The 56,379-nt window shown below is 65.3% G+C and carries 51 protein-coding genes and 1 pseudogene; 27 read left to right on the top strand and 25 right to left on the bottom strand.

The features are described 5' to 3' along the window. The first annotated feature begins 125 nt into the window (after positions 1-125). The 5 genes from kdgD (at position 126) to F1735_RS03050 (ending at position 5,723) form a co-directional block, all read left to right on the top strand. The gene (gene kdgD / locus F1735_RS03070; RefSeq protein WP_167235553.1) at positions 126-1,037 is read left to right on the top strand and encodes a 5-dehydro-4-deoxyglucarate dehydratase; all 912 of its coding nucleotides are present in this window, start codon (positions 126-128) and stop codon (positions 1,035-1,037) included. Positions 1,038-1,072: 35 nt separating this feature from the next. Continuing rightward, on the top strand, positions 1,073-2,653 hold the full coding sequence (locus tag F1735_RS03065) for an aldehyde dehydrogenase (NADP(+)) (protein ID WP_167235552.1): 1,581 nt from the start codon (positions 1,073-1,075) through the stop codon (positions 2,651-2,653). Between the two features lie 83 nt (positions 2,654-2,736). After that, positions 2,737-4,104, top strand: coding sequence for an MFS transporter (locus tag F1735_RS03060; protein ID WP_167235551.1), 1,368 nt, complete (start codon positions 2,737-2,739; stop codon positions 4,102-4,104). Positions 4,105-4,266: 162 nt separating this feature from the next. After that, positions 4,267-5,160: an SMP-30/gluconolactonase/LRE family protein gene (locus tag F1735_RS03055; RefSeq protein WP_229505604.1), complete on the top strand. Its 894-nt coding sequence runs from the start codon at positions 4,267-4,269 to the stop codon at positions 5,158-5,160. A gap of 41 nt (positions 5,161-5,201) precedes the next feature. Then, positions 5,202-5,723 carry a GNAT family N-acetyltransferase gene (locus F1735_RS03050; RefSeq protein WP_167235550.1) on the top strand — a complete coding sequence of 174 codons (522 nt, stop codon included), beginning with the start codon at positions 5,202-5,204 and terminating at the stop codon, positions 5,721-5,723. Between the two features lies 1 nt (position 5,724). On the opposite strand, the gene F1735_RS03045 is transcribed toward F1735_RS03050, so the two are convergent. Genes F1735_RS03045 through F1735_RS03020 form a run of 6 tightly spaced genes read right to left on the bottom strand, consistent with a single transcriptional unit; the run spans position 5,725 to position 9,910 of the window. Beyond that, complete coding sequence (locus F1735_RS03045; RefSeq protein ID WP_229505603.1) at positions 5,725-6,078, bottom strand: DUF4440 domain-containing protein; 354 nt, start codon at positions 6,076-6,078, stop codon at positions 5,725-5,727. Positions 6,079-6,106: 28 nt separating this feature from the next. Next, on the bottom strand, positions 6,107-7,501 hold the full coding sequence (locus tag F1735_RS03040) for a multicopper oxidase family protein (protein WP_167235549.1): 1,395 nt from the start codon (positions 7,499-7,501) through the stop codon (positions 6,107-6,109). A 13-nt stretch (positions 7,502-7,514) separates the two neighbouring features. After that, positions 7,515-8,921: a TolC family protein gene (locus F1735_RS03035; protein ID WP_167235548.1), complete on the bottom strand. Its 1,407-nt coding sequence runs from the start codon at positions 8,919-8,921 to the stop codon at positions 7,515-7,517. 2 nt (positions 8,922-8,923) lie between these two features. Continuing rightward, entirely contained in the window at positions 8,924-9,259 is a 336-nt protein-coding gene (locus F1735_RS03030; RefSeq protein ID WP_187364142.1) for a hypothetical protein, read from the bottom strand. Positions 9,260-9,315: 56 nt separating this feature from the next. Next, entirely contained in the window at positions 9,316-9,669 is a 354-nt protein-coding gene (locus F1735_RS03025) for a hypothetical protein (RefSeq protein ID WP_167235547.1), read from the bottom strand. 43 nt (positions 9,670-9,712) lie between these two features. After that, on the bottom strand, positions 9,713-9,910 hold the full coding sequence (locus F1735_RS03020; protein WP_167235546.1) for a heavy-metal-associated domain-containing protein: 198 nt from the start codon (positions 9,908-9,910) through the stop codon (positions 9,713-9,715). 138 nt (positions 9,911-10,048) lie between these two features. Here F1735_RS03020 and F1735_RS03015 point away from each other — a divergent pair, with 138 nt between their 5' ends. Then, positions 10,049-12,253: a heavy metal translocating P-type ATPase gene (locus F1735_RS03015; protein WP_167235545.1), complete on the top strand. Its 2,205-nt coding sequence runs from the start codon at positions 10,049-10,051 to the stop codon at positions 12,251-12,253. A 5-nt stretch (positions 12,254-12,258) separates the two neighbouring features. Further along, on the top strand, positions 12,259-12,648 hold the full coding sequence (gene cueR, locus F1735_RS03010) for a Cu(I)-responsive transcriptional regulator (RefSeq protein WP_167235617.1): 390 nt from the start codon (positions 12,259-12,261) through the stop codon (positions 12,646-12,648). A gap of 40 nt (positions 12,649-12,688) precedes the next feature. Here cueR and F1735_RS03005 read toward each other — a convergent pair whose 3' ends face one another. The 3 genes from F1735_RS03005 to F1735_RS02995 all read right to left on the bottom strand — a co-directional run bounded on the left by F1735_RS03005 (position 12,689) and on the right by F1735_RS02995 (position 15,841). Next, complete coding sequence (locus F1735_RS03005; protein ID WP_167235544.1) at positions 12,689-14,533, bottom strand: tetratricopeptide repeat protein; 1,845 nt, start codon at positions 14,531-14,533, stop codon at positions 12,689-12,691. A 292-nt stretch (positions 14,534-14,825) separates the two neighbouring features. Continuing rightward, the gene (locus F1735_RS03000; RefSeq protein ID WP_167235543.1) at positions 14,826-15,176 is read right to left on the bottom strand and encodes a hypothetical protein; all 351 of its coding nucleotides are present in this window, start codon (positions 15,174-15,176) and stop codon (positions 14,826-14,828) included. Between the two features lie 224 nt (positions 15,177-15,400). Next, a complete protein-coding gene (locus F1735_RS02995; protein WP_167235542.1) occupies positions 15,401-15,841 on the bottom strand; it encodes a GNAT family N-acetyltransferase in 441 nt (146 codons plus the stop codon). A 163-nt stretch (positions 15,842-16,004) separates the two neighbouring features. Here F1735_RS02995 and F1735_RS02990 point away from each other — a divergent pair, with 163 nt between their 5' ends. The 12 genes from F1735_RS02990 to F1735_RS02935 all read left to right on the top strand — a co-directional run bounded on the left by F1735_RS02990 (position 16,005) and on the right by F1735_RS02935 (position 29,725). Further along, positions 16,005-16,727: a TorF family putative porin gene (locus F1735_RS02990; RefSeq protein ID WP_167235541.1), complete on the top strand. Its 723-nt coding sequence runs from the start codon at positions 16,005-16,007 to the stop codon at positions 16,725-16,727. A gap of 199 nt (positions 16,728-16,926) precedes the next feature. Beyond that, entirely contained in the window at positions 16,927-17,013 is an 87-nt protein-coding gene (locus F1735_RS38190; protein WP_167235616.1) for a potassium-transporting ATPase subunit F, read from the top strand. Beyond that, on the top strand, positions 17,013-18,794 hold the full coding sequence (kdpA, locus tag F1735_RS02980; RefSeq protein ID WP_167235540.1) for a potassium-transporting ATPase subunit KdpA: 1,782 nt from the start codon (positions 17,013-17,015) through the stop codon (positions 18,792-18,794). The genes F1735_RS38190 and kdpA overlap by 1 nt, the downstream gene beginning before the upstream one ends. An 18-nt stretch (positions 18,795-18,812) precedes the next feature. Beyond that, positions 18,813-20,912 (top strand): potassium-transporting ATPase subunit KdpB, encoded by a 2,100-nt coding sequence (kdpB, locus tag F1735_RS02975; protein WP_167235539.1) that lies wholly within the window; start codon positions 18,813-18,815, stop codon positions 20,910-20,912. Between the two features lie 12 nt (positions 20,913-20,924). Next, positions 20,925-21,503, top strand: coding sequence for a potassium-transporting ATPase subunit KdpC (gene kdpC / locus F1735_RS02970; RefSeq protein WP_167235538.1), 579 nt, complete (start codon positions 20,925-20,927; stop codon positions 21,501-21,503). 20 nt (positions 21,504-21,523) lie between these two features. Then, positions 21,524-24,226, top strand: coding sequence for a DUF4118 domain-containing protein (locus tag F1735_RS02965; protein WP_167235537.1), 2,703 nt, complete (start codon positions 21,524-21,526; stop codon positions 24,224-24,226). After that, positions 24,219-24,917, top strand: a complete 699-nt coding sequence (gene kdpE / locus F1735_RS02960) for a two-component system response regulator KdpE (RefSeq protein WP_167235536.1) — start codon at positions 24,219-24,221, stop codon at positions 24,915-24,917. The genes F1735_RS02965 and kdpE overlap by 8 nt, the downstream gene beginning before the upstream one ends. Before the next feature lies 1 nt (position 24,918). Beyond that, on the top strand, positions 24,919-26,388 hold the full coding sequence (locus F1735_RS02955; RefSeq protein WP_167235535.1) for a sigma 54-interacting transcriptional regulator: 1,470 nt from the start codon (positions 24,919-24,921) through the stop codon (positions 26,386-26,388). A 175-nt stretch (positions 26,389-26,563) separates the two neighbouring features. Next, positions 26,564-26,917, top strand: a complete 354-nt coding sequence (locus F1735_RS02950; RefSeq protein WP_167235534.1) for a hypothetical protein — start codon at positions 26,564-26,566, stop codon at positions 26,915-26,917. Further along, positions 26,890-27,246, top strand: coding sequence for a hypothetical protein (locus F1735_RS02945; protein WP_167235533.1), 357 nt, complete (start codon positions 26,890-26,892; stop codon positions 27,244-27,246). Before F1735_RS02950 ends, F1735_RS02945 begins: the two co-directional genes overlap by 28 nt. A gap of 424 nt (positions 27,247-27,670) precedes the next feature. Next, on the top strand, positions 27,671-29,308 hold the full coding sequence (locus F1735_RS02940; RefSeq protein WP_167235532.1) for a methyl-accepting chemotaxis protein: 1,638 nt from the start codon (positions 27,671-27,673) through the stop codon (positions 29,306-29,308). A gap of 63 nt (positions 29,309-29,371) precedes the next feature. Then, positions 29,372-29,725, top strand: a complete 354-nt coding sequence (locus tag F1735_RS02935) for a hypothetical protein (protein ID WP_167235531.1) — start codon at positions 29,372-29,374, stop codon at positions 29,723-29,725. Here F1735_RS02935 and F1735_RS36305 read toward each other — a convergent pair. After that, positions 29,722-30,147, bottom strand: a complete 426-nt coding sequence (locus F1735_RS36305; protein WP_229505602.1) for a sensor histidine kinase — start codon at positions 30,145-30,147, stop codon at positions 29,722-29,724. The two genes, F1735_RS02935 and F1735_RS36305, sit on opposite strands and share 4 nt — an antisense overlap. A 4-nt stretch (positions 30,148-30,151) precedes the next feature. On the opposite strand from F1735_RS36305, the gene F1735_RS36300 reads away from it, so the two are divergent. Next, positions 30,152-30,367 carry a LytR/AlgR family response regulator transcription factor gene (locus F1735_RS36300; protein ID WP_229505601.1) on the top strand — a complete coding sequence of 72 codons (216 nt, stop codon included), beginning with the start codon at positions 30,152-30,154 and terminating at the stop codon, positions 30,365-30,367. 14 nt (positions 30,368-30,381) lie between these two features. Then, positions 30,382-30,572: pseudogene (locus tag F1735_RS36295) on the top strand (LytTR family transcriptional regulator DNA-binding domain-containing protein); the annotation flags it as partial. Positions 30,573-30,732: 160 nt separating this feature from the next. Here the strand turns inward: F1735_RS36295 and F1735_RS02925 are convergent. From F1735_RS02925 to F1735_RS37385, 7 genes are read right to left on the bottom strand one after another with little or no spacing between them, the layout of a single operon-like run. Further along, entirely contained in the window at positions 30,733-30,993 is a 261-nt protein-coding gene (locus tag F1735_RS02925; protein WP_167235530.1) for a hypothetical protein, read from the bottom strand. A gap of 23 nt (positions 30,994-31,016) precedes the next feature. Next, on the bottom strand, positions 31,017-31,277 hold the full coding sequence (locus F1735_RS02920; protein WP_167225113.1) for a PAAR domain-containing protein: 261 nt from the start codon (positions 31,275-31,277) through the stop codon (positions 31,017-31,019). Continuing rightward, positions 31,277-32,776: a type VI lipase adapter Tla3 domain-containing protein gene (locus F1735_RS02915; RefSeq protein ID WP_167235529.1), complete on the bottom strand. Its 1,500-nt coding sequence runs from the start codon at positions 32,774-32,776 to the stop codon at positions 31,277-31,279. Before F1735_RS02915 ends, F1735_RS02920 begins: the two co-directional genes overlap by 1 nt. After that, positions 32,776-32,964: a hypothetical protein gene (locus tag F1735_RS02910; protein WP_167235528.1), complete on the bottom strand. Its 189-nt coding sequence runs from the start codon at positions 32,962-32,964 to the stop codon at positions 32,776-32,778. Before F1735_RS02910 ends, F1735_RS02915 begins: the two co-directional genes overlap by 1 nt. Then, complete coding sequence (locus tag F1735_RS02905) at positions 32,961-34,346, bottom strand: T6SS effector phospholipase Tle3 domain-containing protein (protein ID WP_167235527.1); 1,386 nt, start codon at positions 34,344-34,346, stop codon at positions 32,961-32,963. The genes F1735_RS02910 and F1735_RS02905 overlap by 4 nt, the downstream gene beginning before the upstream one ends. Next, a complete protein-coding gene (locus F1735_RS02900; protein WP_229505610.1) occupies positions 34,343-36,382 on the bottom strand; it encodes a type VI secretion system Vgr family protein in 2,040 nt (679 codons plus the stop codon). Before F1735_RS02900 ends, F1735_RS02905 begins: the two co-directional genes overlap by 4 nt. A 23-nt stretch (positions 36,383-36,405) precedes the next feature. Continuing rightward, entirely contained in the window at positions 36,406-36,528 is a 123-nt protein-coding gene (locus tag F1735_RS37385) for a hypothetical protein (RefSeq protein WP_267876641.1), read from the bottom strand. Between the two features lie 523 nt (positions 36,529-37,051). On the opposite strand from F1735_RS37385, the gene F1735_RS02895 reads away from it, so the two are divergent. From F1735_RS02895 to F1735_RS02885, 3 genes are read left to right on the top strand one after another with little or no spacing between them, the layout of a single operon-like run. Continuing rightward, entirely contained in the window at positions 37,052-39,826 is a 2,775-nt protein-coding gene (locus tag F1735_RS02895) for a hypothetical protein (RefSeq protein ID WP_167235525.1), read from the top strand. Further along, positions 39,826-40,878, top strand: a complete 1,053-nt coding sequence (locus F1735_RS02890) for an NAD(P)/FAD-dependent oxidoreductase (protein WP_229505609.1) — start codon at positions 39,826-39,828, stop codon at positions 40,876-40,878. The genes F1735_RS02895 and F1735_RS02890 overlap by 1 nt, the downstream gene beginning before the upstream one ends. Continuing rightward, entirely contained in the window at positions 40,875-42,614 is a 1,740-nt protein-coding gene (locus tag F1735_RS02885; RefSeq protein ID WP_167235523.1) for an amidohydrolase family protein, read from the top strand. Before F1735_RS02890 ends, F1735_RS02885 begins: the two co-directional genes overlap by 4 nt. A gap of 58 nt (positions 42,615-42,672) precedes the next feature. Here F1735_RS02885 and F1735_RS02880 read toward each other — a convergent pair whose 3' ends face one another. Beyond that, positions 42,673-44,307: an ATP-binding domain-containing protein gene (locus F1735_RS02880; RefSeq protein ID WP_167235522.1), complete on the bottom strand. Its 1,635-nt coding sequence runs from the start codon at positions 44,305-44,307 to the stop codon at positions 42,673-42,675. 185 nt (positions 44,308-44,492) lie between these two features. Here F1735_RS02880 and F1735_RS02875 point away from each other — a divergent pair, with 185 nt between their 5' ends. Further along, on the top strand, positions 44,493-45,041 hold the full coding sequence (locus F1735_RS02875; protein WP_167235521.1) for a PEP-CTERM sorting domain-containing protein: 549 nt from the start codon (positions 44,493-44,495) through the stop codon (positions 45,039-45,041). 31 nt (positions 45,042-45,072) lie between these two features. Here the strand turns inward: F1735_RS02875 and F1735_RS02870 are convergent, their stop codons facing one another. From F1735_RS02870 to F1735_RS38185, 4 genes are read right to left on the bottom strand one after another with little or no spacing between them, the layout of a single operon-like run. Next, positions 45,073-47,088, bottom strand: a complete 2,016-nt coding sequence (locus F1735_RS02870) for a nitric oxide reductase activation protein NorD (protein WP_167235520.1) — start codon at positions 47,086-47,088, stop codon at positions 45,073-45,075. A gap of 11 nt (positions 47,089-47,099) precedes the next feature. After that, entirely contained in the window at positions 47,100-47,906 is an 807-nt protein-coding gene (locus F1735_RS02865; protein WP_167235519.1) for a CbbQ/NirQ/NorQ/GpvN family protein, read from the bottom strand. Continuing rightward, complete coding sequence (locus F1735_RS02860; protein WP_167235518.1) at positions 47,893-49,263, bottom strand: cbb3-type cytochrome c oxidase subunit I; 1,371 nt, start codon at positions 49,261-49,263, stop codon at positions 47,893-47,895. Before F1735_RS02860 ends, F1735_RS02865 begins: the two co-directional genes overlap by 14 nt. Before the next feature lie 53 nt (positions 49,264-49,316). After that, positions 49,317-50,135: a c-type cytochrome gene (locus F1735_RS38185; RefSeq protein WP_167235517.1), complete on the bottom strand. Its 819-nt coding sequence runs from the start codon at positions 50,133-50,135 to the stop codon at positions 49,317-49,319. 314 nt (positions 50,136-50,449) lie between these two features. On the opposite strand from F1735_RS38185, the gene F1735_RS02850 reads away from it, so the two are divergent. Both F1735_RS02850 and F1735_RS02845 read left to right on the top strand, forming a co-directional pair. Next, on the top strand, positions 50,450-50,629 hold the full coding sequence (locus F1735_RS02850) for a hypothetical protein (protein ID WP_167235516.1): 180 nt from the start codon (positions 50,450-50,452) through the stop codon (positions 50,627-50,629). Positions 50,630-50,784: 155 nt separating this feature from the next. Continuing rightward, entirely contained in the window at positions 50,785-51,423 is a 639-nt protein-coding gene (locus F1735_RS02845; RefSeq protein ID WP_167235515.1) for a PEP-CTERM sorting domain-containing protein, read from the top strand. A 54-nt stretch (positions 51,424-51,477) separates the two neighbouring features. Here the strand turns inward: F1735_RS02845 and F1735_RS02840 are convergent, their stop codons facing one another. The 3 genes from F1735_RS02840 to iteA form a co-directional block, all read right to left on the bottom strand. Continuing rightward, on the bottom strand, positions 51,478-51,975 hold the full coding sequence (locus F1735_RS02840) for an IS66 family transposase (RefSeq protein ID WP_167235514.1): 498 nt from the start codon (positions 51,973-51,975) through the stop codon (positions 51,478-51,480). A 200-nt stretch (positions 51,976-52,175) separates the two neighbouring features. After that, a complete protein-coding gene (gene iteS / locus F1735_RS02835) occupies positions 52,176-54,500 on the bottom strand; it encodes a S8 family anti-phage peptidase IteS (RefSeq protein ID WP_167235513.1) in 2,325 nt (774 codons plus the stop codon). Continuing rightward, complete coding sequence (gene iteA, locus F1735_RS02830; RefSeq protein WP_229505599.1) at positions 54,466-55,797, bottom strand: anti-phage ATPase IteA; 1,332 nt, start codon at positions 55,795-55,797, stop codon at positions 54,466-54,468. The genes iteS and iteA overlap by 35 nt, the downstream gene beginning before the upstream one ends. Between the last annotated feature and the right edge of the window lie 582 nt (positions 55,798-56,379).

Genomic DNA, 56,379 nt, shown 5'->3' with positions numbered 1-56,379 from the left:
TACGCCCGCGGCCGCGCGCCGGCGGCGCCCTCATCCGTCTCAACGTTGTGCTTGCTTATGTCGAAGACTGGTTGTACGATGACGTATCACTAGCGCCAAAAACCCGCCTACCATCTGGAGACCCCATGAATCCGCAAGAACTCAAACAAATCCTCTCGTCCGGCCTGCTGTCGTTCCCGCTGACCGACTTTGACGAGCAGGGCAATTTCAACGCGCGCACCTACGCCGACCGTCTCGACTGGCTCGCTCCGTACGGCGCCAGCGCCTTGTTCGCGGCCGGCGGGACCGGTGAGTTCTTCTCCCTGACCCCAAGCGAATACTCGGACGTGATCCGCACCGCGGTCGACACCTGCCGTGGCAAGGTGCCGATCCTGGCCGGCGCCGGCGGCCCGACCCGCACCGCGATCGCCCTGGCCCAGGAAGCCGAGCGCCTTGGCGCGCACGGCATCCTGCTGCTGCCGCACTACCTGACCGAAGCGAGCCAGGACGGCCTGATCGCCCACGTCGAAGCAGTCTGCGCGTCGGTCAAGTTCGGCGTCGTCGTCTACAACCGCGGCCAGTGCCGCCTCACCGCCGACTCGCTCGAAAAACTGGCCGCGCGCTGCCCTAACCTGATCGGCTTCAAGGACGGCATCGGCGACATCGAACTGATGGTGCAGATCTGGCGCCGCATGGGCGAGCGCTTCAGCTACCTGGGCGGCCTCCCGACCGCCGAAGTCTACGCCGCCGCCTACAAGGCGCTGGGCACCCCGGTGTACTCGTCGGCCGTGTTCAACTTCATGCCGAAAATGGCGATGGACTTCTACCACGCGGTCGCCGCCGACGACCATGCGACCACCAACCGCCTGCTCGACCAGTTCTTCCTGCCTTACCTCGACATCCGCAACCGCAAGGCCGGCTACGCAGTGAGCATCGTCAAGGCCGGCGCGCGCCTGGTAGGCCACCCGGCCGGCCCGGTACGCGCGCCATTGACCGACATGACGGCGGAAGAAGACGCGATGCTGCTCAAACTGATCAGCGCCCAGGGCGCCCAATAATCCCGACCGAGGAACCGATTTTGGAGATCAACGATATGCAAATCAATGGAGAAATGGTCATCGGCCAACGCACCGTGCGCGGCACGGCCGGCGTGGTGCGCGCGATCGACCCGTCCCGCAACGACTCGATCGGGCCGGACTTCGGCCTGGCCACCGACGCCGATGTCGATGCCGCCTGCGCCCTGGCGCAAAGCGCCTTCGACGCCTACCGCAACACCACGCTCGAACAGCGCGCGGTCTTCCTGGAGACCATCGCCGAAGGCATCCTCCATCTCGGCCCCGCCTTGATCGAACGCGCCGCGCTGGAAACCGGCCTGCCGAGCGCGCGCCTGGAAGGGGAGCGTGGCCGCACCGTGAACCAACTGCGCCTGTTCGCCAAGGTCGCGCGCGACGGCTACTTCATCGACGCCACCATCGATTCGGCCCTGCCGGAGCGGGTGCCGCCGCGTCCCGATCTGCGCCTGCGCAAGATCCCCCTGGGACCGGTCGCCGTGTTCGGCGCCAGTAACTTCCCGCTGGCCTTCTCGGTCGGCGGCGGCGACACCGCCTCGGCGCTGGCCGCCGGTTGCCCGGTCGTGGTCAAGGCGCACGGCGCCCATCTCGGCACCTCGGAACTGGTTGGCAAGGTCATTCAACGAGCCGTGGCCGACTGCCAACTGCCCGAAGGCGTGTTCTCGATGCTGTTCGGCGAAGGCCGCCAGATCGGCCAGCGCCTGGTCGAGCATCCGGCCATCAAGGCGGTTGGGTTTACCGGCTCGCGCCAGGGCGGCCTGGCGCTGATGCGCACCGCGGCCTTGCGCGCCGAACCGATTCCCGTGTACGCGGAAATGAGCAGCATCAATCCGGTGTTCCTGCTGCCGGCGGCCTTGTCAAGCGAGCGCGCGGCCGTGGCGCAGGGCTTCGTCGATTCGCTGACCCTGGGCGTGGGCCAGTTCTGCACCAACCCGGGCCTGGTCATTGGCCTCAAGGGCGAGCGCTTCGACCAGTTCGTCGACGCGGCGGCGGCCGCGCTGCAAGCCAAGGGCGCCGGCACCATGCTCACCCCCGGCATCCACAAGGCCTACGTGGGCGGCGTGGAACAGCTCTCCGGCATCGACGGCGTGACCCTGGTCGCCCTGGGCAAGGCGGACGGCGCCGGCTGCGCGGCGCGCGCTTCGCTGTACCTGTGCGAAGCGGCCACCTACCTGGCCACGCCCGCGCTGGAGTCCGAAATCTTCGGGCCGTGCGCCCTGCTGGTGCGCTGCCGCGACGCCGACCAAATGCAGCGGGTCGCCGAACACCTCGAAGGCCAGTTGACCGCCACCGTACACGCCCTGGCGGCCGACCGCCTGCATGCCGCGGCGCTGTTGCCGGTCCTGGAACGCAAAGCGGGCCGCATCCTGTTCAACGGCTATCCAACCGGTGTCGAAGTGGCCCATGCGATGGTTCACGGCGGCCCGTTCCCGGCCACCTCCGACAGCCGCAGCACCTCGGTCGGCGCGTCCGCCATCGACCGCTTCCTGCGCCCGGTGTGCTACCAGAATGTGCCGGCGGACTTGCTTCCGGAGGCACTGGCCGACAATAATCCACTGGGCCTGACCCGCCTGGTCGACGGAGGCATGCAAGTCCCGCAGTAAAAGCTGGTTGCGCCGCCGGAGCAGGGGTGTGGAGACACCTTCCGGCGGTGCTGTTTCTAAAAACAACCATAAAGAAGCGACCGATGAACCAGCAAGTCATAGGCAAATACCGGTGGACCATCTGCGCCCTCCTGTTTTTCGCCACTACCATCAATTACCTCGACCGCCAGGTCCTGAGCCTGTTAGCCACCGACCTGTCCAAGCAATTCGGCTGGTCCAATACCGATTACGCCAACATCACGGCGGCCTTCCAGTTTGTGTACGCGTTCTCGATGCTGTTTGCCGGCCGCGTGATCGACAAACTCGGCACCAAGCGCGCCTTTGTGCTGGCCATTACCATCTGGTCGCTCGGCGCGATCATGCACGCCTTTGCCATCGGCATCGGCGAGGGCGTCAACGGCATCCTGAGCAGCCTTGGCATGACCGTCGTGCCGGTGTCGATCGCCGGTTTCATGATGTCGCGCGCGGTGCTGGCGCTGGGCGAAGCGGGTAACTTCCCCGCCGCCATCAAGGCCACCGCTGAATACTTCCCCAAGAAGGAACGCTCGTTCGCCACCGGCATCTTCAACTCCGGCGCCAACGTCGGCGCGATCCTGGCGCCGCTGACGGTGCCGGTGATCGCCGCCGCGTGGGGCTGGCAGATGGCTTTCATCATCATCGGCGCCATCGGCTTTTTCTGGATGGCCCTGTGGATGGTGTTTTACGAAACCCCGGCCGCGCAACAGCGCATGGGCAAGGCCGAACTCGATTACATCAACAGCGACTGCGCGCTGGCGCCGAAACCGGTTCCGGGCGTGGCCAAGCCAAAAACCTCGTGGTTCAAGCTGCTCGGCTATCGCCAGACCTGGGCCTTCGCGCTCGGCAAATTCATGACCGATGGCGTCTGGTGGTTCTTCCTTTTCTGGCTGCCCAAGTACCTGGCCGCGACCTATGGCCTCAAAGGCACCGACATCATCGTGCCGCTGGCCGTTTTGTACAGCATGACCATGGTCGGCAGTATCGGCGGCGGCTGGTTCCCGACCTGGTTCATCAACCGTGGCGACACCCCCTACGATGGCCGCATGAAGGCCATGCTGTGCATCGCCTTCATACCGCTGGTGGTGCTGCTGGCGCAGCCGTTCGGCTACATCAGCTTCTGGGTTCCGGTGATCCTGATCGGCATTGGCGCCTCCGCGCACCAGGCCTGGTCGGCCAACATCTTTACCACCGTTTCCGACATGTTCCCGAAACACAGCGTCGGTTCGGTGGTCGGCATCGGCGGCATGGCCGGCGGCATGGGCGGGGTCCTGCTCACCAAGCTCGGTGGCTGGCTGTTCGATTATTATGGCGGCATGGGCCAGATCAGCACCGGCTACATGATCATGTTCTCGATCTGCGCGCTGGCCTACCTGGGGGCATGGACGATGATGAAAACCCTGGTGCCGCGCTACCGCGAAATCACCGATCTGTAAGAAGGCCACTGTTTTATGATCCGTCTTTCCCGCGCAGGCGGGAATCCAAGGCACCTTTGCGACGCGTAGATGCCTTTGATTCCCGCCTGCGCGGGAAAGACGGTCTTGAACGCAATGGCAATAAGGGCTTTAGTGGACGGCATCACAATCTGTAAGGGCAATATGAGCAAGCAAGCGATGATCGAAACCGTCCCGGACATCACCTGCGCGGTGGGCGAAAGCCCGCTGTGGAACGCGCGCGAGGGCGCCTGGTACTGGGTCGATATTCTGGGCCGGCGCATCTGGCGCTTCGATCCGGCCAGCGGCGCGCGGCGCTCCTGGCTCACCGCCGAAATGCCGGCTTGCATTGCGCTTACCGACAGCGGCGCCCTGATCGCCGGGATGGAGAGCGGCGTGTTCCGGCTCACGCTGGGCGAGGGCGAACCCGTACACGCCGCGCTGCTGGCCGCGCCGCCCGAACTCGTGCCGGGCATGCGCTTTAACGACGGCCGCTGCGACCGCCAGGGGCGCTTCTGGAGCGGCACCATGCGCCTCGACAGCCCCGAGCTGCACGCCGACGGCCGCTTGTACCGCTACACGCGCGAGCAGGGCATCTCGGCGCCGCTGGTGTCGAACCTGGTGGTGCAGAACGGGCTCGGCTTTTCGCCGAACGGGCGCACCATGTATTTGTCGGACTCGCACGTCTCGCGCCAGCAGATCTGGGCCTTCGACTACGACACCGACAGCGGCACGCCCAGCAACCGGCGCGTGTTCGTCGACATGACGGCGCACCGTGGCCGTCCCGACGGCGCGGCGGTCGATGTCGACGGCTGCTACTGGATTTGCGGGAACGACGGCGGCTGCCTGCTGCGCTTTACGCCCGAGGGCAAGCTCGACCGCACCATCGACCTGCCGTTGCTCAAACCGTCGATGTGCAGCTTTGGCGGCGCCGCGATGGATACCTTGCTGCTTACGTCGATCGCGGCCGGCCGCAAACCCGAGGACACCGGCTCCGGCACGGTGCTGCTGGTGTACCCGGGTGTGCAGGGCATGCCCGAAACCGCGTTTCGCGCATGAATGCCGGGCCTGCGGGCCCGGTTTTTCGCTAAGATAGGGGCATGACATTCGAACGCCTCAATCCAACGCACGCCTGCGCGTACCGCGCGATCACGCTCGAAGCGCTCGCGCTGCATCCCGACGCCTACACCTCCAGCGCCGCGGAACGCGCGACGCGCCCTGCGTCGTGGTGGGAAGCGCGCCTCAATCCCGATCCGGCATCGAACGAGATCGTGCTCGGCGCGTTCGATGACGGCGGCGCGCTCGCCGGCACCGCCGGCCTGTCGTTCGAGGCGCGCGAAAAAGGGCGCCACAAAGTCACCTTGTTCGGCATGTACATCACGCCGCGCTGCCGCCGTGCGGGCCTGGGCGCGCAACTGCTCAACGCCGCCCTGGACGTTGCCGCATCGCGGCCGCACGCAAAAATCATCCAGCTCACCGTCACCGAAGAGAACGCGGCTGCCCGCAGCCTGTACCAGCGGCTCGGCTTCGCCGTCTTCGGCGTGGAACCGTACGCCATCGCGCTCGACGGGCGCTACCTGGCCAAAGTCCACATGTGGCGCGCGCTGGCGGACCTGGACTGATTCACTTGGCCTTGCGCGAGGACCAGTGAAAATGCAGCACTACCCAGCCGTCTCCCTTCTTTTCCAGGATGGCGGTCTCGCCGTCGATCCGCTCCTTGTGCCGCAATACCCTGCGCGTGGTGGCCCTGGCGAACGCAATGTCGTCCGCCAGGTGATGGTCCGCATATTCGCTGCGTGAACGCTCCACGTGGCCGGCCTCGTAAATGACGGCCTCGGGGCTGAGCAACTTCATCGCGCGCGCCTCGTCGCCCGCGTGCAGGGCGGCGTGAAAGGCCGACAGCGTTTCGCCGGGCGTCGCCGCCCGGGCATGGAGCGATGCCAGTCCGAGGACGGCAAGCAGAACGAATTGGCGCATCAGCTTCTCTCAGTGCTTGCAAAAGGCGTCAGTGTGCATGATTTTTGCCCGGTTTGGTCACTTGCAGCACCTTTTCGCCCGGTTTTGCCGCCATCTTGCCGGCGTCCGGCGCGCGCACCGCTTCCGGCCTGGCGATGCCGCCTTCTTTCCATTCGTAGGCCAGCGTGCCGGCGGGATGCTGGTACCAGCCCGGGTCCTTGTAGTCGCCGCGCGCGAGGCCCTTGCGCACCTTCAGCGTGGTGAACATGCCGCCCATGCCGATGCCGCCGAACGGGCCGCTGCCGGTCATCATCGGCAGCGTGTTGTCCGGCAGCGGCATCTCCATCTCGCCCATGTCGGCCATGCCCTTGTCGCCCATGACCATGTAGCCCGGCACCAGCTTGTTGATCTTGCCGAGCACCTCGCGCTGGTCGACCCCGATCAGGGTCGGCACGTCGTGGCCCATGGCGTTCATGGTGTGGTGCGATTTGTGGCAGTGGAAGGCCCAGTCCCCCGGTTCGCTGGCGACGAACTCGATTGCGCGCATCTGGCCGACCGCGATATCGGTCGTCACTTCCGGCCAGCGCGCCGCCGGCGGCGTCCAGCCGCCATCGGTGCCGGTGACCGTGAATTCATGGCCGTGCATGTGGATCGGGTGATTGGTCATGGTCAGGTTGCCGACCCGGATGCGCACCTTGTCATTCTGCGCGATCACCATCGGGTCGATGCCGGGAAAGGCGCGGCTGTTGAAGGTCCACAGGTTAAAGTCGAGCATCGTGTTGACCTTGGGCGTATAGCTGCCCGGGTCGATGTCGTACGCATTGAGCAAAAAGCAGAAGTCGCGGTCGACCCGCATGAAGTTGTGGTCCTTGGGGTGGGTGATCCAGAAGCCCATCATCCCCATCGCCATCTGCGTCATTTCGTCGGCGTGCGGGTGGTACATGAAGGTGCCGGGACGCTTGGCCACGAATTCGTAGACGAAGGTCTTGCCCGGATCGATGCCGGGCTGGGTCAGCCCGGTCACGCCGTCCATCCCGTTCGGCAGGCGCTGGCCGTGCCAGTGTACGCTGGTGTGCTCGGGCAGCTTGTTGGTGACGAAAATGCGCACCCGGTCGCCTTCCACCACTTCGATGGTCGGGCCGGGCGACTGGCCGTTGTAACCCCACAGGTTGGCCTTCATGCCGGGTGCGATTTCGCGCACCACCGGCTCGGCCACGAGGTGGAATTCCTTGACGCCGTCCTTCATCCGCCAAGGCAAGGTCCAGCCGTTGAGGGTGACCACCGGGTTGTACGGGCGGCCGTTGGGCGGCGTCAGGGGCGGCTGGGTGGCCGCCTTGTCCATGATGACCGCTTCCGGCAGCGAGGCGGCGCCGGCGCGCGAGACCAGCGTCGTGCTGACGGCCAGCGCGCCCGCGCCAGTAAAGAAATTTCTACGTGAGACCATGTTGCTTGTCCTTTCAGTGTGGGGCCGGCGCGGCGCCAGGCGCTGCGCTGCCGGCGCGTGGGGTGGCGGTGGCGTCGCCGGCGCCGGTCAGGGCGGCCTGCAGCGCGGCGTCCGCGATCCAGTAGTCGCGCTGCGCTTCGATGGCGGCGTTGACGGCAACAACCTGCTCGCGCGCGTCGGCCAGCAGTTCGAAGACGCTGATCAGCATGCCGTTGTAGCGCAGCAGCTGTTCGTCGGCGATGCGTTTTTTGAGCGGTACCACTTCGTCGCGGTAGTGGCGCGCCAGGTCGTAGGCGGTGCGGTAGGCGGCATGGCTTTCGCGTACCTGCGAGCGGGCGTCGACGGCAAGTCCGGCGGCGCGATGCACGGCCTGCATGTACATCGCCTCGGCTTTGGCCACCCTGGCGCCGCCCCAGTCGAACAGGGGAATCTGCAGTTCGATTTCGTAGCCGGTGGCGCGCTCGCCGCTGTCGCTGGTGTTGCGCAGGTAGCTCAGGTCGAGCAGGTTGACGAAGCGGGTGGCGCGCGTGAGGCCAAGCGACGATGCCAGGCCGGCCAACTCCTTTTGCGCCATCAGCAGGTCGAGCCGGTTGCTCATGGCCTGGGCTTCGGCGTCAAGCACGTCGCGCGCGGCCGCCGGCAGGTCGGGCAGGCGTTCGGGCAGGGTGAAAGCGGCCGGGTCCGACACGCCCAGCAGGCGCGTGAGCTTTTCGCGTTCCAGGGTGCGGGCCTGGCGCGCGCGCGCCCGGCCCGCCCCCGAATCGGCATAAAACGCCGGTTCGCGCGCCTGCGGCAGGTTGCGCCAGTTGCCGGCCACCGCCCTGCGGCGCGCCAGTTCGGCGCTCGCTTCGGCGGCGTTTTTTACCTGTTCCATGTAGCCGGCGCTTTGCTGGGCGGCGACCGCGCCGTACCAGGCGCGCCGGGTGGCGTCGGCGGTGCGCAGCACGTCGCCGGCGGCGCGCATTTGCGCCTGTTCGTAACGGCGCCGTTCGAGGCGTGTGGCGACCGGCATGGTCAACAGGCCGATCACGGGCAGCATCAGCTTGCGCTCGATCTCGACGCCTTCGTGGCGCTTCATGCGGCCGAAACTGAGCACCGGATTGGCGATGCGGCCGGCCTGCACCAGGTCCGCTTCGGCGATGCCCAGTTCCGCGTAGTCCGCTTGCAGGCCACGGTTATTGAGCAGGGCGATGGTGACTGCGTCGTCGGCCGACAAGGGCTTGGCCAGCAAGGCGCCGACCTGCTGTTCGACATTGCCGGTGCCGGGCGCGCTGGCGGGGATGGCGTTGCCGCCGCGCTGTTGCGCGAGCTGGCGCACCTCGGCGTAGCCGCCGTCGGGCGAGAAGGATGCGCAGCCGGCGGCGAAGGCGCAGATGGTGGCGAGCGCGATGCGGTGCAGCGGGGTCGATAGTCGTCGCATCGTCATTGCTTGTGTTGGTGGTTCTGGTGCGGATCGGCCTTGGCCGGCTGCGCGCTCTTTTTCATGCCGCTCATATCGTGGCCGGCATGGGGATCGTCAAGCCTGGGCGCATCCGGTTTTTTTGCGGCGCCCATGTCGTGGCCGGCGTGGCCCATCCGGCCGGGGCGCTTGAGCAGTTGTTCGTTGGTGTCCTTCCAGGAGGCCGCTTGCGGCTCCCGGTAGGCGCGGTACCCGGCAAAAGCCGAGTCGTAGGCGGGTGACGCGGCCGGCGCTTGCGCCAGCGACGGCGGCGTGGCGGCGGCGAGCAGCAGTGCCCATATCAGGCGAAGGGAATTCATGACAACCTCAATCGTGTTGGTTAAAAGACGCTGGTCCGTGGACGGACCAAGGGCATTCAGGCGATCGGGGAGTGAGGAGGACGTTCCAGGCCGCCGGGGATATGCGCCGTCACGTGCATGGCGGCGTAGGCAATCAATTCGGAGGCGAGTGGCGGCGCGGCGCCCGGCGCGGGAAATGCCGGGGCGATGGCCATGCCCACGCAGCAGAAGGCGCAGTTGCTGCACTTGGCGGCGCAGTCCGGCGTGGCGCTATCGGCCTTGTCGCAGTGGCCTTCGTCCATGCTGGCGACGGCATGGCTGGCGAGCGGCGCAGTGGCCGCTTCGCACAGGGCTGACGATGCCGCCGCGAAACCCTGCAAGGGAATCGCAAGCAGCATCAGCCACACCAGCAATGTTCGGAAGCACTTCATGGACAAAGTCTAGCACATGGAAAATCGGGCCGCGCCGTGCGGATCAAGCGGCCTTGGCGGGATAGCCGGCCTCGGCCAGGCTGGCGAGCACCTCATCCTGCGCCGCCGTCGTGTCCAGCTCAATGGTGCGCGCAGGCATGTCGAACGTGACGACGGCATCCTGGTCGAGCTCCTTGACGGTCTTGTTGATGACGCCGGCGCAATGGCCGCAGCTCATCTCGGGAATGCTCAGTTTGATCATGGCGGAACTCCTGTTGGAAGATGGAATAAAGCCATTGTCGACGTTCCTACGGTAGTAAGGTCAAGCGGTTTTTTCGCTTGACCTTACTATAATGGGAAGCTTAATGATGGTGGCATGCGAATGTAAGAGGAGCTTGAAATGACTACCACTGCAAGGCAAAACACGCAGGACGCCGCCGAAACCACGCTTGAGGTGGGCGGCATGACGTGCGCCTCGTGCGCCGGACGGGTCGAAAAAGCCCTGCGCGCGGTCCCCGGCGTGCAGGGCGCCACCGTCAACTTGGCCACCGAGAAAGTATTGATTACCGGCGCAGCGCTCGATCCGGCCCAACTGATCGCGGCGCTCGAGCGCGCCGGCTACTCGGCCAACGCGCCTGCCGACGTGGCCGCCCCCGTGGCGCCGCTGCGCGGACTATCCGAGCCGATGGAAATCGCCATCGCCGCCGCCCTCACCATGCCCTTGCTCGCACCGATGCTGCTGGCCGCTGTCGGCATCGACGCGATGCTGCCCGCCTGGGTCCAATGGCTGCTGGCCACGCCGGTGCAATTCTGGATCGGCGCGCGTTTCTACCGTTCTGCCTGGAAAGCGCTGCTGGCCAGAAGCGGGAACATGGACTTGCTGGTCGCGCTTGGCACCTCGGCCGCCTACGGCCTGAGCCTTTACCAGTGGTTCGGCCAGCAGCAGCACGGCGCGCACCTGTATTTCGAAGCGTCCGCCGTGGTGATCACCCTGGTGCGACTGGGAAAATGGCTGGAAACGCGCGCCAAGCGCCAGACCACCGAAGCGATCCGTGCCCTGCAGTCGCTGCGCCCGGAAACGGCGCGCGTGCGCCGCAACGGCGTGGAGACCGACATGCCGATCACTACACTGAAGGTCGGCGACGAGGTCGTGATCCGCCCCGGCGAGCGCATTCCGATGGATGGCGAGGTCATCGAGGGCGCCAGCCACGCCGACGAATCGATGCTGACCGGCGAAAGCCTGCCCGTGAGCAAAACCGTGGGCGCGCGCCTGATCGGCGGCGCGGTCAATGGCGAAGGCTTGCTGCTGGCCCGCGCCAGCGCCATCGGCGCCGAAACCGTGCTGGCGCATATCATCCGCGCGGTCGAGGATGCGCAGGCGGGCAAGGCGCCGATCCAGCGCCTGGTGGACAAGGTCAGCGCCGTGTTCGTGCCGGCGATCGTGCTCATCGCGCTCCTTACGTTCGCCGGCTGGTGGCTGGCCAACGGCGACTGGAGCACGGCGCTGCTCAACGCGGTGGCGGTGCTGGTCATCGCCTGCCCGTGCGCGCTGGGGCTGGCGACGCCCACGGCGATCATGGCCGGCACCGGCGTGGCCGCCAGGTATGGCATCCTGATCAAGGATGCCGAGGCGCTCGAACTCTTGCACGGCGTCACGGTGGTGGCGTTCGACAAGACCGGCACCTTAACCGCCGGCAAGCCACGCCTGAGCGCGCATGTCGCCGTGTCCGGGGAGCCGGGCGGCGCACACGCCTTGCTGGCGCTGGCGGCCGCCGTGCAGCAGGGCAGCGAGCATCCGCTGGCGCGCGCGGTGGGGGACGCGGCGCGCGCGGCGGGCATCACGCCGGCCCCGGCTGGCGGCACCCGTGCCTTGGCCGGGCTGGGCGTGAGCGCCACGGTGGATGGCCGCGAGCTGCTGCTGGGTAACGCCGCGCTGATGCGCCAGCATGGCGTCGACCTCGCCGTGCTGGCCGCGCAAGGGCAGGCGCGCGAGCAGGCCGGCGAGACGGTCTCGTGGCTGGCCGAGGGCGGGCGCCTGCTCGGCATGCTCGCTTTTGGGGACGCGCTCAAGCCGGAGAGCCGGCCAGCGATTGATCGGCTGCACGCGGCCGGCATCCGCACCGTGATGCTGAGCGGCGACAATCCCGGCAGCGCGCGCCACATCGCGGACCAGCTCGGCATCGACGAGGTGCATGCGCAGGTGCTTCCCGAGGGCAAGGCGGCGATCATCGCGGCCTTGCGCGCCAGCGGCGAGCGGGTGGCGATGGTGGGCGACGGCATCAACGATGCGCCGGCCCTGGCGGCGGCCGATATCGGCGTGGCCATGGGCAGCGGCACCGACGTGGCGATGCACACGGCCGGCGTGACCTTGATGCGGGGCGACCCGCGCCTGCTGGTCGACGCCATCGACATCTCGCGCCGCACCTACGGCAAGATTCGCCAGAACCTGTTCTGGGCGTTTGTGTTCAATGTGATCGGGGTGCCGCTGGCGGCGTTTGGCTTGCTCAATCCCATGATTGCCGGGGCGGCCATGGCGTTTTCGAGCGTGTCGGTGGTCAGCAATGCGCTGCTGCTCAAGCGCTGGGTGGCGGGAGCGAGAGCATGACGATGATGAATATCGGCCAGAGCGCCAAGGCGTCGGGCGTGTCGGCGAAGATGATCCGGCATTACGAATCGATCGGGCTGATCGGCGAGGCGCAGCGTACCGATGCCGGCTATCGCGTGTATGGCCCGCGCGATGTGCAAGTGCTGCAGTTCATCCACCGCAGCCGCGCGCTGGGCTTTTCGCTGGAACAGATCAAGACCTTGCTGGCCCTGTGGCAGGACGAGCATCGGGCCAGCAAGGATGTGCGCGCGATGGCCAGGCAGCATATCGCCGAGCTCGACCGCAAAATCGGCGAGATGGAAGCCATGAAGCGGACCCTGGAAAAGCTGGCCGGCGCCTGCCATGGCGACGAGCGGCCGGACTGCCCGATCCTCGACGATTTGTCGCTCGGCTGAGGCGCCCGGCAGGTGCGCGCGCTCGTCCAACCGGCTGGCGCTACGCTTTCTTACTTGACGGCTTCTTTTTGGGGGCTGGTTTGAGGACCCTTGCCACCGCCTCGCTGAACTGGTCCGGTTCGCCCGAGGCGGCGCGCTTTTTCAGCGCATCCGTGGTGAGCTTGCGGTCTTTGCTCAAGTGCAGCAGCATACGCAGGCTGGCGTCGGCCTCGGCCGGCTGGTCGGCCAGCGCGGCGGCCTCGGCCTTGTTTCTCCAGCCTTCCACGTGGTCGGGCGCGGCGTCAAGCAGTTTGGCGAGCACCATGCGCGCACGCTCGTAGTCGCCCGCGCCGATGAGAGCGGCGCCGAGCGTGCTGCCGGCAGCGAAGTTGGCGCCGTCGGCATCGACCGCGATGCCGAGTGTGACGATGGCGGCCTTATAGTCCTTGTTGAGAAATTCTTTGGCGCCTTGCTGCAAGAGTGCTGCCGATGCTTCCCTGGCGTTCTCCGACGCCGCCTTCTGCGGCCTGGCTTGTTCCATCAGGGTACGCACCGTGGCCCAGTCGCGCGCATTGGCGGCGACCAGGATGGGGGACAGCGGCTGGACTGGCTTGAAAGGCATGTTGACGTACACGCTGGGGGCGGCGACGGCCGCTGCGGCTGGCGCCGCCACAGCCGCTACGGCCTTTGGCGGCGCTGCCGGGTCGTTGACTAGCTTGTAAAGCAACACGCCAACGATGACCGCCGACACCAGCGACATGGCCAGCGACACCAGGTCCGGCCCATTGCCTGAGGACGCCAGTTCCGGCACCGGCGTGGGCGCCGGCTGGGCGTAGTGCAGCGCGCGCTTGGCCAGGGCCGCCTGGCGCGACTGGCGCGAACGCTTTGCGCGCCGCTTGTCGCGCCAGATGGACAGCACCCACAGGACGCCGACCGCCGCTATGCGTTCGGCCTGCATTTCATAAAGGAAGCTGGTGGACGCCAGGCCTGCGAACATCAGCGCCCCCGTGGCAAGCAGCGGCGCGATCATGCCGCGAAGCGCGTGCTTGCCCTTGGCCAGATTCGCTGGCAGCGCGTCCGTCACCAGATTGGCGTCGAAGGTGCCGTCGACCCAGGCATTGTATTGTTTGCCGCCGTACGCGATCACGACATGGCCTACCGGAACATACACTGCCGATGCTTCCCAGCTGGTGCTGGCGTTCCAGTGCCAGTCGCGTTGCTGCTCGCCTTGTGCGTGGCCCTTGACGCAGGTCTCGACCACCTTGGCGACGCGCGCCTCGGCGTGCATCGAATAGGCGCTGTGCCGGGGCAGGGCGTAGGGCTGGGTTTCGACGCCACTAACATAGGCGGCGTCGAACGGCCTTGCCAATATCATGTTTTGCAAGCGGTCAAGCAAGGGCAAGGCGGCCGGCGCCAGGCCGCTGCCGGCGTAGGCGAACATGAGAAACTGGTTGGCGTCCTGGCCGTTGACCGGGCGCCAGTCGACGACGGTGCGTGACTTCGTGACCGGCACCCGCTGCGATTGGCCATCCACGTGGCGCAGCACATGGTCGGTATACGTTTCGGTCCGGTTGTAGCCGAACGATGCCGTCCACGAGGCACTGTACGAGACGGTGAAGGCAAAGCAGGGCATATAAAAACAATTGACGGACAGCACGGCGCGTTCGACCATGTCGTCCGGCACAAGATCGTTCGCCGCCAGGTGCCGCAGCACCCCGAAGGCGAGCGCGTTTTCTTCGACCGACAGCGGAATGATCCGCTGGGCCGCCATGCCGGCCGTTGGCGCGGCATGCGCAATCGGCGTGACCGTGTCGCAGTAATCGCATTGCAAGGCTTGCAAGCCGGCCGCGTAGCTCAGGTTTGCGCCGCATCCCTGGCAGATTAATGTGTCCAGCTGTGCCGCCATCGCATCCTCAAAATATATTGTTCCCTACAGCAACATCCTGCGGTGTCATCCTGCGGTGTCAGGTCTGACATTCGGACACTGTCATCCTGCGGTGTCAGGTCTGACATTCGGACACGGACTCTACCGCCCTGCGGTGTCAGGTCTGACATTCGGACACGGACTGTACCGTGGAGGTCCGATTGAGTTCCATAAAAGATGAGTTCGTGTCCGATTGTCAGACCTGGCACCAGTTTCTGATAAAAGATGGGCTCGTGTCCGATTGTCAGACCTGACACCGGTTTTGACACCGGTTTTACTGGCCAGCCGCTTTCAGCAGCGGATTACTCGACGTGCCGCCTTGACCGCCGGTTTTGTAATGCGTGACAACCACGCCTTTTTTGTTGAATTCGAAAGCGGTGGTCTCGCTGATATTTTTGCCGATGATGGCTTGCCCGATCTGGGTGAAATCGTAATACCAGACGGTATTGCCGCCGGCTTCCGTTTTCCGGTTTGGCTGGCCGACGGCGGCGATCACATCGGCTTGGGTGCTTTTCTTGTCAATCACGCTTGCCATTTGTGCCGCCGAAATTTGCGTGCCCGTCTTCATCGCGCCAAAGTCGGACAAGCCTTTTACCGAACCGAACCGAACCGAACCGAACCGCATGCGCTTACGCTCGCCAGGCAGATCACAGTCAGGCAAATACGGATTGTATTCTTCAACATAAACACGCCAGGGCTAACAACTCACTTGAAATCAGGTATGCCGACGCAAATTCCGGCACTTGCACATGGGATTATACGGAACAGTCACCCAGCTTATCTGATTGGCAATGTGAATGCTTAAATATGCTCCCGCCGGCCACGGTCATTCGCCTGTTTCCCCCCGCTTCATTCAACAAGTGCTTTCTCCATCCGCCATGCATCCATTCCATCTTCGTAATACGCTTCATATTCTCCGAATACCCGATACCCGCTCCTTGTAAACAGCCCGATCGACGCCACGTTATCCTTGCGCACCTCCAGATACACCACCGTACACCCGCGCGCCAGCGCCGCCTGTTCCGCCGCGCGCACCAGTCCCGCCGCCACCCCGCGGCCCTTCCAGGCCGCCGCCGTCGCAATGGTGTACACCCGCGCCCGCGCCGTCTTCGCGCGAAACAGCAAGGTCAGGTAGCCGCGCGTTTCTCCCGCCAGGGTATCGAGCAGCGTTAGCGATTTTCCTCGCGACAAAAGATGCCGAAAACTGCGCCGGCTCACCCGGTCGCCGCTGAAACTCGCTTCTTCGATCGCCGCCAGCGTCTCCACATCGTCCATTGACGCGTTGCGCATCGTCGCCGTCTCATGCATGCCCATTGCTACTCCCCGCTTCATCAAGGCCCGCATTTTTACATTTCCTTTACGGCAGCGTGCCAACTCTTTAGAAATTTTTTACGGCCACGTCGATACCATTTGCTGTGTCTCCACTCCTCACCACAGCCAAGAAAGAAGCACCATGAAAATCGCCATGTTCGCCGCTGCCCTGTTGTCGTTCTCCGCGCACGGCGCGACCGACCTCAGTGTCAACGCCGCCGCCACCAGCGACTACCGCTATCGCGGCATCTCGCAAACCCGCCTCCAGCCAGCCTTGCAGGGCGGGGCCGACCTGGTGCACAAGCCATCGGGCTGGTACGCCGGCGTATGGGCCTCGACCATCAAGTGGACCGAGGATGCCGGCGGCGACGGCAAGGTCGAGCTCGACATCTACGGCGGCAAGCGCGGCCAACTGGCGGGCGGCGTCGGCTATGACGCCGGTGTGCTCACCTACGCCTACCCATCGAACCGGCTCGGCCGCGTCCCCGGCTTCGCCAACGCCAATACCACCGAGGTCTACGGCCAGCTGTCGTACGGCGTCGCCCTGATCAAGTACTCGCATGCGCTGACCAACTTGTTCGGCTACGTCGACAGCAAGCACAGCGGCTACCTCGACCTGGCCGCCAATCCTGACTTGGGCAATGGCGTCGTGCTCAACCTGCACGCCGGGCGCCAGCGCGTAGCCCACAACGGCGCGGCCAGCTACACCGACTACAAAATCGGCGTCACCAAGGATGTCGGCGTGGCCAGCGTGGCCCTGGCCGCCATTGGCACCAATGCCAACAAGGCCGCCTACGCGTCGCCCGCCAACGGCAAGTTCCTCGGCAAGTCGGCGCTCCAGCTCACCATCAGCAAAACGTTTTAACGTGCGCGTTTACGCATTGTTTACACCAGCGCGGCAACTCTTTACACCGTTTTTAGACGCTTGCCGATACGCTCATCAATAACAAAACCAACTCGTTCGAGGGTGATATGGACCTGATTTTTATCGGAGCGCTCCTGCTCTTTTTCGGCCTCTGCTGCGCTTTCGCAGCCGGCTGCGCCACCTTGGAGGGCAAGAAATAATGGAACCCGTCTACATCGCCGGCTGCGTGGCCGCCGGCCTGCTGGCCTACCTGGTCCATGCGCTGCTGAACGCGGAGGACCTGTGATGAGCATGCAATCGATGGCGCTGCTGGGCGCTTTCCTGGCCGTGCTGCTGGCGCTGGCCTGGCCGCTGGGCCGCTTGCTGGCCAGGGTTGGCGCCGGCGGCGCCGTGCCCGGCTTCGGGGCGCTGGCGCCGCTCGAGCGGCTGTTGTACCGCGCCGGCGGCGTCGCGCCGGACACCGGCATGGGCTGGAAATCGTATGCCACTGCGCTGCTGGTGTTCAACGGCGTGGGCGCGCTGTTCGTCTACGCCATGCAGCGCTTGCAGGGGTTCTTGCCGCTCAATCCGCAGGCGCTGGGGAACGTCAGCCCCGATTCCTCGTTCAACACCGCCGTCAGCTTTGTGGCCAACACCAACTGGCAAGGCTACGGCGGCGAGCAGACCATGAGCTACCTCACCCAGATGGTGGCGCTGACAGGCCAGAACTTCTTTTCGGCCGCCACCGGCATGGCGGTCGCCTTTGCGCTGATCCGCGGTTTCAGTGCGCGCTCGGCGGCGTCGATCGGTAACTTCTGGGCCGACATCACCCGCTCCACCCTGTACGTGCTGCTGCCCTTGTCGCTGCTGTTCGCCGTGTTCCTGATGGGACAGGGCGTGGTCCAGAACTTCAACAGCTACCAGGAAGTGCAGTTGATCGAGCCGGTCGCGTATGCGGTCTCCACGCCAGGCGCCGATGGGCAGGCGCTGAGCGAGGCCAAGGTCGCCACCACCCAGACCATCGCCATGGGCCCGGTCGCGTCGCAGGAAGCGATCAAGCTGATTGGCACCAACGGCGGCGGCTTTTTCAACGCCAACTCGGCCCACCCGTACGAAAACCCGAGCGCGCTGTCGAACTTTGCGCAGATGCTGGCGATCTTCCTCATTCCCGCCGCGCTGTGCTTCGCCTTCGGGCGCATGGTCGGCGATGCGCGCCAGGGCTGGGCGATTTTGGGGGCCATGAGCCTGATGTTTGTCGTCGCCGCCAGCGTGGTGATGAATGCCGAACAAGCCGTGCATCCGCAACTGGCGGCGCTGGGCGTGGACCAGGGTGCGAGCGCCCTGCAGGCCGGCGGCAATATGGAAGGCAAGGAAGCGCGCTTCGGCATCGCCGCCTCGACCCTGTTCGCCGCCGTGACCACCGCCGCCTCGTGCGGCGCGGTCAACGCCATGCACGACTCGTTCACCCCCATCGGCGGCATGGCGCCGATGCTGCTCATGCAGCTGGGCGAAGTGGTGTTCGGCGGGGTCGGCTCGGGCCTGTACGGGATGCTGGTGTTCGCCATCATGGCGGTCTTTATCGCCGGCCTGATGATCGGCCGCACCCCGGAATACCTGGGCAAGAAGATCGGTTCGTACGAAATGAAAATGAGCTCGATCGCGATCCTGGTCACTCCGCTGCTGGTGCTGGGCGGAACCGCGCTGGCGGTGATGCTGGACGTGGGCAAGGCAGGCATCGCCAACCCCGGCGCGCATGGCTTCTCGGAGATCCTGTACGCCTTCAGCTCGGCGGCCAACAACAACGGCAGCGCCTTTGCGGGCTTGTCGGCCAATACCCCGTTCTACAACACCATGCTGGCCATTGCCATGTGGTTCGGACGCTTTGCCGTGATCGTGCCGGTGCTGGCGGTTGCCGGCGCGCTGGCCGCCAAGCCGCGCCTGAAAGAGAACGCCGGCACCATGCCCACCCACGGCCCCATCTTCATCGGCCTCCTGGTCGGCGTGGTGATGCTGGTCGGGGTGCTCAATTATGTACCGGCGCTGGCGCTCGGTCCCGTCGTCGAGCATTTGCAGCTCTATTCCAAATAACTTCATGCGGAGCATATGATGTCGCAAGCACTTCCGCTGCCACCGGCAGCGACCACCCGCAAGACTCTCACGCTGTTCGATTCGGCGCTGATTGGCCCCGCTATCGTCGACGCCGTCATGAAGCTGGGACCGCGCACGCAACTGCGCAGCCCCGTCATGTTCGTCGTCTACGTCGGCAGCATTCTTACCACCCTGATGTACTTCCAGGCCGTCGCCGGCAAGGGCGACGCCGACAGCGGCTTCATCCTGGCCATTTCCGTCTGGCTGTGGTTCACCGTGCTGTTCGCGAACTTCGCCGAAGCGCTGGCCGAAGGGCGCAGCAAGGCGCAGGCAGCGTCCCTGCGCGGGCTCAAGCAAAGCGTCAGCGCCAAGCAGTTGGCCACGCCCAAATACGGCACCACCTGGTTGCCCATTCCCGGCGCCGATCTGCGCAAGGGCAATACCATCCTGGTCGAAGCGGGCGATGTGATTCCCATCGACGGTGAAGTCATCGAGGGCGTGGCCTCGGTCGACGAGAGCGCCATCACGGGCGAATCGGCGCCGGTCATCCGCGAGTCGGGCGGCGACTTTTCGGCCGTCACCGGCGGCACCCGCGTGCTGTCGGACTGGCTGGTAGTGCGCGTCTCGGTCAATCCCGGCGAGACCTTTTTGGACCGCATGATCTCGATGGTCGAAGGCGCCAAGCGCCAGAAGACGCCCAACGAAATCGCGCTCACCATCTTGCTGGTGGCCTTGACCATCGTGTTTTTGGTGGTGACCGCGACCCTGCTGCCGTTTTCGCTGTTCGGCGTGGCGGCGGCCGGTGCGGGTAAACCAGTCAGCGTCACGGTGCTGATCGCATTGCTGGTGTGCCTGATCCCGACCACCATCGGCGCGCTGCTCTCGTCGATCGGCGTGGCCGGCATGAGCCGCATGATGGGCGCCAACGTCATCGCCACCTCGGGCCGCGCGGTGGAAGCGGCCGGCGACGTCGATGTGCTGTTGCTGGACAAAACCGGCACCATCACGCTCGGCAACCGCCAGGCCGCCGGCTTCTTCCCGGCGCCGGGCGTGAGCGAGCAGGAACTGGCCGACGTGGCGCAACTGGCCTCGCTGGCCGACGAAACCCCGGAAGGACGCTCGATCGTGGTGCTGGCCAAGCAGCGCTTCAACATCCGCGAGCGCGACATGGCCAGCCTGCGGGCCAGCTTCATCGCGTTCAGCGCCAACACGCGCATGAGCGGCGTGGATATCGGCGCGCGCCAGGTGCGCAAGGGCGCGGCCGATTCGGTGAAAAAGCATGTGGAGGCGCTCGGGCTGGCGTATCCGCTTGACGTGGCGCGCGCGGTCGACGATGTATCGCGCCGTGGCAGCACGCCGCTGGTGGTGGTCGATGACGGCCGCGTCATGGGCGTGGTGGAGTTGAAGGATATCGTCAAGGGCGGCATCCGCGAGCGCTTTGCGCAGCTGCGCCGGATGGGCATCAAGACGGTGATGATCACCGGCGACAACAGGCTCACCGCCGCCGCGATTGCCGCCGAAGCGGGAGTGGACGACTTCCTGGCCGAGGCCACGCCCGAAGACAAGCTCAAACTGATTCGCAGCTACCAGGCCGAGGGCCGGCTGGTGGCGATGACCGGCGACGGCACCAACGATGCGCCGGCGCTGGCCCAGGCCGATGTGGCGGTGGCCATGAACTCGGGCACGCAGGCGGCCAAGGAGGCGGGCAATATGGTCGACCTGGATTCGAATCCGACCAAGCTCCTGGAGATCGTCGAAATCGGCAAGCAGATGCTGATGACGCGCGGCTCGCTCACCACGTTCTCGATCGCCAACGACATCGCCAAGTATTTCGCCATCATTCCGGCCGCCTTTGTGGGCACTTACCCGCAGCTCAAAAGCCTGGATGTGATGCGCCTGACCAGCCCCGATTCGGCCATCATGTCGGCCGTGATTTTCAATGCGCTCATTATCGTGGTGCTCATTCCCCTGGCGCTCAAGGGCGTGAAGTACCGGGCGATCGGCGCGGCGGCCCTGCTGCGCCGGAACATCCTCATTTACGGTGGGGGCGGCATTGTGCTGCCGTTCATCGGCATCAAGCTGATCGACATGCTGCTGTCGGCGCTTCACCTGGTCTAGAAAGGACACGTCATGCAAACCACTTTTCGCCCCGCCATCATGCTCTTTGGCGCACTGACCCTGGCCGTGGGCGTGCTCTATCCCCTGGCGGTGACCGGGATCGGATATGTCGCTTTTCCGGACCAGGTGCGCGGCAGTTTAGTCACGCGCGACGGCAAGACGGTCGGTTCAAGCCTGATCGGGCAGTCGTTTTCGGCGCCGGGGTATTTTTGGGGCCGGCCGTCGGCGACCGGGCCGATGGCCAACAATGCGGGCGCCAGTTCGGGCTCGAACCTGGGGCCGCTCAATCCGGCGCTGGTGGAGGCGGTCAAGGGCAGGGTGGCCGCGCTGCGGGCGCTTGACCCGGGCAATACGGCCCTGGTGCCGGTGGACCTGGTGACGGCATCGGCCAGCGGGCTCGATCCGGAGATCAGCCTGGCGGCGGCGCAGTATCAGGCGGGCCGGGTGGCGCTCGCGCGCAAGGTCCCGCGCGAGCGGGTCGAGGCGATCATCAAGGAAAAGGCGATCACGCCGGTGCTGGGCGTGTTCGGCGAGGCGCGGGTGAATGTGCTGGCGTTGAACCTTGCGCTCGATGCGGCGTATACTCGGTAACATTCGTAACAAAGGCGGCCATGTCCCCAACCGACTCCCAACGCCCTGACCCCGATGCCCTGCTGGCCCAGGTCCAGACCGAGGAACGCAAGGCGGCGCGCGGCAAGCTGCGCATCTACTTCGGCGCCTCGGCCGGCGTCGGCAAAACCTATGCCATGCTGGCCGCCGCCCGCAAGCTGCACGCCGACGGCCTCGCTGTGCTGGTCGGCGTGCTCGAAACCCACGGCCGCGCCGACACCGCCGCCCTGCTCGACGGCCTTGACCGCCTCGAACCAGGCACGCTGTCCCACCGTGGCAAGACCCTGCACGAATTCGACCTCGATCGCGCCCTGGCCGCCGCCCCGTCCCTGATCCTGGTCGACGAACTGGCCCACTCCAACGCCCCCGGCTCGCGCCACCCCAAGCGCTGGCAGGATGTGGAGGAGCTGCTGGCGGCCGGCATCGACGTCTTCACCACCGTCAACGTGCAGCACCTGGACAGCCTGAACGACGTGGTCGGCGGCATCACCGGCGTGCGCGTGGCCGAAACCGTGCCCGACACCGTGTTCGACCGCGCCGACGAAGTGGTGCTGGTCGACCTGCCGGCCGACGAACTGCTGGCGCGCCTGCGCAGCGGCAAGGTGTATCAGCCGGAACAAGCCGAACGCGCCTCGAAAAACTTCTTCCGCAAAGGGAACCTGATCGCCCTGCGCGAGCTGGCCCTGCGCCGCACCGCCGACCGGGTCGAGGACGACGTGCGCGCCTACCGCATCGAAAAGTCGATCGACACGGTCTGGAAGACCGGCGGCGCGCTGCTGGCCTGCGTGGGGCCGCGCGCCGATGCCGAGCATGTGGTGCGCAGCACTGCGCGCCTGGCCGGCCAGCTGGGCGCCGACTGGCACGCTGTGTACGTCGAAACGCCGGCCCTGCAACGCAAGCCGGCGGCGCAGCGCGAACTGACCCTGAAAACGCTGCGCCTGGCGCAGGAGCTGGGCGCCACCACGGCGGTGCTGGCCGGGCGCGACATCGCCGCGGCCATTGTCGACTATGCGCGCGAGCACAATATGTCGAAGCTGGTGCTGGCGCGCGCGCATACCGCGTGGCCGTGGCGGCAGCCGCACCACGCCCGTATCGCCAGCCTGGCGCCCGACATCGACCAGGTCGAAGTCGGCGCCGGCAAGCCGCGCGAGGCCGCGCCCGCCGCCGAGACCAACACCGTCACGCTGGCCATCGACAGCGGCAAGCGCCGCGCCGAAGCCTACGCCTGGTCGGGTGCGGCCAGCCTGGCTGCCGCGCTGCTGCTCTCGCCCCTGGTCGGCTACGTCGACCTGGCCAACATCGCCATGCTGTTCCTGCTGGTGGTGTTGCTGGTGGCGGTGCGCTTCGGACGCGGGCCGTCGGTGCTGTCCACTTGCCTGTGCATCGCCTGCTTCGATTTTTTCTTCGTCCCGCCACGCTTCGACTTCGCTGTCTCGGACCTCGAATATTTGATCACCTTCGGCGTGATGCTGGCGGTGGGCCTGATCACCGGCCACCTGACGGCCGGCCTGCGCTTCCAGGCGCGCGTGGCGGCGCATCGCGAGCGCCGTTCGCGCGCGCTGTACGAATTCGCGCGCGAGCTCTCCGGCGCGCTCCAGACCGGGCAGATTGTCGACACCACCAGGGACGCCATCGCCCGCACCTTCCGCGCCAGCGCCACCTTGCTGGTGCCGGACGCCGACGGCCGCCTGCAAGCCGTGCCAGGCGCCAGCGCCGACCTGGGCGTGGCCCAATGGGCGTTCGACCATGCGCAAAGCGCGGGCCTGGGCACCGGCACCTTGCCGGCCAGTCCCCTGTTCTACCTGCCGCTGGTGGCCCCGATGCGCACGCGCGGCGTGCTGGCCATCGCACCCGAGCAGCAGCGCTGGATGCTCATACCCGAGCAGCGCCAGCAGCTCGACACCTTCGCCGCGCTGGCCGCCATCGCGCTCGAACGGGTGCATTACATCGAGGTGGCGCAGGACGCGCTGGTGAACATGGAATCCGAACGCCTGCGCAATTCGCTGCTGGCGGCGCTCTCGCACGACCTGCGCACGCCACTGACCCTGCTGGTCGGCCTGTCGGAATCGCTGGCCGCCTCCACGCCCGCGCTGACCGCGCCGCAGCGCGAAATGGCCGGCATCCTGCACGAGGAAGCGCTGCGCATGAGCGCCCTGGTGAGCAACCTGCTGGAGATGGCGCGCATCCAGAGCGGCCAGGTCACCTTCAACATGCAGTGGCAGCCGCTCGAAGAAGTGGTCGGCAGCGCATTGCGCGCCTGCGCCGCGCCGCTGCGCGCGCATATCGTGCGCACCGAACTGGCGCCCGATTTGCCGCTGGTGCGCTTCGACGCGGTGCTGATCGAACGGGTCCTGTACAACCTGCTGGAGAACGCGGCCAAGTACACGCCGCCCGGTTCGACCATCGTGGTTGCCGGCGCGCGCCTTGGCGCGTCGCTGCAAATGACGGTGCGCGATAACGGCCCTGGTTTTCCGGCCGGCCGCGCCGAGACCCTGTTCGACAAGTTCGCGCGCGGCGAGCGCGAGTCGGCCAAACCGGGCGTCGGCCTGGGGCTGGCGATCTGTCGCGCGATCATCGAGGCACATGGCGGTAAAATCGAGGCTGGCGCGTCGCCCACCGGCGGCGCCTCGCTTGTGTTTACATTGCCGCTCGGGACTCCACCTCCCGGCCCCGAACCAGAAAGCCTTGACTTGCCCGATGACTGATCCCGCCCCCACCGCCCTGCTGGTCGAAGACGAGCCGCAGATTCGCCGCTTCGTGCGCGCCGCGCTCGAAGACGAGGGCTGGGTGGTGTTCGAAGCGGCCACCATGGAGCGCGGCCTGATCGACGCCGGTACCCGCACGCCGGACCTGGTGGTGCTCGACCTGGGCCTGCCCGACGGCGACGGCATCGCCTTCATCGCCGACCTGCGCACCTGGTCGTCGGTGCCGGTGATCGTGCTGTCGGCGCGGGTGGGCGAGGCCGACAAGATCCGCGCGCTCGACGCCGGCGCCGACGATTACCTGACCAAGCCGTTCGGCGTGGGCGAGCTGCAGGCGCGCGTGCGCGCCACCTTGCGCCGCCAGCGCAAGGCGGGCGCCGCTCCGGCCGCGCTGGTGCGCTTCGGCGACGTCAGCGTGGACTTGCAGGCGCGCCGCATCAGCAAGGGCGGCCGGCACGTGCATCTGACCCCGACCGAATTTCGCCTGCTGTCGGTGATCGTGGCCAATGCCGGGCGCGTGGTCACCAATCCGCAGCTGCTGCGCGAGGTGTGGGGCCCGTCGCACGCCGAGGATGGCCACTACCTGCGCATCTACATGGGCCACCTGCGCCACAAGCTCGAAGACGATCCGGCGCAGCCGCGCTACCTGCTGACCGAAACCGGCGTCGGCTACCGCCTGCTGGCGCAGGACTGACATGCACGCACCCTTTTCCCTGCTCGACGCCGAAAACACCCTGGCCTCGCCGGTCCCGCTGCCGTCCGGGCGCGCCGCGCAAATGCTGGCGCTGACCATCCTGTGGCATCCCGAGCGCGAGCGCATCGGCGAGCAGTTCATCGCGCCCAGGGCGCCGAACAACGTTGCCGACATCGCGGTGAACCGCTTCGCGCCGCTGTTCGGCGCCCTGGCCGGCGAGCGCGCGCCGCTCGATCACCGCCGCATCGCGCGCGATTCGCTGCGCCTGCGCCGCCATCGCGACGATGGCGTGAGCCTGCTGCTGCCGCAAAGCCGCATGCGGGTGGAGCTGAACGGCGCCATGCTGGCCGCGCCCGAAACGCGCTGCACGCCCGAGCAGGTCGATGCCGGCCTGGTGATCGGCCTCGGTGGCGTGGTGCTGCTGTGCGTACACTGGATGGACCGCCTGCCGCAGCCAAGCGCCATCGCATCGGTGCGCGGGGTCAGCAGCGCCGCGATCCGCGTGCGTGAGCTGATCCGCCAGGTGGCCGGGACCGAGCTGCCGGTGCTGCTGCTCGGTGAAGCGGGCAGCGGCAAGGAACTGGCCGCGCAGGCGATCCACCAGGCCAGCGCGCGCTGCCGCAGCCCGATGGTGGCGGTGAACATGGCGACCGCCGGCCAGTTGCAGGCGGAGTCCGACCTGTTCGGCGCCGGCACGGGGGCATTTGCGCAGGCCGGCGACGGCGTCGTGTTTCTCGATAAAGTAGGCTTTGCGCCGCCGGTGGTGCAGGCAATGCTGCGGCGCGTGCTGCAAACGGGCGAGTACCGCCCGTCCGGCGCGCGCCTCAAGGAGGCGGCCAGGGCGCGCCTGATCGGGGCCAGCGACCATGACCTGCACGACGGCAGCTTCAACCAGGCCTTGCTGCGCCGCCTGGAAGCGCTGGTGGTGCATCTGCCGCCGCTGCGCGCGCGGCGCTGCGACATCGGCGTGCTGGCGCTGCACTTCATGCAGGCCTGGAGCGCGCGCACCGGCAGCGCGCCCGAGCTGCCGGCCGCGTTCATGAGCCAGCTGTGCAACTACGACTGGCCCGGCAATGTGCGCCAGCTCGGCAGCGTGGTGCAGCGCGCCATGAGCGCCGCGCAGGCCGGCCAGGCGCCCGATTTCGACGCCCTGGCGCCGGGCGCGGCCAGCCGGCCGGCGCGCACCCGGCCGGCCAAGCTGGGGCCACAGGCGGTGCTCGACGCGCTCGAGGCGAACGGCTGGCTGATCCGCAATGCGGCGCTGGCGCTGGGCGTGTCGCGCCCGTCGATGTACAAGCTGATGGAGGCGCATCCGGCGATCCGCCAGGTCGGCCAGATTGCGCCGGCCGAGATCGACGCGGCGTTGGCCACCCACGGCGGCGACGCCGGGCGCTGCGCCGCCGCGCTCAAGACCCCGAGCGAAGCGCTGCGGCGCTACCTGCGCGCTCGCGCCACCGGCAAGGCGTCGTGAAGCGGGCACGCCGGCCGGCCTCGGACGACCTGAGCTTCGGCGCCATGTGCTTGGCACGGGGCTGGAAGTGGCGCTGCCGCTGAACGACGATGTTGCCAAAGCCGGCCAGGAGCAGGATCGCGCCATGCCGCTGGCGTAAAATGGGGCTTCCTGTCATTACAATGAAACCATTGTCATGCGTAAACTCCCACTCTTTTCCGCCCTCGTCCTGGCCACCGCCTGCCTGACCTCGTCCGCGCAAGCACTCGATAAAGATAGCTTGCCCGGCAATTACTTCCTGAAAGGCGTCATGGAAGTTGGTTCCGAGATATGGCTCGGCAAAAATGGAAAATTCCAGTACATGCTCGCCTATGGCAACCTCGACCAGGGAACCGAGGGCGTGTGGGAAATCAAGAACGAGCGCGTGGTATTGACGTCGGTACCGGGGCCGATGCTGTTTCGCCTGGAGAAAGAAGCCGACTTCAAGCCAGAGAAGAGCCGCAGGCCGGCACCTGGGTCGCAGTGGTCCGCGCAGACGATTTTTATGTGAAGGATGTCGAGCTCAGATTCGAAGCCCAGTCGGGCAAGAGCGCAACGGTGAGCGGCACCGATCCCAAAAACGGGCAGGCGATCGTGACGATGCCGGCCGGCGAGGTCTGGTCCCGTACCGGCCTGCGTCGCCGTGGCAGCCAGGATGCGTGGCAATGGGTGGCGGTGCCTCCCGAGCGCGCCAGCGCCCGCATTGCCGGTTTTCGGTTGACCAATCCGATTTCGGCCATGACCGCCTTCAAATCAATGGAATTGACCGCTGGCAACGATGGCTTGATTCCCGATGAGGCATCGGGCTTGTCGCAGGGCGTCTATAAAAAAGCGCAGTAAGACCGGTGCGCCGTCGGCGTCAGTGAAGGTGTCGTTCTGAGGACGTGTGCCCGTCATGTAAAATATCGTTCCTGTAGCCAAAATGAAAAGATTGCCATGTCCGAGACCCCTGAACTGCCAAGCTCCGTTGCGGGCGCCGACAATTCCGCGCCCGCCATGAGCATGGCGCAGGCGGCGTTGCGGACGAACGATGGACGGATGTGCTTGTGAATGGCGTTATTAGACCTTTTCGGTGTTTCCGCGCGATGTAGGGGAAGTGCCCGAGATCGCGGTGAACGTGTCCAAAGCGGCACTGGAAACAATCCGGCACAAATCCATGTCGAGACAATGTTTTTTTGATCACTTTAATTTCCAAGAAGTAATTGCCATGTCATAGTCCGCGTGCATGATGTCCGTGCAAATTCGCATGTTGTGTGAGACATCCATGAAGATTCCCCATTTTTCCACCGGCACCCGCGTGGTCGGCTCGTTTTCCCTGGTGCTGCTGATCATGGCCGGCATGACCGGCGCCTCGCTGTGGCGCCAGCAGGCGGCCGAACAGGCAATGACGAGCCTGGTGGATGTGCACCTGGCCAGGCAGCAGGCGCTGTCGGAGCAACTGGCGACGGCGCGCCTGAACGGCGCGCGCACCTCGGCCATTGCGCGCAGCGACAGCCTGGAAGTGGCCGACTATTTCCAGGCCCAGCTCGACGCCGGCGAGAAGGCGCTGCTGCAAACCGAACAGCGCCTGGCCGCGCTCGCGCCCGGGCTGGAGGAGCGCCAGCTGTGGCAGAGCGTGGTGCAGCGCAAGCAAGCGTACGCGGCGGTGCGCGGCGAGGTATTCCGGCTCAAGGAAATCGGGCGCACGCAAGATGTCGCCACCCTGGCCGAGACCACGCTCGAATCGACCTTCAACGCCTATGTGGCGGCGATGGACGCGGCCTTGCGGCACCAGAGCGCGCAGTCGCAGGCGCTGGCGGCGGCCTCGGCGGTTCAGTTCCGCCACAGCCGCAAGCTGCTGGTCGGGCTCGGGCTGGCCGCGCTGGCCGTGGCGGCCCTGCTGTCGTGGATGCTCACGCGCGGCATCGTCACGCCCCTGAAGCGCGCGGTGGGGCTGGCCGAGCGCGTGGCGCAAGGCGACCTGCGCATGGCGATCGAGCACGCGCGCGCCGATGAAATCGGCCAGCTGTTTACCGCCCTGTCCGATATGTCGGCGCGGCTGGCCAGCACGGTCGGCAAGGTGCATGAGGGCGCGCTGGCGATCGACCTGGCGTCGCGCGAGATTGCGGAAGGCAATTTCGAATTGTCGGGGCGCACCGAGCAGCAGGCGGCCGCGCTGGAAGAAACCGCCTCGTCGATGGAAACGCTGACCGAGGCCGTGCGCCAGAACAGCGCCAACGCGCGCCTGGCCAATGAACTGGCCGAGTCGGCGTCGAGCGTGGCGCGCGAGGGCAGCCGGGTGGTGGCGCAAGTCATGCACACGATGACGCACATCAACGACTTCGGCAAGAAAATCGCCGACATCACCAGCGTGATCGACGCCATCGCGTTCCAGACCAATATCCTGGCGCTCAACGCGGCGGTGGAGGCGGCGCGCGCGGGCGAGCAGGGCCGGGGCTTTGCGGTGGTGGCGGCGGAAGTGCGCAGCCTGGCGCAGCGTTCGGCGGCGGCGGCGCGCGATATCCATGCCTTGCTGGGCAATTCGTCGGCCAAGATCGCCAACGGCAGCGCGCTGGCGCAAGCGGCGGGCGCCACCATGGACGAGATCATGCTGCGGGTGCAGAAGGTGACCACGATCATGGGCGCGATCAGCGTGGCCACCAGCGGGCAGGAGCACAGCATCGGCCAGGTCGGCAGCGCGATCCGGGCGCTGGACGGGGTGACCCAGCAGAACGCCAGCCTGGTGGACGAGGCGGCGGCGGCGTCCGGCGCGATGCGGGGCCAGGCACGCGAGCTGGCGCGCATGGTGGCGTATTTCCAGACCGGCCACGACCGACCGCAACGGCAAGAGCGATATCTTCGCCATTTGGAGGGGATACCTGTAACAATGTCCCCGGCCTGGCAAGCGCGGGATGCTGCGTGAAGCGGGGCACCGGTATGATTGCGCAACGGGAATGCTGTCCGTGCGCCCACCAAGAAAAGGTCCATGAAAATCTTGATAGTGCCAACGTTCCTTGCACTGTGCGCTCTCCAAACGATGTCAGGCTGTGGGGAGCGTGCGCGTCCGCTTGAACATCAACAAAGAACGGCGACGGTAGCAAAGCAATCCGCACAAGCCATTGGCACAGCGAGAATGCTGGATGATCGCTCCATTGTATTGAATTTACGAGCTGAAACGGAAGGGAGTGTCGGTCATGCCCGATTCAACTATCAGCCTGGCGATCCGATGCATGTAAAGATACTTGAGCATGTCAGGGGACTCAAGCCTGGGGAGGAGAAAAGTGTTCCTCCCTTTCCCGAACAATCGGGTGCTGCGGGGCTCGAAGCACAGGTGCGCTAAGCCGGTTGCGGCCACGCCGGCCGGAATGGCATGCTCATCGTCGCGCGCATTCCTTGCGCCAGCGGTGCGATGAGCAGCGCGGCGCGTTCGCCGAAACCGGTTTCCAGGTGCGCCCGGATATTGATCAGCGGCACGCCGTTGCCGGCGCTGCGGCGCGCGTGCCCGAGGCCAAGGCCGAGGCCGACGCCATCGTCGTCCACCACGATCTTGAGCACGCCATGGCGCACCACTGCGCTGATGCGCACGCGCCCGCCTTCCAGCCTGGGGCCGACGCCGTGCTGCACGGCGTTTTCGACCAGCGGCTGCAACAGCAGGGGCGGCATCAGCGCCTGGCGCGCGGCCTCGCTGGCGTCAATGGAAGACGCCAGCCGGCTGCCCATCCGGATCTGCATTAACAGCAGGTAGTTGCGGGCCGTTTCCATCCAGATGCCGGGGCCGACCGGACTGGAGGTGGCGCAGGGCATCGAAGGACCGACCAGGGTGGTCTTCGTGACCGCCTACGACAGCCATGCGGTCGAGGCCGTCGAGCACGCCGCGCTCGATTATGTGCTCAAGCCGGTCAAGATGGCGCTTGCTGGCGCTTGCTGGCGCTTGCCGCGCAGCCGCGCCTGCGCTATATCCGGGCCGGGCAAGGCGAGCTGACGTTCCAGGTCGCGGTGGAGAACGTGCTGTTCTTCCACACCGACGACAAATATACGGTGGTGACCACGGCGGCCGGCGAACACCTGATCCGCACCCCGCTCACCGAGCTGGCGGCGCAGCTGTACCGGAGCAGTTCTGGCAGATGCACCGTTCCACCCTGATCAACCTGGCGTTTTTGGACGGCACCCGGCGTGACGAGGGCGCCCGCCTGTTCGTGCGCATGCGCGGTTGCCAGCGCGAACTGCCGGTCAGCCGCGCCTTCGTACACCTGTCCGGGCGATGTAGTTCAGACGCTGTCTTTCACGCCTTTGGCAAAGGGGATAGACGGGCGTGTGACGCCGCCAGGCCCAGGCGCGGTGACCGGCTCAACGAAGCCAGGCAAACAGGCCGGCGGCGGCGCAGCCCACCACGCTGGCGCCGACCACGACCTGCAGCACCCGCCCCGCCGGTTCGGCCGCCGCTGGCGGCACGCCGGCGCCGGTGGCGGGCGCAGGCGCCTCGGCGGCGACCACCACCACCGCCAGTGGTTCGGGGCGCAGCGGGGCCAGGTGCTCGGCGCCGGACGGGCTGGCAAGCACGCCGCCCAGGTCGTGCTGCAAGTAGGTTTCAGTGCTGTTGGTGGACATGGGACGGTTCCGGGGTGAGTGGCTTAGGCATCGACGATGGCGTTCACGGTGCAGATGACCATGCTGGTGCAGGCGCTCTTGTGGCCGTGCAAGGTGAGCGGGATCGCTTCGTCCAGGGTCGCGCCATCGCCCTCGATGATCGGGTTGACGCCGTGCAGCGGGCAGCTGACCAGGTCGCCCACGCGGGCCACGCGCCGACCGTCGATGGTAAAGCTGCCGCTGGCCTTGATGACCTTGCCGCCGTGGGTGGTCATGTCGCCTTCGCAGCAAACAGGACGCTCCATCAGAAGGTATCCTTCACGCCGGCGGTGGACGGGAAATACGGGCGCTTGACGGCCGCGTCGTTTGTTATCTGTTCGGCCGATGGCGGTGTGACCAGCAGCAAGGTGGCGCCATCGTTGCGGCGCAGGTTGGCCACCAGGGTGGCGCCGCCGCTCTGGCGTCCCGCCATCGAGGCCAGCGCCACGCCGACAAAACTGCTGGCGGCGCCGGTGTCGCCCAGGATGCGCGCCAGGTCGAAGCCGCGCTTGGGGTCGAGCAGGTCGATGTCGTCATCGATGGCGTGCAGGCCCTGCACCAGCGGCACGAAGCGCTCGCCGCCGCGGCGGTCGTCCCAGACGCTGCCGTAGTCGTAGAAAATGCGCGCCGGCGGCTTGCCGCCCAGCGGGGCCAGCGCGGCGCGCAGGGCGCTTTGCATGCGCGCTGCTTTTTCAAGCGCCTTGACCGGCTTGCCGGCGTCGTCGAGGTAGGACACCACCAGCGGGCGGTGCACCGTGCCGAAGTGTTCCAGGTGGTCGAACTGCGCGACCTGGAAGGCGGTCCAGGGCTTGGCCAGGAATGGGGTCGGGACAAACGGCGTGGGCGGATTTTTCTTCCAGCCGGCAAACTCCGACCAGTTGCGCGAAAAGCGGCCGCCGCGATTCTTGACCACCATGGTATCGCTCACGAACGGGGCGAACGGACGCAGGCGCTCGACGCGCGAACGCTGCGCCAGCACCAGCATGGCGAAACTGTCGCTGACCACGCGCGCCTGCTTGGGGCGGTAGACCTGCTCGGCCGCCAGTTTCTCGTAGCGCGGCGGATCGCTGCGCTTGAAGCTCAGGGCGCGGTGCATGGCGCTGTCCTTGGCGGCCACGCCGATGGCCGGCACGTCCGCATTCTGCTCGAAGGTGGCGAACAGGGTTTGCCACAGCGCGTCGGGTTCGTCGTTCAGATAGGAATTGAGCACCTGGCCGCTCTGGGTCAGCAACTCGCGGAACGACCCCGGCGCGGTGTACGGGCCGCCGACCGTGGTGACGACCACGCTGTGCGCGTTCGACTTGCGGCTCAGTTCGCGTGCCGGGCCTTCGTCCGGCTCGCCGAAGGAGGGCGCGACCACCGAGATCGGCAGCCGATAGCGGTCCATGAATTCGCGCACCGCGGCGTCGATCGTGTCCAGGTTGCGCTTGGACGCCATCATCTGCCATTCCGGCAAGGTCTTCGGATAGTGTTTCGGGTCTTGCGAGACGATGTAGCTGCCGTTGCTGTCCTGCACCGCCTGCCACAGCTTGGCCTTGGGATAGTCGGGGTGGTTGCGCCAGGTTTCGACAGCAACGCCGACGCCGACCAGTTCGAGCGACGCGATCGGCGGAAATGTGCTGCCTGTTTGCGTCTGCGACATAAGAGGGTCCATCTTGTTGATGAGGGTCGGCGCAGCGCCCCAGGCGGGCGCGGCGAGCAAGGCGGCGAGCGCCCAGGCGCGCGGAGCCCTCCTTGCCAGGGGAGGCGGCGCCGTCCGGGACATTACTGGGGCGCCTTCGGCTTACATAGCGGCAGCGAGGTATCCTTGGGGTCGCCGGTGCAAAATTCGCGTTTCGGGGTAAAGGCCGTGAAGCAGCCGCTGGCCGACAGCAACACCCCCATGATGGCGAGGGCCGGCAAGACCCCGCGCGGCGACCGCAGGAGGGAGCTGCGATGTTGAACGAGCTTCAATGTTGTCCTCCACGGGGAAAGGCATGTTGATGGTTGCGGCGCTGGTTTTCTTCGAAGCGCTGCTCGGTTGTTTCCGAAATCACGAACGGGGCCAGGGTCGTCACGGTGCAGGCATCGGTGAACGCCGGCAGCTTGCCCGGATGCAAACCGTCAGCCGAATGGTAATGGAAATTGCCATTGATGACGTCGCGTTCGGCGGCGCCGATCTCGCCGTTGAGCATGGCGACGATGTCCGGCGCCGGCGGGGCGTCGGCATTCTTGCCCAGCGGCGAAGCGAACATGCGCTGGTAAAAGCGGCTGCCCAGCTTCTGGCGCATGGCTTCGTACACGCCCCACCAGCCGATGCCCTGGATGTTGGGCAGGCCGACGGTGGCGTCGTCCGGGCTGAAGTAGAGGAACACCTTGCCGCGCTTGTCGCGCTCCAGTCTGGCGGCCGCTTCCCACAGGCGCCCGACCACGCCCTCGCCCTCGGTCTTGAGGCTGGCAAAAGCGGGCACGGTGGCCGGCGCGGTGGTCATGAAGTCGGCCACGATCTTGCGCAGCGTTTCTTCGCGCGCATGCGCGCTCTGCTGCTCGCCGCCGGTCTGGAAGGTTTCGATGAACGGTTCTTCGAGACTGTACGGCCGATTGTTGAGCACCACCGTATCGGCCTTGACGCCGGCGCCTTCCTTGCCCAGCATGGCGTGCGCCAGCAGGGTGACGAAACAGCCCTGGCTGTGCGCGATGATATTGACCGGCTCGTTGGGCGACTTCTTGCGGATGCTGCGCAGCAGCGCGGCCAGGCGCTTGGCCGCCAGCACCATATAGGTCCTTGGCGGCGCGCTCAGCAGTGGATGGGTGCCGTCGTCCGGATCGGCGCGCCGGATCGCCCGGTTGCGCCGAAAACCTTGGCCGAACATGTCGGGAATATTCGTGGTGGCGTTGGCGAACGGCCCGCCGTTCTTGCCGAAGCGCTTGTCGAGGCGGTTGCCGTAGCGGTCCAGGTATTCCTTGTGCGGCTGTTCGGTGTCGGCCTGCGCGCTCTCTTCGCGAAACCCCCAGTAAAACGGGATCGCCGACGAGGTGCCCTGGTCGGGCTTGCGCTGGAAATACACCTTGTCGGGATCGGGATGGACGTCCTGCGCGCCATAGTCGCCGGTCTTTTTCTGCGGCGGCAAGGCCCACTCGCCGGCCAGGATGTCCTGGCGCTGCAGGCGCGCGTTCAGGCCCGCGCACAGGCCGGCTTCCTGCCTGGCGAAGGCTTCGCCCACATCGTTGACGCCGTGTACCAGGATGGTGATGCAGGGCATGCTGCGCTTGATCGGAATGCCCGCTGTCGACTTGCTGGTCAGCAGGATCTGCTCTTCATTGCCGGGGACGACCAGATTGTCCTGCTTGCTCATGCCTTGTCCTTCCAGACCTTGGTGTCGGCGATCCGCATCGCGTCTTTTTCGGCCAGTGCGGTCAAGCCATCCTTGCCGGTCTTGGCTTCGATAAGCTGGCCGTCGTCGAGCTTGATTTGATAGTTGTGCTTGTCGAGTTTGTCGAGCTGGTCGCCATCGCGGTGCAGCATGAACTTGCGCCCGGTGTCGCCCACCTCGAAGGCCGGCATGTCCTGCTTCATGTTGCCCGGCCCGGTAAACAAGCGCGAGGCCGACTTGAAGGTCAGCGTGCCCGGACAAACGATGTCGATATTCCCGCCCGACAGTGTGATGTAGGCGCCGCCGCTGGTGAGCGTGATGTGCTTCTCGGCCGCCATCAGGATCTGCTCCTTGGTCGAGAGCATGGTGACGCTCTTGTCGGCCGTGATCTCGATGGCGTTGTGCTGGGCTTGCTGGACGATCTTGCCCTTGTTGGCGATGCTGCGGATGTCGCCGTCGAGCGCGAACTGTTCGATATCCTTGCCGGCCGTGTGCAGGATCGACTTGCCGGCGTAGTGCTGCTGGTTGTGGCGCGCCACCGTGTCCATGTTCTTGCCGGCGAAGTGGGTCTGGTCCATCGGCGTGGCGCTGGCGATGCCGGCCGCGGCCGTGATCGCGATGACCGGCGCCCCGCCCGGCATGCGGCCTGTGGCGGCGCTTTCGTCGCCGCTGCCGTGGCCGAGCGCGCCGACCGCCTGCTCCAGGCAGCGCACCAGCTCGTCGCGGCTCAAGGTGCCGCCGACGGCGCGCGTGCGCCCGTCGGTCGAGAGCAGCAGGCCGCGCGAGGCGCGCAGGGCGCCGGCGCCGTTGGTTTCCAGCGCGAAGCCTTCGCCGCGACTGTCCTTACGGCCCAGGTTGTCTTCGATGCGGGTGATATGGCCGAGCGACAGCTGGCTGTGCTGATGGTCGCTTTTGAGCTGGGCCTGGATCTGCCCGCCCGAGTCGTCCAGCACCAGATGGTTGCTGCGCCCGCCGGCCGTATTGCCGCCGCCTGGCGTCAGTTCGCGGCTGCGGATGCCCATCAGGGCTTTCTGGTCCGCCACCTGCCACGGCGGCATATTGTTTTCGTTATAGACCGCGCCCGAAACGATGGGCCGGTCGGGGTTGCCGCCCACGCGGTCCCAGTGGCACTGCACCCGCACCCGGCCGCAGGCATCGGTAAACACATCGTCGCCGCCCGGAGTGACCACGGTGGGCGTCTGCGGCGCCAGGATGCGCGTGGCGCGGCTGTCGTAGCCGCGTCCCGGACGCCAGGGAATGCGCTTGCGGATGCAGGTGAAGCGCTTGCTGTACTCGGCCGGCGTATCGACCTGCTGCAGATAATTGTTGCTGATCGAATGATGCAGGCCGACGATCAGGAATTCGTTCCGGCCGGCGCCGTCGGCGTCGTCATGGACATGTCCGTCCAGGCGGAAGCTGCGGCCGGGCATGCTGAAGCGGTTGTTCCCGCGCGCGGAAAAATGCTTGCCGCTCGCTTCGGTTTCTTCCATGCGCAGGCGGGCCTGGTCGGCCCCGGCGGCGCTGTCGGGAAAACCGTAGGCGCCGGTGTATTCGTAGGATTCGATCTTGAGCACGCTGCCCTGCAGGTTCACGGTCGGCACGTCGACATGGGCCGGATGGGGATGCTTGAAGTCGAAGCGCGACAGCGCGATGCTGGCCGCGACCAGGTCGCGCACGGGCGAGCATTCGCCGATTGCCTCTTCTTCCAGCGCGCCGCCGTGGCGCTGGAAGCGCACTTCCGGCTTGCCGTCGATCGGCGCGGCCTGGGGCGAGTCGTCCGACAGCACCAGCTTGTGCCCGCTGGCGCTGTGTTCGTACCAGTAATGCCAGCCGGCCGCTTCCCAGCGCCGGTGCAGGTAATTGTGGTCGTCTTCGGCGAACTGGCACGCCATGGTCATGCGCGGCTCGGGCGCGCGCAGGCGGCAATCCCAGTCGGGATGGGTGCCGTAATCGTCGAAGATGCTGGTGGTCTGCTCGCGCACGGTGGTGTCGTGGAAAACGTAGTTGTCGCGGCGCAGCTTGAGGTAGGCCAGCCACGGTTTCAGGACTCGGAAAGCACTTCGACGGTGTACTCGACGTCGCGCGAAAGTTCCTCACGCGCCTCGAGCCGGTTGGCCAGCAGCACATCGTCCGGCCCGTCCGCGTGCGGAAAAGTCAGGCGCATGAGGCGATTGTGTTGTCGGCTGAGCGCCATTGCCGCTACCGCCGCAGAAATACTACCCATAAGGATTGCTTCCTCAATCAGGCGTTATATAACCACAAACCATAGTAACTGAACAACGCCTTGACTGTCAGTTTTATTGCTGCAAAATAATTGGTGTGTATTTACGTGCAAGTAGGCGCTGCCGGATGCACGCCCCTGCCGGCGCTCCGTATGGGCCGATGCTGCAAAACAACAGATGAGTCTGTTTGTGTGGGATTGTGTCGCAACCATCGGGAATCCGGCGCGTTTGCGTGTTCGGCACATGAATGTGCAGGCGACGACGCCAAACTTCCACGACGCCGCCATCGACGACGTATCCAGATTGAGCGGTCCGCCTGGGACAGTGCCGGACATGGGGCGAGATTGCGCGTCTGATGTTGCGCCGCCACGTCGTCATCTGGAAAGTCCTGATTAATGTTTACTATTCGACAATTCCATCATATTCTCTATTTGCTTTCCTGAGATTAACTCTTGGAGGGAACCTATGCTGCGAAGAGAATTCATCGCCACTGTCGCCGCCTTGGGCGCAGTGAGCGCATGTGCGGTGACGCCGCCCCGGCCCGATCTGGAACGGCTGGCACTGCCCGATGTCGGCCCGGCGTTGGCAGCGCAGATGGATGCGCTGCTTGTCTGGCTCGACAGCGCCACGCCCTGGCGCTCCTTCTTGTCGACGTCGCTCAATGTCCTCATTCCCGCCAGGCTGGACGACGCTGCCGCGAGCTTGCTGCGCACCTGTTCGGGAAAAGAACTGGCAAAGATCCGCTCGGTCGCCGGTTTCGAAGATTTTGGCGGCAAGCGCCTGATCGAACCCGGCAAACCAGCCCTGAGCTTGCTGTACTTTGCGCTGGCCAGTCCGCGCGTCAGGCTGCCCTCGGGTACGCCCAAGGAGCATTATGCCTCCCTGGCGCAGCTGGAAGACCTTGAAAACTACATCTTCGTCGCCGCGCCGCTGGATGACAGCCTCCTTGACCTCGACAAGTATGCAATCGCCGTGTTCGCCTACGAATTCCGGCCGGGTGCAAAAACGCCGCACAGGCATCACGCCGACATGGTGTACTCGCGCACCGGAGTGAGCCGGGTCGGCACGACGCGCCACCATTGGGACAGGCCGCATCGCCGCTTCAGCAATATCCCGGCGCCGGAAGAGCCTGGCCTGAGCGGGACCCAGAACGCGTCCGTGACGCCGGCCCGCTTCGCACTGTTCCTGGCGCAGGTAGTCGACCAGGACAAGGCCTATTTCATTGGCGAGCACTTGCGCGACTGGCGCTATCAGTTCCTGCTGCCGGTGCGTAAAATCGTTACCGGCGACCCGCTGTTGCAAGGCCGCCAGGTGATTTTCAAGCAGTACCACCGTGACGAGAAACTGGCACGCCTGCTCAGCATGCGGGTGATCGGTGATGAACCTCTGGTGCTACCCGCGAGCGTGGCATTCCAGGAAACCCAGCCACCGTTTCTGCGTGTTACCTGCAGCACGACCGCAAGCACATCCCCGCTCCAGCGCGACAATACCTTCGGCACCGACCAGCAACTCGTATCGCTGCTGCCCCTTGCCTCGTCGGTATTGCTGGAACCCTTCCCGGGGCCGATGGTGCGCGAAGCCGCCCAGCGTATCAACGGCAAGCGCGAACGCCTGCGTTTTCGCGTGCCCGCATTCTACGGTGAGTTCAACAACAAGATCAGCAACCGGCGCTATACCACGCTCAAGGTAATCGAAAATCCGGTGCGGGAAGCGTTGGGCTTTGGCGTGGACGACATCGTGTTTAGCGGCATCCGCACCAATACCAGCTTCGTCGCGCCGCGCAACGGGCCGACCTTCGTGAACATCCGCTACCAGGTATCCGAATCCGACGGCGAATCGGTGACCTACCTGGGACCCGGCTGCGGCGTAGCGGACTGGGAAGGGAAGATCAAAACAGGCGAATACTGGGCTGCACTGTTCCAGGATAATCTGTGCGACGGCTGCGTCAGCGCGGACCTGTCGCCGGCGCAGTGCGTGCCGAATGCCGCTGCGCTCAACTTCGAGCAACTGCTGGCGCGGCCATTCCTGCCCGCCTTTTCACTCGTCTCGGCCCCCGACTTCCTGCAGTCGGTTGATGGCATCGACCTCCACAAATACGATGATCATTTCCTCGAGGGTGGCACCGAAACGGTCAGCGGCGCCCGGGTCCGGGCCAATCCACATCTGCTGCTCCCCGGGACGATGCGACGCGCGTTTCCGCTGCGCTTCCCGAAAGGCGAGACGATCCGCCCCGATACGGCGTTAACGGTGACGGCGGTGGTATCGGCGGCAGCGGTGGCCGCCAAGCTGCACGTGTTGCGCGACTACGAGAGCAGCAACTCCCTGCCCGACACGGCATCGAATGTGTTTGCGCCTGGATGGGACATCACGTATTCGAATACCGGAACCAACAAGCAGTTCTATTTCGCATCCTTCGGTCTGGGCTCGCCTTTTCCGGAAGATATGAAACTGTGCGCTGCGGCCAATGGCATGTGGCCGGCCTCCTCACCCGATGCCGCACGCACCTTTTCGCCCAGTCTGGAAGGCGTGTATACGCTGGTGCTGTCGGCGACCACCAAAACGTTCACCCGTCGACCGCCGACCGCAGTTCCCCTGCTCGATAGCGAGCTGGGCATACACAGCACAAGTCCGGCCGCACAAGACCAGCCCTCGCTGGCCTCGACCGGGTGGGATGGCGAGTGCGGCCCGTTTCTGATTGTCGACAATGGCGTACTGGAAGTCAATTTCACCGACATTGGCCGTGCAGACTATGTTCGCAATTTCTTCAGCGAACACAATACGATGCGCATGGACGCGCTGCAAAACATCCAGGCCGAGGAGCTGATCGGCCGCATGGGCGCGCTGCGCACCTGTATTCGCTACTTGCCGTCCTACTCGCCGTTCAAGCAGGTCCGGCTGTCGGAGTTGTGGCTGGTCAGCGCCGAACTTGTGCCGGACTGGAACCTCGGCGCCCTCGGCCATGGCATCCCGAAGCAGATGGTCGGCAACGACAAGCTGTGGGCGACCACGTCGCGGCTCGGCCCCGTGTCCGGCCGCGGCTTGCTCTTCGTCTTTGCGGAGGGCGCCAGCGCTTGCAGGGACGCTGCCGGCAAAGCGAGCACGCGCCGCATCGCCAGTTGCAAGAGGGTATTCGTGTGCCAACTGGCGCAAACAAGTGCGAATCCGGATGACTGGAAGCTGGCGTGGACCGCCATCCAGACCCCGGGCGGCCTTGCGCCTTCCTCCTGGCATGTGCATTGATGGCGGCCCTGCGCGCCTGCGAGGTCGTGATTGCGGGCGCCGGTCCGGCCGGCTTGGCTGCTGCCATCACATGCTTGCAAGGTGGACTGCAAGCTTGCATCGTGACCAGGCCGCCAACGCCGGCGCGCACCCGACCCAGCCCGATGCACAGCCTGCACCCGAAAGTCATGCCACTACTGGCACAGCTGGGCGCGACGGCGGTACTTGACGCCTGCACCGAGGCCCTGTTCGACCGGATTGCGTCAGGCTCCGCCACCCACACGTTTTCCGCCTGCGGTCTGCTGCCGGTCTACGGCTACCACGTCAACCGCGAAAAATTCGACCGGGAGTTGTTGAATATCGCGATGCAAGCTGGAATTCCAGTCCACTTCGACCCGGTCGGCGATGTCATTGTCGACGATGGCCATGTGGTGGGGGTGATCACCAGGAGTGGCGCGCGGCTGCATGCGCGCGCCGTCATCGACGCGACCGGCTATGCGCGGGTGCTGGCGCGCCGGCTGGGCCATGTGTCGAGGCCGTGTTCGCCGGCTTTCGTCGTGCATACCGGCCTCATCAATGCCGACGCGGCCCTTCCCATGCGCGGCGCAACCCGCTTCGAAGGCCGTGCCGATGGCTGGTCCTGGTTCGCCAGCGCCGCAAGTGGCGCGCTGACGTGGACCAGCTTGCATGTTCGCTCGGCGCCGCACGACACGACGAGGCAGCTTGCACGCCGCTCGGTTCCCGGCTCGGTGAGCGCCTTCGACGCCAGCTGGAAGCTGACCCGTCCGCTGGCCGCGCGCGCTGTCCTGATGGCCGGTGAAGCCGCCGGCCGGCTCGACCCTGCGTGGGGGCAAGGAATCGTCAACGCGCTCGAATCCGGGATCGCGGCGGCCGGGACAGTGCTCGACAGTGCGGCCTCACCAGCTCGCGCAGCATGGTTGTGGGCCGACTACGACGCCTGGTTTGTGGCGCGCCACGAACAAGCATGCGGCGAACTGGGCAGCTACTACGCCCGTCAGGGAATTGCCATCCTGGACGGGCGATTCGTTTCTTCACCCTCAGGAGGCTTATGAAAATCCGTGCCAGCGCCAAGCGCCGTCTGTTGCTGAAAACCTCGTTCGGGGCGATGTTTCCCTTGGTCGGCTGTCGTTGCCCCCTACCGGGCCGGCCAGCGGTCGCACTCCAGCCGAGCGGGCAGTTTCCGTTCAAGCCGGCGCGGATTGCGCCCAAGTCGATCCCGCTGCTGTTCGACGTGCATGCCCATTTCTTTAATGCAAGCGATGTCCCGGTCAAGGGCTACCTGGCAGGTCCGATTGCGCACGAATTTCCGGAAGCCCTGCAGGCCGCTGTCAGGGCGGCGGCGCCGGTAGTGGAAGCGCTTGCGAACCGCATCGCCATTTCGTGCGCCGACGAAATGGATAAGATCGCCACGCTGTTGGCACATGCACGTGGCCTTGCGCCAGGTGCGGCACAGCAAGCGTTGATCGGCCTGATCGATGCCGATATCACAGAGCACCAGCAGCGCATCGTGGCCGCGATTGTCAGCGCCGCCAAGGACAGCGATTTCGGGCGCTCGCTCGACGAAGCCGACGCCCGCTACCGGAGCCGACGGCTGGAGGGGCAAGCCAACACGCTGACCGGACCGCCGATTTCGCGCGACGTGGACCGGCTGTCACGAGCGGTTGACCGCGCGTTCGGCAGTCCGCTCGATGGCCTGGCCAACCCGGACCTGGAGCGCGACGATCCCGGCAGCATCATTGCCTTCATTGGCGTCATGCTATCGCCGCGCCACCACAACTTGCGCAAGTTCCAGCATGGCTATTCGGTTGATGACGGTGCCGCCGGCGTCGACGCTTGTTTCCCGTCGATGGTCGACTTCGACCACTGGCTCGGTTGCCCGGACACGATCTCGTCCAAGCGCGACCAGATGCTGCTGCACGAACAACTGGCGGTCCTCTCGGGCGGCTACGTGCTGCCGATCGTCGGCTACAACCCATGGACCGATATCCTGAACAATCATGCGTCGCTGGCGCTGGTGGAAGAAGCCATTCGCGATCGCGGCTTCGTGGGGGTCAAGGTGTATCCGCCGATGGGTTTCCTGCCGCTGGGCGGCGATCCGAAGATTGGTGGCCACTATAAATTTCCCGACGGCGAAGAAGTCCGCAAGCGCATGGCTGCACTGTTTGCGCTGTGCGAAAAATACGGCGTCCCCGTCATGTCCCATACCGCGCACTCGATGGGGCGCGACAGGCAGCACGATGCCTTGCCGGGACCGCTCAACTGGAGCGCAGTGGCCAGGGCATTTCCGAATCTGTCGATCCATGCGGCGCATTTCGGCGGCAACCACTACGCCGGGGACGATCGCTGGCCGGATCAATTCGTCGCGTTGATGGGCAGGGATGAAGGGAAAAACGTGTACGCCGACCTGGCCTATCGGACCGAGTTGATGGGAACCGGCGACGATGTCGAGCGCGCACGCAAGCTGTTCAGCGGTCCGCTAAGCAAGAGCGGTACGGAGTTGACGTATCGACGCCTGATGTACGGCACCGACTGGCACATGATGGCCAGGATGCGCGGCTGGGCCGGCTATCCGCACGCGCTGGCTCGCTTCGTGGAGTCGTTCGATGCGGACCCGGCGAAACCGGCCCGGCACGCGGTGTTTTATGATACGGCGGTGCGCTGCTTCAAACTGCGCAAGGCGGCGCCGGCGCCCGGGCAAGTGAGCACGACACGGCAGCGGCTGGAGGCATTTTATGCGCGCTGGCAGGTGCCGACACCGCCATGGATGCAGACGCTGGACCGTCTTTGACGCCCGCCCTGATACAGGATGGGACTGCGATACCGGCCAGAGGCGCGTTGGCGTGCGCTTACATCCGGTCCAGCAACTGTTGTCCGGCGCGCTCGCTGAGCACCAGCACCAGCTTGAGCCTGGCGCGCGTCATGCCCACGAACAGCTTGCGCAGGACCAGCTCGTCGATCTGTTCGAAGTCGATCTCGGTGAAAATGAGCGCCGGCGCCGACTGGCCCTTGAAGCGGTACACCGATTCGGCCAGCAAGCCGCCCTCGCGGTAGATCGGGGTGCCGAACAGGTCGTATTGGCCGGTGAAGGACCTGAGCGTGTGCGCCTCGCTGAGCTGGTCGAGGCGCAGGATGGCCGACTTGTCGCGGCCGCGGAACGAAGCGATGGCGATATCGTGGCGCGCGAAGCCGGCGCCCAGGCACAGGGTGACCGCGCGCCGCGTCTGCGCCAGCATGGCCTCGGTGTCGCCCTCCGGATACATCAGCTCCTCGATGTCGGCGCCCTTGAAGGGACTACCGGCCTGGACCGGCGGATGGACGGCGCCGATCGAGGCCAGCATGTCGATAATCTGGCGCGGGCTGCGGAAGTTGGTGTCCGAATGCAAGGTGACCCAGCCCGGCAGCGGCACCGCGGGACGGCCGTACAGGTTCTGGTTAGGGTCTTCCAGCCAGATCGCGCGGCCCTCGTCCTTGAGCATGCGCAGCAGGATATCGCGCCAGGCCAGCGAAAAATCCTGGCCCTCGTCGACGATCAGCACATCGTATTTCCAGCTCTCCGGCAGGGCGGCGCCGGCCATGCGCGCTTCGATCTGGTCCCACACGCCGGGCGCGGCGTAGTCGGGGATGTGGCCCTGGGCGCGCAGGAAGGCGTCGCTGAGCATGTGGAAGGTCGCCACCCGTCCGCCGGCGGGAACGACTTGCCCGATATGGTCGGCCAGCGGCCGGTTGTAGCACACGTACAGGGGCGACAGGCCGGCGTCGATGGCCCCCGCGTATTCGGCCAAGGCCAGCTGGGTCTTGCCGCTGCCGGCGGTGCCGGACACGCGCAGGCGGAACGGGGTAAATTCGAGCTTGCGCGCCCAGGTCGCCAGCCCGCCGGACAGGCGCGTGACCATGGCCGCCGCATTGCCGATCATGGCGCTCGGATCGGGCCGCAGGCTGAGCATGTTGCCGAGAAAGCGCGTCACTTTCTCGAACTGCTCGCCCGGCTTGATGTCGGTGATCGGCAGGATCTCGCGGATCACCCGCGCCAGCCGGTCTTTATTGGTGGCGTCGATGATGTGGCGCGGGTCGATCCCCGCCAGTTGCGGATTGCGCACCAGGTAGTCGGGGCAGTACAGCAGGTAGTCGATCGACAGCTCGCCGCCGAAGCGCTCGGTCAAGCCTTTGATGGAACGCATCAGGTGGTTGGCGACCTTGCGCGGCTTGCCCTCGTAATGCTTGACCAGGCCATCGGCCGTTTCGTTCAGCAGGCCCGATTTCTGCTCGATCAGCAGCAGGCGCCCGCTCGGCGCGACGACGATGAAGTCGATCTCGCCGAAGGCGGAAAAGCCATTCTCGACATTGGTCCAATGCACGCCGTGGTAGATGCGGTAGGGGGCATCGAGCAGGGTGCGTTCGAGATAGCTCAGCGTGTCGATCTCGCGCACGGCGGCGCCGGTGACCGCCATTTCTTGCCAGCCGGTGGGATGAATGTGGGCCATGGAATGAGCTGTGGACGGTTGTGGTGCTTCCTATAATATTGCAAGACTGCGTACGGGGGAGGATCGCACGCTTGCCGGCAAGGCGCCGCGCCGTGGGCGGCAAGCTGTTTGTTGTCGATGCGGCGTTTGTACGACACTTTGTAGATGCTAATTTGTTAATCTATCGCTTCCTTCAGGAGACCATCATGCTCAAACGTTCCATGCTCATCGCCGCCACCGCCGCCGCCATGCTGGCGCCGGGCGCCCAGGCGGCATCCACCTTAAGCCAGTTTACCTATACCGGTTTGTTCCACGAAGAAGCGGGGCAGTTCCTGCCGAATGCGCGTATTTCTGGCAATGTCGAGAGCGAAGATACGAACCGCGATGGGGTGCTGGAGCTGAGCGAGGTGACTTCCTTTGTGCTCAATGGCCAGCAATATGTCGGCGGGTGCGGGCCGGAAGTGTTTCTCTGCGGGCTGTTTGATTTTTCCTATACCCCGGGTGGCGCCCTCAATTTCAATACCGCCTGGACCACCGATCCATGGAACGAGAACGGCGTGGCCGGCGGCGAGGCCCTCAGCGGGGTCGAGATCAAGGAATACTCTTATTGGATGGGCAATGCGGCGTCCTACACCTTGCGCTGGACCGAGGACACCCGGTTCGAGATGTCGCCGGTGCCCGAGCCGGCCACCTACGGCATGCTGGCGCTGGGGCTGGGCGTGCTGGCCTTGCGCGCCCGCCACGCGCGCTCCTGAACCGGCGCCCGCCGGGCCGCTGGCGCGCGCCTCAGGCGACGACCAGCTTGCGCAGCCACCCCAGCAAGACGGTGGGCAGCAATTGCGCACGCGGCAGCAAGGCGTACGCGCACTCGCCGAACACGGCCGGAAGATAGCTGGCGGCCTGGCGGTCGATGGTCAGGCAAAACGGTGAAATTCCCTGCAGGCGCGCTTCGGTGACGGCCTGGCGCAGGTCTTCCACGCCGTAGCGTCCGTCGTACTGGTCGACATCGTTGGGCCGGCCGTCGGAGAGCAGGATCAGCAGCCTGTGCCCGGCTGCCTGGGTCATCAATTCGGCGCTGGCGTGGCGCACGGCGGCGCCGGCGCGGGTGTACCGTTCCGGCTCCAGGCCGGCGATGCGCAGGGCGACCCGCTTGTCGTAGCCTTGCCCGAAGCGCTTGATGGGGCGCACGATGACGCCGCCCGGGCCTTCGCCCGAAAAGCCGAGCACGCTGAACGGCTCGCCCAGGCCGTCCAGCGCCACGCACACCATCAGCAACGCTTCGCGCTCGACGTCGATCACCCTGGATTGTCCCGACACCCAGCCATCGGTCGAGCCGCTCAGGTCGACCAGCAGGGTGACGGCCAGGTCGCGTCGTGCGCGCCGTTCGGCCTGGTACAGGCGCTGTTCCGGCGGCCCGCCCGCCATGCGCTGGGCCTGGTCATCGATCCAGCCCTGCAGGTCGATGTCGTCGCCATCGAGTTGGCGGCGCAGCCGGGTACGCTGGGCCCGCAACAGTTCGAAATTGCGGCGCACGCCCGGCAGCGCCGCCGCATGCCGGCGCAGGATGGCGTCGAGCACCGCTTGCTCGCCCTCGGCCGCGCCGCACACGGTGACGGTGGCGCCGGGGCCGGCGTAGGACGCCGTCCGCCAGTCCCATTCCGGATAGGTGCTGCGCTCGCCGTCGGCCGAGGCCAGCGCCGGCGCCGGCTTGTTGGCGTGGCGGTCGGGCGGGTCGTCCGATAACAGCACTTCGCGCGCGGCGCCGGGGGACCACAGCAGGCGCGCTTCGGCCAGCTCGGACAGGGAATCGCCGAAGTCGTCGGCGGCGCTGCCGGTATCGCGGTCGGTGGGCCGCTGCAGGCCCATGGCGTCTTCGGCCTGCTCGTGCGGCTGGGCGGTCTGGACCATCATCGGACCCGGCGCAGCCGGTTCGTCTTCGCCTTCGAGCGCGGCGCGCACGCGCGGGCGGCGCGCCAGCCTGGCGCTGCGCACCGCCGCGGCGCCGCTCGCGCCATCCTCCCTGGCGTGACCGTGTACGGCATGCCCCAGGACCGGCGCGGGCAGGAACTCGCCCAGCCAGTCATCCTTGAGCAGCAGGCGCGCCGCCTGGCCTTGCAGCCCGGACGCCACGGCCAGCCGCCGCGCCTGCGCCAGCACCGCCACCGCGCCCGGGGGCGCCGGCGCCGCGCCGCTGTCCTGCCGCGCCAGCACGGCCCGCAGCATGGTTTCGATGGGGCGCAGCCGGGCCGGCAGGGTGTGCGGCTGCGGCCGCGCCGCCAGCGCTTGCCGGCGCCAGCCTTGCAGCGCCGGCTGCATGCCGGGCAGCAGCAGCGCGAGCGCGTCGTCCGCCGCGCGCGCTTCGAGCACATGGTAGAACGCTTGCAGCGCGCCGTCCTGGCCAAAGGGGTAGTGGCTGGCGCTGCCGCGCGCGGCGCGCATGGCCTGTTGCAGCAACAGCAGGCGGTAGCGCGCCAGCGCGCCGTCGGCGTCGCCACCTGTTGCGATGCTGCGCGGCAGCCAGATGCTGGCGCCATCGGTGGCGGGAAGGGCGTGCAGGGGCGGCGCCGCCTCATCGCGCCGGATCAGCTTATCGAGCCAGGTACGCGGCGCCGGCGCTTGCGCCGGGCGCAGGCGGAAGCGCCGCGCAAAGACGGCCTCGGCCAGCAGGTCCAGGCGCGCGGCAACCTCCGCCAGGTCGAGCCGGGGCGGCGTGGGCGGGCTCCGCTGGCGCCGCCAGAGGCCCTGGAGATACACCGTGGCGTGGCGCGCGACATCGGTGAGCACGTCTTCGGCTTCTGCCATGGCCGCCGGACCTAGATGAAACTGGCCTTGACCAGGTCGCGCATGGCGCCGACCAGGGCAGGCTCGTCCGACAGGGGCGAGACGATGGCCGCATTGCAGGCATCCTGGACCGCAATTCCGCCGGCGATCAGGCGCGCGGCAGCGATCAGCAGGCGGGTGCTGGGCACCTCGGCCAGGCCGCGCTCGCGCAACTGGCGCAGGCGGTTTCCCAGGGTCACCAGCTGATGCGCCAGGCTGGCCGTGACCGCGCCCTCGTGCTCGACAATGGCCGCTTCGCGCTCGGGCGGCGGAAAGTCGAAATCGAAGGCGACAAAGCGCTGGCGCGTGCTCGGCTTCATGTCCTTCTGCATGCGCTGGTAGCCGGGGTTGTACGACACCACCAGTTGAAAGCCGGCGGCGGCGGCAACGGTTTCGCCGGTCTTGTCGATCGGTAGCATGCGCCGGTGATCGGTCAGCGGGTGCAGCACCACCACGGTGTCCTGGCGCGCCTCGACCACTTCGTCCAGGTAGCAGATGGCGCCCTCGCGCACGGCCCGGGTCAGCGGGCCGTCATGCCAGGCGGTGCCGGCGGCGCCGATCAGGAAGCGCCCGACCAGGTCGGCGGTACTCAGGTCGTCGTGGCAGGAAATCGTCACCAGCGGGCGTTGCAGGCGCCAGGCCATGTATTCGACGAAGCGGGTCTTGCCGCAGCCGGTCGGGCCCTTGAGCATCACGGCCAGCTGGCGCTGGTGGCATTGTTCGAACAGCGCCACCTCGCCCGCATGGGGCAGGTAGTAGGGGGCGCTGCCGGCGCGGGCGGGCACCTCAGCTCCCCGCATGGGCTTGCAAGCCGGCGGCGTCGCCGGGAGCGTCCAGCTGCGCGCCGAAGCGTGGGGCGTAGCGGAAGAAGTCGATGATGAACAGCGCCACGCCGATGGCGAACAGCGAGCCGGTCGCCAGCAGCATCACGAAGTGGACCTGGATTTTCAGCTGGGCGTCGAGAAAGCCCAGGCCCATGATGCGTTCCAGATACACCTGGCCGATGCCGGCCGTGGCGAACGACAAGGTCATGCCGAACATGCCGCCGAGCTGCATCCAGAACGACCAGTAGCCCATCGCGCTGCCTTCTTCGGGACGGCGGGTCAGGCTTGGCGCGGCATAGGTGATCATGGCCAGCACGATCATGACATAGGCGCCATAAAAGGCGGCGTGGCCGTGCATGGCCGTGATCAGGGTGCCGTGGGTCCATTTGTTGACGGAGGGGAAGGTGTGCGCCAGCCCCAGCAGTCCCGCGCCGAACAGGGTGAACACGGCGCTGCCCACGGTCCAGTGCAGGGCCAGCTTGTTGGGATGGGACATGCCCGAGCGCTTGATGGTCGAGTAGGCGTAGATGGCCATGCCGACCAGCGCCACCGGTTCGAGCGCGCTGAACACGCCGCCGATCGGCAGCCAGTAGGCTGGCACCCCGACCCAGTAATAGTGGTGGGCGGTGCCCAGAATGCCGGCGATGAAGACCAGGCCGACGATCACGTACAGCCATTTCTCCATCACTTCGCGGTCGGCGCCGGACAGGCGGATCAAGAGGTAAGCCAGAAAACCGCCCTGGATCATTTCCCAGACGCCCTCGACCCACAGGTGGATGGTCCACCAGCGGTAGAAAATCGACACCGTATAGTTTTCGTAGTGCAGCAGCGCCGGCAGGTAGAGCAGGGCGGCCAGCCCGAGGCCGCCCAGCAGCACGCCTTCGGTGGTGCTCAGGCGGCCCGCCTTCTTGATGGTCATGCCCACGTTATAGAGGAACATCAGCATCACGATCACGATGACGATCTTGTGCGGCAAGGGCTGTTCCAGCAGCTTGTTGCCGGTCCCCCAGCGAAACAGGTAACCGATGATGGCGGTGACCCCCATCAGCACCCACAGGACCAGCTGGAGGTAGGCCAGCTTGGTGCTGTGCAGTTCGGTTCTCGATTCGTCCGGCACCATCCAGTAGGTCGCTCCCATGAAGCCGCAGATGACCCAGACGATCAGCAGGTTGGTGTGGATCACCTTGGTGACATCGAAGGGCAGGATGTAGAGCAGGGGATCCGGTCCCAGGTACTTGGTGGCGGACAGCAAGCCGAACACCAGTTGCAGGCCGAACAGGGCCAGGGAGACGGCAAAGTACCAATAGGCGACAGACTGCGACTTGTATCTCATTGCGATAGCTCCGGCGAAAAATACGATCCAGGCGCGTGATGCGGGCGCGCCGCCTACTTCAGCGAGGACAGGTAGGCGACCAGTTGGGTGAGTTGTTCCGGGCTCAGGTCCTTGGCGTAGGTGGTTGGCATGAAGGACTGGCCGTCGGTCGAATACATCGGGCCGGGAACCACGTGGGCGCTCGGAGCGAGCACCGATTCGCGGATGTAGCCATCGACATCGGTGGCCTTGCCACGGTAGCTGCCGCCGGCCAGCAAGGCCGCGCTGCGGCCGACCAGGCCGGCCAGCGAGGGACCGGCCATGTTGACGCCGGGGGCGCTCGAGTGGCAGGCGGTGCAGGCCGGCGTGGCGCTGCGGAACAGGCGCTCGCCGAGGGCGATCGGGTTGTCGCCGCTGGCGGCGGCGGGGGCGACGGCGCTCGTGTCGGTGCCCGGAAAGGTCGCGCCGGTGACCAGCAGGGGGCGCGGCGGCCAGCCCTGGTTGTCGACATGCGAGACCCAGTCCAGGAAGGCGATCAGGGCGGCGATGTCGGTATCGCTGATGTCTTGCTTGGGCATCAGGCGGCGGTGCCGTGTTTCGTCGTAAAACTTGGAAGGGTCTTTCATGTACGCGCTCAGGTAAGCCTGGCCGCGCAGCTTGGTGATCTTGGTCAGGTCGGGGGCGTAGTAGGCGCCCTCGCCGAACAGGGTATGGCAATTGATGCAGTTGTTGGCGTGCCAGACATCCTTGCCGCGCGTGACCTGGGCGGTGATCTTGTCGCCGTTGGTGAGGTGCTTGAACTGGCGGTGGCTGTCGAGGGTGAGGCCGATGAACGCGATGGTGGCGACCACGGTCGAACCGATGGCGAAATGGCGTGCCTGTCGTTTGTTCACGTCCGCCCCCTAGACCGACATGGCCGGCCAGTAGCGGATCGTGATGACCGTGGCGTAGGCGATGGCCAGCCCCATGAGCCCGATGACGAGGTAGGCGAACAGTTTCAGGGGAAGAATCCAAGCGTGCATGACTGCCTCCGGACCGTGAATGTGCGGTTAGCTTAACAGGCTTGCATGCTTGTACAAAAAATACGGACGTGTGCGCGGGGAAAAACGCAGTGGTGTTGTTTTGGGGGGGGCGGCTGCCGCCGGGGCAGGCGGGCGCGGCACGCCGGATGCCAGCAGACTGCGCGTTTGGCTTGAAAGGAAAATTCATGCCCGAGCTGGCGGCCTGTTTGGATGCCAACAATGGCGACCATCCCGGCGTTCGCCGCATTGTCCCGGACTATGCCGGATGTGCTGACGAGGTACCCGAGCCAGCGAGCCTGGCCCGGTCTGCCATCGGTGCGCTCGGCCTGGCGGGTGTGACTGGCCGCCGCAAAGCGGCGCCGTAACGCGCTATCACGCGGTTGCATGTCGGGAAACCTTACACAAGACGCAACATCAATGATTGCAATCCCGGTTAAGCGATTGATATATATAGTTTGTTTTGACGCGGCATGGAAATTGCTCAAGTTGTAAGCATTCCAACCACTTGCCGATACCCGCCATGATCAAGAAACTGTTCGTCCTCGCCGCCACGGTACTGTGCTCGTTCAACGCATGGGCCGGTTACACGCAATATAACTTCGAAGCAACAAGCTGGGGGAACATCTTCGGGTACATCATTCAACACGATGACGGGTCGATCGCCATGTTTGATTTCAGGCTGAAAGATGACGACCCTGCCATAGGAACGCACTTTTACCCATTTACCGGCACGGGCTGTGTCTGCCTGACAAGTGCAAGCACCCATTTCACCAATACCGGCTTCGATCTTGGGCCGAGTAACTTCTCTATCCGCGATGACTACGACGGACACCGTCGGGCAGAGTTCAACATCAGCTTTATCGAGCACCCCAGCGGCATGTTCATCTACACCGCAACGAACTCGTTCACCCGTAGCGAGGATCTTGATACGATCGTTTATTCGGATACGTACACCGGGATCCTCGAGGGAACCAGCATCGATCCCGAACTGGCGGCCTATTTGGATGCCAACAATGGCTACCATCCCGGCGTTCCCCGCATTGTCCCGAACTATGTCGGGCATGCTAACAATATACCCGAGCCAGCAAGCCTGGCCCTGTTTGCCATCGGTGCGCTCGGCCTGGCGGGTATGACGCGCCGCCGCAAAGCGGCGCCGTAACGCGCTATCGGCGTAAGCGGTCACGCGGCGGCGCATGTAAGTCGGCCGCCAAGGTCATGCAAGTGCGAGCGTAGCGGATTGGCGGCAAACATCTCTTTCCAGATCCGTGGCGTGAGCTGATGCACGCTTGGCCTGGCCCGTCAGGCCATCGTCGCGAATCTGCTGCTCGGCCTTGTACAGAGCGGCGATCGCGTGCAGTGCCTGATCGGCTTGCGCCGGCTCGATATCCCTGGTATCAAAGATTTTACGGCGCGCGCGTGGCCAGCATTGCGCGTGCGTGATCCCGGTCTTCTTCGCGTAATGCTCATCAGCGCTGTAGCCATCACTGTGCAATACGGCGCCATTCGGCCGCTGCAGACCAAGCGCGGTCTCGACATGCTTTGGCGCCCGGCTGGGGTAGTGCAGGAAGCAGATCTCATCCTGTTCACCCATGACGGGCGAGAAGTACGCCGCCTTCATCTTGCCCGGGCCGGCGCGGCCGTCCAGCTGGGCAAGCAGCTCATCGACAAGGCCTCGGGGGAAGACACCGTGCGGCCGCAGCTCGAAGTGCAAAGGGATGTGCCGTCCAACGCGAACAGCTGTTACGTCCGAATATAATCTGAAATAGCCCCTCTTACAAATCAGAGACTTAGCTTGGGCAGATTGCGTTCGGCGAGGTGCTAAAATCCTTAAACGGACGTCGATTCAAGCCATTTGACGTGACTGCGGAATAATATAATCTGAAATAGAGGTATCCTGTAAGCTACTCAATCTCAGGTTCGCACAGGCACATCGACACGCAGGGAGAGGTCTTGGCTGATCCAGTTACTTGCGGCAAGCAGTGTCCGGCCCTCGCCATAAACATTCGGATTGTCATCCAAGGCCCGCAGTGTAATTGCGATGACTACACGCAGTGGCTGGGCAAGCTGTGGCTCGATCGCTCGGCGCAGGATTGTCGCTTGCAGTCCCCATGTATCGCCGGCCACACCTTTCGGGAAGCGCCGTCGGTAGACTTTCACGGGCGACCATTTTCCACCGTGTTCCACCTGGGCCTCTTCGAGCCCGGTAGTGCCGAGCTCGCCTTCTGCGGGTACGCAGCCATTGAAGCGCGGCTCGCCGCCGGGATTGGGAGAAAAAGTACCGAAACCAACGTCAACGTTGAACCTGACGTATTCCGCGCCAGCTGCCGGATCGAGTGGCGGCGCGTACGCCACCGTCATGATAACTTCGCCTCGCAATTTACCGTTGTGCAGAAGCGATGGCGGGATTGGATACGGTGCCTTACGCCACTTCATGGTGTCGACGATGTCCAGTTCGAACAGCATCGTGAAACTGGAATCGGAATCGTACAGCACCATCATTGGGTCACCAGGCAGGCCGGTGCCGTAATAGCGGCGCTCCGCCATGCCGCGTTCGGGCGAGTTGAGCTGGGCGCTATGAATCAACAAGGCCTTGACCATGGTTGGGGAAACCGCTACGTCGTAGGGCCTGCCTGGCAAAGCAAGACTATGCCAGGTGCGCGCGGCCATGGCGGCAGCAATCGGCGCGGCGTAGCTCGTTCCGCATCCGCAATTGATCATGTTGCCGGGCGCGAGGACATGGACGCCGATGTCAGTGGAATTCATGCGGGCATCCGCATTACCGCCGACGTGGACAATGTCTGGTTTGGGTGTGAACACCGGTCCGGGCCCACGGCGCGAATATGGCGCCGGTTCATCGGTCCGCACCAGGCTCGTTACGTTATCCCTGTGAGTGACAGCGCCAACCGTCAGGGCCCGTACCGAATCCGCAGGACTCGTAATGCGGTCTGCCAGCACGTCCGATCCCGCCGGCCAGCCACGTCGCGGCATGATCGTGTAGTTACCCGCAGCGACCACGAACAACACGCCGAATGCATCACTCAAGGCATCAAGCTCCCTCCCAAAGTCGCTGAATTCGTCGTCGCCAACTTCGATTCCGCCGAGCGACAGGTTCCACACCTTGATGTCCGGACGTTTCGCGAGGGCGTCGCGCAGGCGCACAATGAGGTCCGACTCTGGCGCACCGTTCGCCTCCAGCCCGCATACGTCATGGATGCGGCATGCTGCATTCGGAAAGTAGGGGTGGCCACCGTTCAGGCCGGCGCTGTCGACGATAAGGGAGGCCACGGCGGTCCCGTGTACATAGTCGGTGTCGGGTGGGAGGACATAGACGTCGCGGCTGGTCACCCAAGAACCAAGCGGCGCGCTGGCGGGATCGACACCGGAATCGAATACGGCAACAGTTGGAAGGTCCGGCGCCGGAGGCTCCGTAGTGAAACGCGGGGCCACCGCCAGTCCGGGCATGCTTGCCGCAGCAGGCAGCACCATAGGTTCCGGCCGAACATGGCGGATGCCTTGGTATTGTAATATCGCGGCCAGAGCTGCCGGCGTCATTGCATCGTTCATGTCCACCAAAAATAATGGTGGACCGACACGTTGGTCGAGCGTTGTGAAAGTGAGCTCGTGACCGCGAAGAAGTTGTAGAAGGCGCTCAACGACCAGCTGTGTCGTCGCGGCAGCGTAGTGCGAGAAGACTTTTATCATCAATCGCCGCTTCACGGCGCAAAGTGTCCGCAGTACCTCCTCCATTGGCAGGCGGCGCAGGAACTTGGGCAGACGGCGCTGCGCGTTCCATGCTTCAAAGCCGTCCACCGCCGACAGATTGGCACGAATTGCCTTCGTGTTGCGCTGGCCGATCAGCTCCTTCAGATGGCCAAGGCTCACGGGATTGACCGCCACGAGCATCTCGTTGATCTCACCATGCCCCGCCGGCGGCATGCTAGCCTCGGCAATCAGTTTCATCGGGCGGTGGGTCTTTGCCACCGCTATGTTGCGCAGGCGGATGACCATTACCCCTGGCACGTCAGGCGCCGACGCTTCGGCTGTAATCTCAGCAGCAGCCTGCCCCACCGAAGCCTGCAACGCCCGGCGAAGCTCGTCGGTGACAGGCACGAGCTCCTTGCCGCCGCCCCCTTGGGTGACAACGCCGGACAGGTCGCGCGTCTGATAAGCGACATGGGCGATCGGGTTGCTGGTTGTGGCACTACCTCTTACGGGGCGATTTGCCTGCGTTGCCATGGTTGCCTTGGATGAGATGGTTTATTTGCCTAGTGGAAACGCTATACAGGCGAGCCAGTTCCCTGATCGAGAATATTTTTGCGTCCCACTTGCGCAGCCAGCAAATCTCATCGCCCAGCGATGCCAATGTCTCGCCTTGGCCTAGCGCCATCGCTAGGGCAAGCCGGCGAAACAGCTCGCCTTCATCCACCTGCGGTTTGCCGGCCAGGATGGCTTGTCGCTTCGTATCCATCGCCACAAGCTCGATCAGTGCGCCCGAGGCGCCGTCCGATTTTGTACTGACCGCCTCAAGATTTAGGTTGACTGGGACGAAAGGGCCGAGCATGGCTTTCCACATAGACAGCCGCAATTCGTGATCGGGCAACGGCAGCGGGAGCTGGAAGGGGAAACGACGCCAGACCGCCGGGTCCAATAATCGCTCATGGTTTGACGCGGCAAGCACGATGGTGTTTTCGGACAGAGCATCGATATTTTGTAACAAGGCGATCACCACGCGCTGCAGTTCGCCAACGTCACGCTCATTGCCGCGCGCCGACGCCAATGCATCGAATTCGTCCAGGAATAGCACGCAAGGCCGTTGCTCTACATAGTCGAATACGCGCCGCAGATTTTTACTTGTCTGGCCGAGCAAGCTGCTGATCAATGTGTCGCAGCGCACGGTCAACAACGGCAGCTCCAGTTCCCCGGCAATCCATCGCGCCGTCTGGGTCTTTCCGGTACCCGGCAGACCATACAACAGCAAGCGCAGTGGCAGTGCTGCCTGAGCGGCGCGCAAGCGATCATAGTGTCGGACCGATTGCAGAAACTCTGTAATCCGGTTTGCTGTCCCCCCAGGCAGGTGCAAGGTCACTGCGCCCTTGACGGGTGCGCTGACATCGACGGTATCGAGCCGGCTTTCTTGATCCACGGGCAAGCCTGCGGAGATTCTAGATGCGTCCTGGGTATGCGCCACCGCAGTCGGTGCGCGCGCTAGGCGCTCGCGAATTCGGACTGCGGTTTCGCGCTCGCCATCCTGCTCTAGCTTGTCGGCAAGCAGACCGGCGTAATTAGTCGACATGGTCGCGTTGGATTTCAACGCACCGTCAAGGATTTTCAAAACTTCAGATAGGTGGGGGAATGCCATTGCAACAATTATTCTATAAAATGATTCACTTCCAATGGTTATCGTAACGCAAAATCCATTTTTTGTATCGCTTTTTGTCAAATTCGTTTCACTATCAATCAATACTCGCGCGGCATCTTTGGCATTGGCATTCTGCTTGTCTGACAACGAAGAACGCGGCCTTGCGCTGGACAAGTCGATTCCACCCTTCCTGTGCATTTTGACTCAGCAATGCGGAGGCAGTCACGGCCACACCGATAAAGACATCGCCAGCGCTACCAAGGTAGCGTAAAGCCGCTCGTCCTCGAAGTTGGCTAGATCGTACGACTGCATCTGGGCGCCCTCCCGCGCCAACTTCAACAGTCGATTTTGGTGAATCCGGCAGCCTATCCCGTTCGACAAAGTGAGCGACTGGAAGATTTTGAGACGCTCAATGTGTTCTCTCATGTGCCGTGAATCTGGCTTGAGCGCGACAGGCGCAGCGACATCACCCAGGTGATATTCGTGTCCGGGGCGACATGAGAAAATTGTCCAATCCACGCTTGTGGTGTGGCTGAAGCGGCTTCACGAGCGCCCGATAGATGCGCCGGTGGCGCGCGCGTCACGGCTCCGGCACAACCCCGTTCGAAGACCGTAATCGCCGCTAGAATGTAAGCGGTAGCTGAGCGGCGTTGTAGATCAGCCGTTAAATCTGTGCAGGTCCGAGCGTAGCGGATTGTCGGCGCAATGCTGTTTCCACAGTCGCGGTGTCAGCTGCTCGACCTTCGAGGCGGGATG

The sequence above is a fragment of the Massilia genomosp. 1 genome (assembly GCF_011682185.1).
GTDB lineage: Bacteria > Pseudomonadota > Gammaproteobacteria > Burkholderiales > Burkholderiaceae_D > Telluria_A > Telluria_A rubra.
Note: the sequence above shows the minus strand (reverse complement) of the source record. Positions and strands in the feature narration are given on the sequence as shown.

Excerpts from the sequence above, each read along its gene's own strand:
- kdgD (WP_167235553.1), top strand. The coding sequence starts at position 126 with ATGAATCCGCAAGAACTCAAACAAATCCTCTCGTCCGGCCTGCTGTCG.
- F1735_RS03065 (WP_167235552.1), top strand. The coding sequence starts at position 1,073 with ATGCAAATCAATGGAGAAATGGTCATCGGCCAACGCACCGTGCGCGGC.
- F1735_RS03060 (WP_167235551.1), top strand. The coding sequence starts at position 2,737 with ATGAACCAGCAAGTCATAGGCAAATACCGGTGGACCATCTGCGCCCTC.
- F1735_RS03055 (WP_229505604.1), top strand. The coding sequence starts at position 4,267 with ATGAGCAAGCAAGCGATGATCGAAACCGTCCCGGACATCACCTGCGCG.
- F1735_RS03050 (WP_167235550.1), top strand. The coding sequence starts at position 5,202 with ATGACATTCGAACGCCTCAATCCAACGCACGCCTGCGCGTACCGCGCG.
- F1735_RS03045 (WP_229505603.1), bottom strand. The coding sequence starts at position 6,078 with ATGCGCCAATTCGTTCTGCTTGCCGTCCTCGGACTGGCATCGCTCCAT.
- F1735_RS03040 (WP_167235549.1), bottom strand. The coding sequence starts at position 7,501 with ATGGTCTCACGTAGAAATTTCTTTACTGGCGCGGGCGCGCTGGCCGTC.
- F1735_RS03035 (WP_167235548.1), bottom strand. The coding sequence starts at position 8,921 with ATGCGACGACTATCGACCCCGCTGCACCGCATCGCGCTCGCCACCATC.
- F1735_RS03030 (WP_187364142.1), bottom strand. The coding sequence starts at position 9,259 with ATGAATTCCCTTCGCCTGATATGGGCACTGCTGCTCGCCGCCGCCACG.
- F1735_RS03025 (WP_167235547.1), bottom strand. The coding sequence starts at position 9,669 with ATGAAGTGCTTCCGAACATTGCTGGTGTGGCTGATGCTGCTTGCGATT.
- F1735_RS03020 (WP_167235546.1), bottom strand. The coding sequence starts at position 9,910 with ATGATCAAACTGAGCATTCCCGAGATGAGCTGCGGCCATTGCGCCGGC.
- F1735_RS03015 (WP_167235545.1), top strand. The coding sequence starts at position 10,049 with ATGACTACCACTGCAAGGCAAAACACGCAGGACGCCGCCGAAACCACG.
- cueR (WP_167235617.1), top strand. The coding sequence starts at position 12,259 with ATGAATATCGGCCAGAGCGCCAAGGCGTCGGGCGTGTCGGCGAAGATG.
- F1735_RS03005 (WP_167235544.1), bottom strand. The coding sequence starts at position 14,533 with ATGGCGGCACAGCTGGACACATTAATCTGCCAGGGATGCGGCGCAAAC.
- F1735_RS03000 (WP_167235543.1), bottom strand. The coding sequence starts at position 15,176 with ATGCGGTTCGGTTCGGTTCGGTTCGGTTCGGTAAAAGGCTTGTCCGAC.
- F1735_RS02995 (WP_167235542.1), bottom strand. The coding sequence starts at position 15,841 with ATGCGCAACGCGTCAATGGACGATGTGGAGACGCTGGCGGCGATCGAA.
- F1735_RS02990 (WP_167235541.1), top strand. The coding sequence starts at position 16,005 with ATGAAAATCGCCATGTTCGCCGCTGCCCTGTTGTCGTTCTCCGCGCAC.
- F1735_RS38190 (WP_167235616.1), top strand. The coding sequence starts at position 16,927 with ATGGAACCCGTCTACATCGCCGGCTGCGTGGCCGCCGGCCTGCTGGCC.
- kdpA (WP_167235540.1), top strand. The coding sequence starts at position 17,013 with ATGAGCATGCAATCGATGGCGCTGCTGGGCGCTTTCCTGGCCGTGCTG.
- kdpB (WP_167235539.1), top strand. The coding sequence starts at position 18,813 with ATGTCGCAAGCACTTCCGCTGCCACCGGCAGCGACCACCCGCAAGACT.
- kdpC (WP_167235538.1), top strand. The coding sequence starts at position 20,925 with ATGCAAACCACTTTTCGCCCCGCCATCATGCTCTTTGGCGCACTGACC.
- F1735_RS02965 (WP_167235537.1), top strand. The coding sequence starts at position 21,524 with ATGTCCCCAACCGACTCCCAACGCCCTGACCCCGATGCCCTGCTGGCC.
- kdpE (WP_167235536.1), top strand. The coding sequence starts at position 24,219 with ATGACTGATCCCGCCCCCACCGCCCTGCTGGTCGAAGACGAGCCGCAG.
- F1735_RS02955 (WP_167235535.1), top strand. The coding sequence starts at position 24,919 with ATGCACGCACCCTTTTCCCTGCTCGACGCCGAAAACACCCTGGCCTCG.
- F1735_RS02950 (WP_167235534.1), top strand. The coding sequence starts at position 26,564 with ATGCGTAAACTCCCACTCTTTTCCGCCCTCGTCCTGGCCACCGCCTGC.
- F1735_RS02940 (WP_167235532.1), top strand. The coding sequence starts at position 27,671 with ATGAAGATTCCCCATTTTTCCACCGGCACCCGCGTGGTCGGCTCGTTT.
- F1735_RS02935 (WP_167235531.1), top strand. The coding sequence starts at position 29,372 with ATGAAAATCTTGATAGTGCCAACGTTCCTTGCACTGTGCGCTCTCCAA.
- F1735_RS36305 (WP_229505602.1), bottom strand. The coding sequence starts at position 30,147 with ATGGAAACGGCCCGCAACTACCTGCTGTTAATGCAGATCCGGATGGGC.
- F1735_RS36300 (WP_229505601.1), top strand. The coding sequence starts at position 30,152 with ATGCCGGGGCCGACCGGACTGGAGGTGGCGCAGGGCATCGAAGGACCG.
- F1735_RS02925 (WP_167235530.1), bottom strand. The coding sequence starts at position 30,993 with ATGTCCACCAACAGCACTGAAACCTACTTGCAGCACGACCTGGGCGGC.
- F1735_RS02920 (WP_167225113.1), bottom strand. The coding sequence starts at position 31,277 with ATGGAGCGTCCTGTTTGCTGCGAAGGCGACATGACCACCCACGGCGGC.
- F1735_RS02915 (WP_167235529.1), bottom strand. The coding sequence starts at position 32,776 with ATGTCCCGGACGGCGCCGCCTCCCCTGGCAAGGAGGGCTCCGCGCGCC.
- F1735_RS02905 (WP_167235527.1), bottom strand. The coding sequence starts at position 34,346 with ATGAGCAAGCAGGACAATCTGGTCGTCCCCGGCAATGAAGAGCAGATC.
- F1735_RS37385 (WP_267876641.1), bottom strand. The coding sequence starts at position 36,528 with ATGCGCCTGACTTTTCCGCACGCGGACGGGCCGGACGATGTGCTGCTG.
- F1735_RS02895 (WP_167235525.1), top strand. The coding sequence starts at position 37,052 with ATGCTGCGAAGAGAATTCATCGCCACTGTCGCCGCCTTGGGCGCAGTG.
- F1735_RS02890 (WP_229505609.1), top strand. The coding sequence starts at position 39,826 with ATGGCGGCCCTGCGCGCCTGCGAGGTCGTGATTGCGGGCGCCGGTCCG.
- F1735_RS02885 (WP_167235523.1), top strand. The coding sequence starts at position 40,875 with ATGAAAATCCGTGCCAGCGCCAAGCGCCGTCTGTTGCTGAAAACCTCG.
- F1735_RS02880 (WP_167235522.1), bottom strand. The coding sequence starts at position 44,307 with ATGGCCCACATTCATCCCACCGGCTGGCAAGAAATGGCGGTCACCGGC.
- F1735_RS02875 (WP_167235521.1), top strand. The coding sequence starts at position 44,493 with ATGCTCAAACGTTCCATGCTCATCGCCGCCACCGCCGCCGCCATGCTG.
- F1735_RS02870 (WP_167235520.1), bottom strand. The coding sequence starts at position 47,088 with ATGGCAGAAGCCGAAGACGTGCTCACCGATGTCGCGCGCCACGCCACG.
- F1735_RS02865 (WP_167235519.1), bottom strand. The coding sequence starts at position 47,906 with ATGCGGGGAGCTGAGGTGCCCGCCCGCGCCGGCAGCGCCCCCTACTAC.
- F1735_RS02860 (WP_167235518.1), bottom strand. The coding sequence starts at position 49,263 with ATGAGATACAAGTCGCAGTCTGTCGCCTATTGGTACTTTGCCGTCTCC.
- F1735_RS02850 (WP_167235516.1), top strand. The coding sequence starts at position 50,450 with ATGCCCGAGCTGGCGGCCTGTTTGGATGCCAACAATGGCGACCATCCC.
- F1735_RS02845 (WP_167235515.1), top strand. The coding sequence starts at position 50,785 with ATGATCAAGAAACTGTTCGTCCTCGCCGCCACGGTACTGTGCTCGTTC.
- iteS (WP_167235513.1), bottom strand. The coding sequence starts at position 54,500 with ATGGCAACGCAGGCAAATCGCCCCGTAAGAGGTAGTGCCACAACCAGC.